This is a genomic window from Congzhengia minquanensis, from assembly GCF_014384785.1.
Classification (GTDB): domain Bacteria; phylum Bacillota; class Clostridia; order UBA1381; family UBA9506; genus Congzhengia; species Congzhengia minquanensis.
On the sequence record NZ_JACRSU010000003.1, the window covers coordinates 461,372 to 519,042 of the forward strand.

The window sequence follows — 57,671 nt, forward strand, 5'->3', positions numbered from 1 at the left end:
AATTCATTCCAGTTAATATTGTTTACAGCACAGAGGAAGAAGCGGTTGTTTCCGCTGCAAGCAGTGAAAAACCCATTAAGTCTTATGACGAGGTGGTAACGTCCGCCCCGGAATATTACGACGGCAGAGTAATTGTTTCACAGTGATTTGGAGGTTAAAACAGAAATTGATACAAGACAATGTTAAGCGCGTAATGGAGGAAATTGCCCGGGCAGCGGCAACAAGCGGCAGAAAACCGGAGGATATTACCCTGGTTGGCGTGACAAAAACCGTTACGGCGGTTCAGGCAAAAGAACTGATAGACGCTGGGGTTACAAATCTTGGCGAAAATCGGGTGCAAAGCCTTTTGGATAAATATGAAACGTTAAAAGACGAACCTGCCTGGCACCTCATTGGGCATTTGCAGACCAACAAAGTGAAATACATAGCCGACAAGGTTTCCATGATTCATTCGGTAGACAGCTTAAAGCTGGCAGAAGAAATTGACCGTCGTTTTCAGATGGCAGGCAGAACAGCCAATATTTTAGTTCAGGTGAACGTTTCCGGGGAGGAAAGCAAGTTCGGCATTCAGCCGGAGGACGCATTCCCGCTCATGGAAAGCCTTTCGCAGCTGAAAAATATTCAGGTTTGCGGACTGATGACCATGGCGCCGAAAACCGACCATCCCGACGACTGCAGAAAGTTTTTTTACGGTTTACATAAATTATCTGTTGACATACGGGGCAAAAAATACGATAATATAAATATGGGGCAATTGTCTATGGGCATGAGCGGCGACTTCCGCGAAGCCATTTTAGAGGGAGCCACCATAGTGCGCATTGGCAGTGCGCTGTTTCAATAACTTCGTTTACACCACTTAGAATATATACAACAAACGCAGAAAACCAGAAAATAGTTACATAGGAGGATGTTTTATGAGTGCAATGAACAAAATGCTGAAGTGGATAGGAATTGCGGAGGAGGACGACGAAGAATTTTTCGACACGGAAACAGATATGGATGAAGCAGTTGAGCCTGCTATGCCTTTGGGCAGAAAGGCAAAGGTGTCTTCCATTTCCGGCGGCGCGCCTTCCAGAGTCGTAGTCATCCAGTTCCAGAATTTTGACGACGCGAAAGACGCGGCAGACCATCTCAAAAACAAAAAGCCCGTTGTTGCCAACTTGGAAAAGCTGGACAACGACACAACCCGCAGAGTGGTTGACTTTTTATCCGGCGCTGTTTACGGCGTTGCCGGACGGATTCAAAACGTATCCAACAGAATTTTCCTGATTACGCCTGCTAACGTGGAAGTGACGGGGAATTATCAGGACAACATCAAAGGGTTTCCTTTCGTAAATTAAAGTGAAGAACGAAAACACAGTTACAGCGGATAATGAGTGGCTAAAACGGTGTGAGGATTTCGAGCAGTCTGTACTGAAGTACAAGAGTGTTCGTTTTTCTCGTTTTGTAAGCCCTCATGATCTGGCTGTATTCAAGTTACGTTTTAAACCGTCGCCATTTATTCATATTTTAGCGTTTGGCGGCGCGTCGGACTGCGAGCGGGTACAGATTGGATTTTTCCCCGATTTTTTAGAACCCGACGAGCGCGCGTTCCCTATCAGCCCCATTTTGCTTACTGGGGTTTCAGGGCTTTCCCACCGGGACATTTTAGGCTCGGTTTTAGGGCTGGGGATAAAACGCGAAATGACAGGAGATATTTTTGTTGACGGGGACAAGGCGGTTATTATGAGCGACAGCCAGGTGCGCGATTTTTTGCTTTACCACTTAAAAACCGTGGGCCGGAAAAAAGTTGAGGTTTCCCTCTGCCCGGAGGAGGTTTCCCTTTCGCTGGAGCACGCGTTTCAGATAGTAAGATGCGTCGTTGCATCAGCCAGGCTCGACGCGGTTGTCGGCGCTGCGGCAAACCTTTCGCGCAGCGAGGCTCAGGACAGTATTCTGGGCGGAAACGTCAGTGTGAATTTTGTGCAGACTGCGGACACGTCGAAAAAGCTTTGCGTAGGCGACGTGATTTCTGTTCGCCATCACGGTAGATTCGTGCTGGAGAACATCTGTGGCGAAACGAAAAAGGGCAGGCTGGCTGTGGAACTGAAAAAATATATTTAACGTTTATCCGCCCGCGGTAAGCAATTTTAAAATTTTGTGGGCAGAAAGGTTTTGAAAGCTTATGATTACGCCTGTGGATTTGGAAAACAAAGAGTTTAAAAAGAGCTTTCGTGGCTATGACATGGAGGAAGTTGAGGCATTTTTGGGTGAACTGGTGAAAGACTATGGGAGAATTTACCGCGAAAACGCCAGCTTAAAAGACAAAAACGCAATTTTAAACGATGCGGTTGAAAACTATAAGGGCATGGAAGAAACCATGCGCAGCGCAATCATTTCAGCCCAGAGAACCAGCGACGAGATTATTCGCAATGCCCACGAGCAGGCGGACAATATTGTGAAAGACGCAAAGGTTCGCGCACAGGAGCTTTTAAACGATATGGACGGGCGTATTCAGGCGTTAAACCGCGAGTGCGCCGAAATTGAGGGCCGTTCCAGCTTGCTTCGTGCTAAGCTTCGGACGGTGTTAAACACGTTTGTTCAAATGCTCGACGAACTTCCAGAGGAAAAGGAACATACAAAACGCATTGAAAAGGTTAAACATGAGCAAAATCAAGAAGAAACAAAAAAAGTAACAGAGCAGTAATTTATTTCATTCTTTTGATATACACTATTTAACATAAACAGTTAGGAGAGATATTATGGCAGAGGATTACGGCAAGACGCTGAACTTGCCGCAGACGGACTTTCCCATGCGTGCCAATCTGCCGCAGCGGGAGCCGGAGACATTAAAAAAGTGGCAGGATGAGGACATGTATGAAAAGCTGATGGACAGCAACGAGGGGAAACCGCTTTTCATTTTGCACGACGGCCCTCCTTATGCCAACGGCGACATGCATATGGGTCACGCTTTAAATAAAACGCTGAAAGACGTTATTACCAGGTTTAAAAACATGGACGGCTATAAAGCGCCTTACATTCACGGCTGGGACACCCACGGCCTGCCCATTGAACGGCAGGTTATTAAAATGCTCGGCGTGAACCGGCACGAGGCCGGTGTTGTGAAATTCCGTGACATTTGCCGTGACTTTGCCTTAAAACAGGTTGAAAACCAGAAAACCCAAATTAAGCGTTTGGGCGCTTTGGGCGACTGGGACAATTCTTATATCACCTTAGACCCCAAATTTGAAGCAAAACAGATTGAAATTTTTGGAGAAATGGCCAAACGCGGCTATATCTATAAAGGCTTAAAGCCAATTTATTGGTGCACAGACTGTGAAACAGCTCTGGCGGAAGCGGAAATCGAATATCAGGAGGACAAAACAAACTCCATTTATGTAAAATTTCGTGTAACCGATGACAATGGTGTGTTCCAAAACACCGGAATTGATAAAAACGACATTTATTTTGTGATTTGGACCACCACAACCTGGACCTTGCCGGGCAACGTGGCAATTGCCTTAAACCCAGACTTTTCATATAGCTTAGTAAAAGCAAATGGCGAATATTATGTAATTGCCAAGGAGCTTGTTGATACTGTTATGCAGGCAGGTTCCATAACCAAGTATGAGGAGGTTGCAGTCTACACCGGCAAGGAATTAGAGCTTATCCGCTGTGCGCACCCGTTTTTAGACAGGGAATCGTTAGTGATTAACGGCGACCATGTGACATTGGATGCCGGCACCGGCTGCGTTCATACAGCTCCCGGCCACGGCGCGGAGGACTATGTTGCCTGCAGAAACTATAAGGATATTCCCATCATCGTCCCGGTGGACGGAAAGGGCTATTTAAACGAGCTTGCAGGCGAGTTTAAGGGCTTATACTACGAAAAATCCAATGCAAAAATCATTGAGAAGTTAAAAGAGATAAACGCGCTTTATGCAATAGAAGAAATCATTCACCAATATCCCCATTGCTGGAGATGTCACCAGCCCATCGTGTTCCGCGCAACAGAGCAGTGGTTCGCTTCGGTTGACGACATTAAAGATGACGCAGTTGAGGCAATTAAAAAGGTGCAGTGGATTCCCAAATGGGGCGAAGACCGCATTACGGGAATGGTGCTGGACAGAACAGACTGGTGCATTTCACGACAGCGGACGTGGGGCGTTCCAATTCCGATTTTCTACTGTAAGGAATGTGGAAAAGAACTGATTACGGAAGAATCCATTCAGGCAGTGGCAAATTTGTTCCGCGAAAAGGGTTCCACCGCCTGGTATGAAACCGACGCGAAAGATATTTTACCTGAGGGTACAAAGTGCCCAGCTTGCGGGTGCACGGAGTTTACCAAAGAGCAAGACATTATGGACGTATGGTTCGATTCCGGCTCCAGCCATGCAGGTGTATTAGATGTGAAGCCCGGCCTTCGGTTCCCGGCAGACCTCTACTTAGAGGGCAACGACCAATACCGCGGCTGGTTCCAGTCGTCACTTTTAACATCCATTGCCGCAAGAGGCGTTGCGCCTTATAAAACGGTTATTACCCACGGCATGATTGTGGACGACAGCGGCGACAAAATGTCAAAATCAAAAGGCAACGGCATCAGCCCCCAGGACATTATCGAAAAATACGGCGCTGATTTATTAAGGCTGTGGGTTGTTTCGGCGGACTATAAAACCGACATGCGCATTTCTGACGGCATTTTAAAACAGCTGTCTGAGTCCTACCGTAAAATCAGAAATACGGCAAGATATATTCTGGGAAATATCCACGATTTTAACCCCAACACAGATATGATGGAATTTTCCGATTTACAGGAAATTGACAAATGGGCGCTGATTCGTCTTTCCAAGCTGACGGAAAAAGTGCTGGCAGCTTACAGAGCCTATGAGTTCCACATTGTGCAGCACGCAATTCATAATTTCTGCATTGTGGACATGAGCAATTTCTATTTAGACGTCATTAAAGACAGACTTTACACGCAGAAAGCAAACAGCCCAGCACGCCGTGCGGCACAGACGACAATGTATAAGATTTTAGATGCGTTAGTTAAGCTGTTAGCGCCTGTGCTGGCTTACACTGCTGAGGAAATTTGGTCGTTTATGCCGCATACCGACAAAGAGAATCAGGAATTTGTCTTATTAAACGATATGCCAAAACCAACGCCGGAGCTTTATGACGAGGCGTTTGAAGCAAAGTGGGATCAAATTCTTGCAGTAAAAGCAGACGTTTCCAAAGCTTTAGAAAATGCAAGAGCGGCAAAAGTAATCGGCCATTCGCTGGGCGCAGACGTGGAAATTTTTGCAGACGGCGCACTTTACGACCTTTTGTCCGGTATGAAAGACGACTTGGTAACTTACTTCATCGTGTCCGATGTATCGGTGAAACCGGTCAGCGAAGCAAACGGCGGTACGCACACAGGAGAAACAGGAATTCAGGTGCGTGTCACCCAGGCGGAAGGCGAAAAATGCGAACGGTGCTGGATGTTCAGCAAAACCGTTGGACAGTTCCACGACCATCCAACTCTTTGCGCACGGTGCGCGAGCGTTTTGAAGGAGGACTAATCCGTTGCTCATACCCTTTTTTGCAGGAGTAATACTCATCACGGCCTTTGACCAGATTATAAAAGCCGTTGCGACGGAAAAGTTAATGCAAACCGGCACTGTTCCGCTCATTAATAACGTGTTTCACTTGACCTATTGTGAAAACCCGGGAGCTGGTTTTGGTATTTTTGCTGACTATACCTGGATTTTGTCGGTGCTGACCTTTTTGGTAATTGCCGCTGCAGTTGTATATGTGGCGGTGAAGCGTCCGAAAAACGCACTTTTGATGACAGCGCTGACCTTTATGGTTGGCGGCGCGGTTGGAAACCTGATTGACCGGGTGAGGCTGGGCTATGTGATTGACTTTTTTGATTTCCGGCTGATTCACTTTCCGATTTTTAACATTGCAGACTGTTTTGTGACAATCGGCGCGGTTATTTTTGCCGTATATGTGATATTTTTCAGTGACAAAAAGGAGCAGGCCGATGGACAGAATAAAGGCTGAGGCGGTGGACTGCGGAAAGCGGCTCGACGTGTTTTTGTCAGAACGCGCAGGCTTTACACGCTCGGCGGCGCAAAAGCTGTTGGAGAACGGCTGTGTTGCGGTAAACGAAAAAATTGCCGCGAAAAACTATAAAATAAAGGAATCAGACGAGGTCCGGGTAGAAATGCCCGAGCCTCGTGTTGTAAATGCCGAACCGCAAAATATTCCGCTGGATATTGTTTATGAGGACGAAGACATCATTGTGGTGAACAAGCCTCAGGGCATGGTAGTGCATCCGGCGGCAGGAAATTTTGACGGTACGCTGGTAAACGCGCTGATGTTCCACACGAAAGGGAATCTGTCTGCCATGAACGGCGTGATTCGGCCCGGCATTGTGCACAGAATAGACAAGGACACCAGCGGCATTTTGGTGGTGGCCAAAACAAATGCAGCGCACCTTTCTTTGGCGGAGCAGATTAAGGCCCACACCGTGACGCGGGAGTATATCTGTCTGATTCATGGCGGCACAAACTGGGACGAGCTTACGGTGGACAAGCCCATTGGCCGGGACACGAAAGACAGAAAGCGCATGATTGCCGGCGCATCCGTTTTAAAGGACGGCCGGGACGCTGTGACGCACTTTTCTGTAAAACAGCGCTACCAAGGCTATACGCTGTTGGGGTGCCGGTTGGAAACGGGGCGCACACACCAAATCCGCGTGCACTTAAAAAGCATCGGCAAGCATATTGTCGGCGACCCTGTTTATGGTTTAAAAGAAGACCGGATCGCCAAATCCGCAGGGCTTTGCGGCCAGCTGCTTCATGCACAAAAATTGGGATTCATTCATCCTGCGACAGGTAAATATGTTGAATTTACCAGCGCGTTGCCGGACTATTTTCTGTGCATATTAGACAAATTACAAGCCCTGTAATGGTGATTTTAACTAAAGTTTTTTGGAATTTAAAAAAATATCTTGACTAAAATTGTATATTGGAATATAATTACATTATGTATATGTAAAGTGTGTTTACTGTCTGAAATGATGGGATTGAGAAAAACTTTGGCAAAGAATGTAGAATTTAAAGAATTTTCAGATGAACAGGTTGTGTCGCTTGCACAGGCGGGAGACACCAGCGCAATGGAGCATATTGTCAGTAAATACACAGAATTTGTGAAAAAACGTTCCGGCCCATATTTTTTGGCGGGCGCAGAACGGGAAGACCTGATTCAGGAGGGGCTGATTGGCCTTTATAAGGCGGTTAAATCGTTTGACGGCGGAAAACGTGCAAACTTTAAAACATTTGCCGAGGTTTGTATTGTCCGGCAAATGATTACGGCAGTTAAGACCTCCACGCGCAAAAAAAACAATCCGCTGAATCATTACATATCTATCCACGGGACAGACAACGGCACCGTGGAAGACAATGTTTATGACAGATTTATCGATTCACAGAATATCAATCCGGAAAGCATTATGATTGAGAAAGAAAATGCCCGAGGCATGGAGTTTGAAATCAGCAAGCTGTTAAGCGACTTTGAAAATAAAGTCCTGGGCTTTTATTTGAGCGGCGTATCGTATAAAGAGATTGCAGCGTATTTAAACAAAGAGCCAAAAGCTGTAGACAACGCGCTGACGCGCATTAAGAAAAAAATAGAAAAATATATTGCCGGAGAATAAGGGTTAAAAAAACGATTGTAAGCAATTTTGCTGCAATAAATAATTTTATTTTTCAAAGTGAGGGATTTTCCATGTACGAAGACAAAACATTAGTATGCAAGGATTGCGGTGCTGAATTCGTATTCACAGCAGGCGAACAGGAATTTTACGCTGAAAAGGGTTTTGAAAACGAACCCAGCCGCTGCAAAGATTGCAGAGTTGCAAGAAAGAACAGCATCAGACAGAACAGAGAAATGCATACTGCTATTTGTGCTGATTGCGGCGCGGAGGCACAGGTGCCTTTTGAGCCAAAAGAAGACCGTCCGGTTTACTGCAGCGAATGTTTCGCAAAGCACAAACAATAATCGGGCAAAAACCGCAATGTTTTCGTACATTTGTATCGTAAGCTGTACGAAGGAACGTCAAGTTACATATTATTTAAGTTTTAGGAAAAAATGTTAAGAAAAGTACTTGCATTTTAAGACTGCATTTGTTATAATGTATATGTGGATATTGTGGTTAGAAAGAGTGGGCGTATGTTCCCACTCTTTCGTATTGTATCCGTATATTTTGTTTCAGTCCGGTTTGACGGACGCAAAAGAGGTGAAAGTTAAAATTGGCTTTTAATAAAATTGAATCGCAGGTGTTAAAATATTTGGAGCCCATTGCGGCAGAAGCAGACGTAGAAATTTGGGACATTGAGTTTCAAAAAGAGGGGCCGAATCACGTGCTGCGGGTTTATCTCGACAAGGCTGGCGGCATTTGCTTAGACGACTGTGAAACTGTAAGCCGCGCATTGGAGGCGGTGCTGGATGAAAAAGACCCCATTCCCCAGGCCTATCTTTTAGAGGTGTCTTCCGCGGGGCTTGACCGTGCGATTAAATATAAAACGCACTTTGAAAAATGCATGGGTAAAAATGTCGACGTGAAACTGTTTGCGCCTGTGGACGGGACGAAGGAATTTACCGCAGCGCTGAATGGTTTTGACGGGAAAACAGTCACATTTCAAATAGACGGCGAAGCAAAAACGCTTCCTTTGGATAAAATATCATCAATCAGGCTTAGCATTGAGTTTTAAACTGTTTGGAGGAATTAGAAAAAATGAATCAGGAATTTATGACCGCGCTCGCAGAGATTGCGGAGGATAAGAATATCAGCAAGGACTCTTTGCTGGAAACCATCGAGTTTGCGCTGATTACCGCGTATAAAAAGAATTATGGACACGCGCAGAACGTTGTTGTGAACATAGACAAAGAAACCGGTGAAATTAAGGTGTATCAGCAGAAAACCGTGTCCGAAACAGTGGAAGACCCCAATTTAGAGGTTTCTGTGGAGGAAGCGGCAGCATTGCACGGAGGATACAGCATTGGCGACATTGTTAATTTTGAGGTTACGCCAAAATCCTTTGGCCGGATTGCGGCGCAGACGGCAAAACAGGTGGTTGTGCAGAGAATTAAAGAAGCAGAGCGCGACAAGGTGTTTACAATTTACCGTGACAGGGAAAACTCTATGGTGACAGGCCTGATTACGAAAAATGAAGGAAAATATATTTCGGTGCAAATTGGCGGCGACACAGAGGCAATTTTGCCAGGCAATGAGCAGATTGCCGGCGAGCATTACACACCCGGAACAAGAATGAAGTTTTATGTTGCCGAAGTGAAGCTGGCTGGAAACAACCCGCAGATTATTTTGTCCAGAACCCATCCGGGGCTTGTGAAAAAGTTGTTTGAACAGGAAGTGCCCGAATGCGGTGGCGGCGTTGTTGAAATAAAGTCCATTTCAAGGGAAGCCGGTTCGCGGTCTAAAATCTCAGTTTATTCCCAGGACGAAAATGTAGACGCTGTCGGCGCGTGCGTTGGCCCGCGCGGCTCCCGGGTGCAGGTAATCTGTGACGAGCTGGGCGGCGAGAAAATTGACATTATTAAATTCAGCGAAGACCCGGCGCAGTTTATCTCGGCGGCTTTAAGCCCATCTGACGTGGTGAGCTGTGAAGTGAACGAAGAAGAGCACAGCGCTAAAGTGTTAGTTCCCAGCGGACAGTTATCCCTGGCCATTGGCAAGGAAGGGCAAAACGCTAGATTGGCCGCAAAGCTGACAGGCTGGAAAATTGACATTAAGCCGGAGGAATAGCATATGGGGAAGCACATACCCATAAGAGAATGTATTTGCTGCCGCAGGAAAGACGAAAAACAAAACTATTGCAGGATTGTGAAAACAAAAGAGGGCTTTTTTGTGGACAGCACGCATAAAAAAGAGGGCAGGGGCGCTTATATCTGCCCCGCGTGTTTAAACGATCCGGCTTTGTTAAAAAAACGGCCTCTGGACAGGGCGTTTCGGCAAAAAGTACCGGAAGGCGTTTATGCGGCGCTGGCAGACGCTCGGGAGGGGAAGGCGTAAATGAATAAAGGATTAAATTTTATCAGCCTTGCCCAAAAGGCCGGAAAGGTGAAAGCGGGCGAATATTTGACAATGAAAGCCTTAAAAGAGGGAAAGGCGCACCTGACGGTGATTGCCGCCGATACGTCGGAAAAAGCTAAGGCGCGGATCAGTAGGGCATGTGATGTGTTTGGCTGCAAGGCCGTGGTGTTTGGTAGCAAAGCAGAGCTGGGGCACTTTACCGGGGCCCAGAACAAAAGTGTAATCTGCCTGACGGACGAGGGCTTTTCAAATGGACTTTTAAAAATATTGGAACAAATTTAAATAAATTTTTGGATATTTGTGTAAGATGCCGGCGGATTGCCGGCTTGAAGGATAGAAATTTCGGAGGTGGCGTTTATGACGAAAGTGAGAGTACATGAACTGGCAAAGGAGCTGGATTCAAACTCGAAAGAGATCATCGGCCTTATGGCAGGATTTGGTTTTCCGACCAGAAACCATATGAGCGCGTTGGAGCAGGAGGAGCTTGATGTTTTGTTTGAACGGCTGACACAGGCCTACGACAAAAAGGTTCCCGTTCCCGTGTTTGGAAAACAACCGGAAGCACCAAAACCGGCGAAAAAAGGCAAAAAGGACAAACAGGCGGCGGAATCCAACCCCAATCCGGCCCAGGAAAGTACTCCAGCGGCTGACGAGCCAATCGGAAGAAAGGTTCGCCATGTTGACACGCGTCAAACCGTCGTTGAACTGAACAAAATTGACGACGAAGTCATCGAAGAATTGGTTCCGACGAATGTGTCTGACGACAGCGTGAAAAAGCAAAAGCTGAAAAAGGGCAGCAAATTCCGCGACAATAATCAGATGAAAAACAAGGCAAAAGCACAAAAAGAAGAAAAGGTGAACAAGGGTCCCATTACAGTTAAGATTCCTGACGAAATTGCCGTAGGAGAGCTTTCGGAGCGTTTGGAGGTTCCTGCAACTGAGGTGATTAAAAAACTGATGATGCTGGGTGTTATGGCCTCTATCAGCCAGTCGGTTGACTTTGACACCGCCTCTTTAATTGCTGAAGATTTTGGTGCGATTGTGGAAAGAGAAATTATTTTAACCGACGAAGACATTTTGTTTAACGACTTTGAAGACGCCCCCGAACAGTTGGAAGACCGTTCTCCCGTAGTGGTTGTTATGGGCCACGTTGACCACGGTAAAACCTCACTTTTAGACGCCATCAGAAGCACAAATGTGATTGAAACAGAGGCCGGCGGTATTACGCAGCACATTGGTGCTTACCGCGTGCGGGTAAACGAAAGAAAAATTACGTTTTTGGATACGCCCGGACACGAGGCGTTTACTGCCATGCGCGCCAGAGGTGCCCAGGTGACGGACATTGCAATTTTGGTTGTTGCAGCGGACGACGGCATTATGCCCCAAACCGTTGAGGCTATTAATCACGCCAAGGCCGCCAATGTGGGCATTGTTGTAGCCATTAATAAAATTGATAAAGAAGGCGCAAACCCCGACCGGATAAAACAGGAGCTGACGGAACACGGCCTTATTCCCGAAGATTGGGGCGGCGACACCATTTGCGTGGAGATTTCTGCGAAAAAGAGAATGAACATTGAAGACCTTTTGGAAATGGTTCTCTTAGTTGCTGACATGCGTGACTTAAAGGCAAATCCCAACAGAAAGGCCAAGGGTACGGTGATTGAAGCGAAGCTTGACAAAGGCCGCGGCCCGGTTGCGTCTGTATTGGTACAAAACGGAACGCTGAAAATCGGTGACACCGTTGTGGCGGGCACAGCGTTTGGCCATATTCGTGCAATGCTTGACGACAAGGGGAAGAAAATTAAAAAAGCAGGCCCGTCTGTTCCGGTTGAGATTTTAGGCCTTGATGAGGTGCCGGAGGGCGGCGATGAGTTCTATGTAGTTGATGACGAGCGCATGGCCAAAAATGTTGTAGAGAAGAGAAAACAAAAAGCGAAAGAGGAACGTATCGGCAGCCACAATGTGGTAACGCTGGACGATTTCTTTGATAAAGTAAAAGAAGGCCAGATAAAAGATTTAAACATTGTCATTAAAGCCGACGTAAACGGTTCGGTTGAGGCGGTGAAACAGTCGTTAGAAAAGCTTTCCAACGAGGAAGTGCGTGTAAACGTAATTCACAGCGGCGTCGGTGCTATCCGCGAATCCGACGTGATGCTGGCCTATGCGTCAAACGCCATTATTGTTGGCTTTAATGTGCGGCCCGATATGGGCGCGGCGGCATCTGCCGAAAGCCAGGGCGTTGACATCAGGCTTTACCGCGTTATTTACACGGCAATTGAAGAAATCGAAGCCGCCATGAAGGGTATGCTTGAGCCCACCTTCCGCGAGCAGGTTACAGGCCATGCGGAAATCCGCCAGACGTTTAAAGTGTCCGGCGTGGGTACCATTGCCGGCTGCTATGTGACAGATGGAACCATTACCAGAAACACCCAGGTGCGTCTGGTGCGCGACGGTATTGTTGTCCATGAGGGTGAGCTTGCCTCCTTAAAGCGGTTTAAAGACGATGTGAAAGAAGTGGCTTCGGGCTATGAGTGCGGCCTTTCTATCGAAAAATTCAACGATATTAAAGAAGGAGATGTCGTTGAAGGGTTTAATATGGTGGAAGTTGAGAGATAATAGATAGAAACCCTATTCTATTTACAAAGGAGTAACTTGTATGGCAGCAAACCGTATCAACAGAATTAATGAGGAAGTGCGCCGTGAACTTTCAGATGTTCTGCGGGATTTAAAAGACCCCCGCGTGCCGATGATGACAAGTGTCGTGTCGGTTTCCGTTACGCCCGACCTTCGCTATGCCACAGTATATGTAAGCATTTTCGGCAGCGCAGAAGAAAAGAAGGAAGCGCTGAAAGCGCTGAAAAACTCAGCAGGTTTTGTCCGCAGGGAGCTTGGACACCGCTTGAATTTGCGGTACACCCCTGAAATTATTTACAAAGACGACAACTCCATTGAGCATGGCGCCAGAATCAATGAACTTCTTCACAAGGAGGCAAAAACGAATGCTGGGGAAGATAGTTGAAAAACTGAACAAATCAAAAAAGGTTGCAATCTTTACACATTTAAACCCTGACGGAGATGCGCTGGGATCTTCTTTCGCAATGAAGTATGTGTTAGAATCAATCGGAAAAGAAGCGGTCATTTATCTGGAAAAGGAATTGCCTGCGCGGTTTTCCTACCTTGGCAGCGAATATGTTATTGGCGGGGAAAGCACAAAAAGCGATGCGGACACCGCCCTGGTGCTGGACTGCGCTACGTTTGAACGTATGGGAACCTTAGCCGATACCTGCCGGGCGGTTCCCTGTATTTTAAGTGTAGACCACCACTATTCCGGCGACAGTTTTGGCAACTGGTGTCACAAGGAAGTTGCAAGTGCCGCCACGGCACAGATTGTGTATAAGCTTGCGTGCCGCCTAACGGAGGATATTCCGGTTGCTGCCTGTGAAGCTATGTATACAGGGCTTTCCACAGACACGGGGCATTTTAAATACTCCAATGTCACTCCAGAGACCTTTGAAACCGCCGCGGCGCTTTTGTCCCGCGGCATTAACCACAGGAAAATTACAGAAATTCTTTACGATACGGTAAAATATGAAAAACTGATTTTCATGGGCAAGGCGGCGGAACGAATTGAATTTTTTGCCGGCGGCAGAGTGGCAATGCTCAAATGCCCGGAGGATTTTATTGGTACATACGGTTTAAAATATGACGACGTTGAGGAGCTGCCCAACATTGCGCTGAGTGTGGTTGGCGTTGAGGTGGCAATTTTGGTAAAGGATAAGGACGAAACCTCAAAACGCGTTTCCCTCCGCGGGAAAGACGTTTTAGACGTGTCCCGCGCGGCCAGCATGTTTGGCGGCGGCGGACACAAAAACGCAGCAGCCTTTGTTGCGGTAGGGGACGTTGACGCAGTTTTACAGAAATTAGTGAACATTATTACAGAAAATTTGGGAGAAACCAATGTTTGAATCGGGACTTAAGACAATTGAGCTGTTTACAGACGGCGCGTGCAGTGGAAATCCCGGCCCCGGCGGTTATGGCGTTGTTCTAAAATATAAAGGCCACGCGAAAGAATTGTCGGAAGGGTTTTTGCTCACCACCAACAACCGCATGGAAATTTTGGCGGTGATTAAAGGCCTGGAAGCGTTAAACGAAACCTGTAACGTAAGCGTTTTCAGCGACAGCAAATATGTGATTGACGCAATTACAAAGGGCTGGGTTTACAAGTGGGAAGCAAACGGCTGGATGCGGAACAAGAAGGACCCGGCCGTGAATGTGGATCTGTGGGAACGCCTTTTGGTTTTGTTAGACGAACACAATGTGGAGTTTCATTGGGTGAAGGGCCATGCTGGGCACCCGGAAAACGAGCGGTGCGACAGACTGGCTGTGGCGGCCGCCGCAGGCGAAGACTTGGCAGAGGATGAAGGATACACTCCGGAGGAATTGTAAACCATGTATTTTGATACGCATACACATTTGGACGACGAAAAGTTCGATCCAGACCGCGAACTTGTGATAGAAAACTTAAAAAAGGAAGGCGTTTCCCTGGCGGTGAACGTGGGGGCTGACCTTACGTCTTCAAAAAACAGCATTGCTCTTGCCGAGCAGTATGATTTTATTTATGCCGCGGTGGGCGTTCACCCAAACGAGGTGGGCGAAATGCAGGACGAAGATTTAGAAACCCTGGCGGACATGGCAAAGCATGAAAAAGTGGTTGCCATTGGCGAAATCGGTTTGGACTACCACTATGACGAGCCAGGCAGAGATGTGCAAAAGCTTTGGTTTGAAAAACAGCTGCACCTGGCGCAGGCTTTAAACATGCCGTTTATTGTCCACGACCGGGACGCACATCAAGATACGCTGGAACTGCTGAAAAAAGTGGGATATTATAACGGCGTAATGCACTGCTTTTCCGGAAGCTGTGAAATGGCAAAAATTTTGCTGGATTTGGGCTTTTACATCTCCATTGCCGGGCAGGTGACATTTAAAAATGCGCCGAAGGTGAAAGAGGTTGCAAAAATGGTGCCGGCGGACCGCCTGTTCATTGAAACCGACAGCCCGTATTTGACGCCTGAACCCCACAGGGGAGAGCGGAACAATTCGGCCAATGTAAAGTTCACCTGCGCTAAAATCGCCGAGCTGAAAGGAATTTGCGCAGAGGAACTGGCAAAGGTAACTTTGGAGAACGGCAAAAAATTTTATGGTATCAGGTGATTTATTTGACGATATGCTATGTGCTTGAAAACACACTTTATATAAACGTGACAAACCGCTGCACAAACCGGTGTTCGTTCTGCGTCCGCGATAAGGACTGCGGCATCGGCGATGTGAACCTTTGGCTGGAAAAAGAGCCAACGGTGGAAGAAATGATAGAAGACATAAAACGGTTTAATCCCCAAAAGTATGATGAGGTGGTGTTCTGCGGTTACGGAGAGCCTACCATGCGTTTAGATGCGGTTCTTGCCTGTGCAAAATTCATAAAAGAAAATTTTGACTCAAAAATCCGCATTAACACCAACGGGCAGGCAAACCTGTTCTACGGCGAAAATGTTGCGCCGCGTTTTCATGGACTGATTGATGTTGTGTCGATCAGTTTAAATGCAAAAAACGCAGAGGAATATGACGAACTGTGTAAGAGCATTTATGGAAAAGAAAGCTTTCAGGGGTTAATTGATTTTGCAAAAGCATGTAAAAAAGTTGTTCCCGAGGTGGTTATGAGCGTGGTTGACGTTTTGCCCCCGGAAGACATTGAGGCCTGCAGGAAAATTGCAGAAGACGCAGGCGCGCGTCTGCGGGTACGGGATCTGATTGAATAGCTTATTATAATGCATCTGGGCGGGCCCGGCCGGGTGTTATTTTAAAATTTCGGGCAGAAAGGTATGGAATGAAACATGGAAAACGCAAAAAAAAGAATTTTTTCAGGCGTTCAGCCGTCAGGCGATTTGACACTGGGAAACTACATAGGGGCGATTAAAAACTGGGCAAAGCTGCAGGACGACTATGAATGCATCTACTGTATTGTGGATTTACATTCCATCACCGTGCGGCAAACCCCGGCGGATTTGCGGCGCAGAACGCTGGAGGTTTTAATGCAGTATATGGCGGCGGGGATTGATCCGGAAAAATCGGTGATTTTTATCCAGTCCCACGTAAGCGCGCACGCAGAACTTGCATGGGTTCTGGGCTGTAACGCGCAGATGGGCGAGCTTTCCCGCATGACCCAGTTTAAGGAAAAATCGAAAAAGCATGCTGATAACATCAATGCGGGACTGTTTACCTACCCCGTTTTAATGGCGGCGGATATTTTGGTCTATCAGGCGGATTTGGTGCCGGTGGGCCACGACCAGCTGCAGCATGTTGAAATCGCCAGGGATATTGCAAACCGGTTTAACCATTACTACAGCGACACCTTTACCATTCCCGAGGCATATATTCCAAAGGTTGGGCAGCGGATTATGAGTTTGCAGTCGCCGGAAAATAAAATGTCGAAATCTGACCCCAATCCCAACGGCTGTATCCGGCTTTTAGACGACAAAGACACCATTATCAGAAAATTTAAACGTGCGGTGACCGATTCGGGCAGCGAAATTAAAAGTGCTGCCGATAAGCCGGGCGTGACAAACCTGTTGTCGATTTATTCCGCCGTGACAAACAAGACGGTGGAAGAGGCTGAGAAGGACTTTGAAGGCAAGGGTTACGGCGAGTTTAAGCTGGCTGTGGGTGAAGCGGTTGCAGACACGTTGGCCCCTGTTCAGGCAGAATTTTGCCGGCTTCAGGGCGATAAGGAGTATGTGGAGTCGGTGTATAAAAAGGGTGCCGAGGCCGCAAGCTATATTGCCAGCAAAACGCTGCGCAAGGTTTATAAAAAAGTAGGATTTATTGCGAAATAATTGTGGAGAAACGATATGAGAATTGACAAATTTTTAAAAGTATCAAGAATTATAAAACGGCGGACGCTGGCGAATGAAGCGTGTGACAGCGGCCGTGTATATGTCAACGGAAATTCCGTAAAAGCGTCTTACGACGTGAAAGCGGGCGACATTTTAGAGCTTCGGTTCGGCGAAAAAATTTCGAAGTTTGAAGTTTTAAAGGTGGCGGAGCATACGACAAAAGACGGCGCGGCAGAACTTTACCGCGTGTTGAATTAGAAAGGAACAGGCAAACGGGTATGTGGAATGCAATTTTGTTTATTGCTGTAATTTATCTAATCGTACAGGCGTTCCGGTTCAATGTTTTTATTGGAATTGGAGCGGTATTGGCGGTGATTGCATACGGGTATTTTAGATGGTATTCTGAGTTTTGCACCACCAGAGCGAAAGCGGTCTATTCAAAAGACCCTGAAAAGGCGCTCGAATGGTTTGAGCGCGGCTTTCGGCGCGGCATGACCATTGGCCAGCAGGAGGCCTATGCTTATTATCTGCTCCGCGAGGGAAAAACTGAGCGAGCGGAGGAGATTTATAACCATCTTTTAATTCAGAGGCTGAAACCCGAACTCCGGCTGAAGCTGCGGGCAGACTTAGCGGTGCTGCTTTTGAAAACCGGCAGGATTGACGAGGCAATTGAAGAGTTGGAAGAAGTTACGGTGAATTATGTTAACACCACTACCTATGGGACTTTGGGATATTTGTATCTTCTAAAGAACAACAGAAGAAAAGCGGAAAGCTACAACAGGGAAGCATATGACTATAACTCGTCAGACCCTGTTATTTTGGATAATTGTGTTCAGCTTTACATTAAAATGGGCAGGTTCAGCGAGGCGAAGAAATATGCAGACGAGCTGATTGAAAAAAAGCCTTATTTTGTGGAGGCCTATTACGACGCGGCCTATGTGTATATGAAGCTCGGTGATTTTGACACTGCGCTGGATTTGGTGGAAGACGGCAAAAAGTGCAGAATTACGTTTATGTCTACCATTAAGGCCGACGAACTGGAAACATTTGAAAAGAGCCTGCAGGAGAAAAATGCAGACATTCCCCACAAGCTGGGTTCCTTTTCAAGCAATGCCCAGAGCGAGGAAACACAAGAGGAGGATTTAGAATATTACGATGACGGCGAGGAAGAGCCGGTTATTGAATATGAAGAACTTCCCGATTTAGAAGATGACGAAAACGATCCCTTTATTTAGAAATAGATGGGAGAAAAAATGAACCAAAAAACATTTCAGACACTGGAATTTAATAAAATATTATACATGCTGAAAGGCTACACACAAAACGAAAAGGTGCAGGAGCGGATTTTAAATTTAGCCCCGGAAACAGACCTTGCCCGGGTGAAGCGAATGCAGCAGGAAACCACTGAGGCGGCGGGAGTGCTGCTGCGCCGGGGCAGCGCGCCGGGCTTTACTGTATCAGACGTGAGCGGCGCGGTGATGCGCACCGGGCGCGGCGGCGCCATGACCATGCATGAACTGCTTTCTTTAAGCACGGCGATGTCCACGGCCCGCAGGCTGAAAGCATATATCGAGGAGGATAAGCCCAGCGAAGGAACGAACCTGCGCGCGCTTTCAGATGCCTTAGAAAACTTAAAACAGGTTGAAAACGAAATCAACGAAAAAATTATCAGCGAGGACGAAATGGCCGACGGAGCCAGCCCCGCTCTTTTTGCTATTCGCAGAAAATTAAAAACACAGGCCGGAAAAATCCGCGACACGCTGAATTCTATCATTACGTCCGGTCGGTTTCAAAAGTTTTTGCAGGAACCTATTATCACGATGCGGGGAGAACGGTATGTGGTTCCGGTGAAAGCCGAAAATAAGAATGAAATTAAGGGCATTGTTCACGACGCATCGTCGTCTGGCTCTACGGTGTTTATTGAGCCTGCCAGCGTGGTGGAAATGACCAACGAAATTACGGAACTGAAGGGCAAGGAAAAGGAAGAAATTGAGCGGATTTTATATGAACTGTCCGCCTTTGTGTCAGAGTTTGCAGAACAAATTCTTGCCAATTTTAACACGGTTTATGAGCTGGATTTTATCTTTTGCAAGGCGCGGCTGTCCCTTTCTCAAAACGCGGCGGAGCCAGAGTTAAACGACCAGGGCGTTATCCGGATAAAGAGCGGGCGGCACCCGCTTTTGGACAAAACGCGCGTGGTGCCCATTGACATATCGTTAGGCGACGTTTACGACACGCTGATTATTACCGGCCCGAACACAGGCGGAAAAACAGTGTCCCTTAAAACATTGGGGCTGTTTACGTTAATGGCCCAGTCAGGCCTGCACATCAGCGCCGCCTCCGGCAGCACCATGGCGGTGTTCGACAACGTATTCGCCGACATTGGCGATGAACAGAGCATTGAGCAGAATTTATCCACCTTTAGCTCTCACATTGTGAATTTGGTGGGCATTTTAAATGAGGTCACACAAAATTCCCTTGTGCTGGCAGATGAGCTGGGCGCGGGAACAGACCCCACCGAAGGCGCGGCCCTGGCGGTTTCCATTATTGAATATTTAAGAAACTTCGGCGCGCGCATTGCCGCTACAACGCACTACAGCGAGCTTAAAATGTATGCTTTATCCACGCAGGGAGTGGAAAACGCATCCTGCGAGTTTGATGTTGCCACTCTTTCGCCTACCTATCGCCTGATGATTGGCGTGCCTGGCAAAAGCAACGCCTTTGCCATTTCCAAACGGCTTGGCCTGAGTGAAACCGTAATTGAAAACGCAAAAAAGCGGATTACTGACGACAATATTAAATTAGAAGACGTAATAGCGGGATTAGAGGAGAGCAGAAAACGGGCGGAGGAAGACAGGCGTTTGGCGGAAAACGCCTCCCGGGATGCGCGGATTTTTAAAGAAAACATGCGCAGGGAATTAGACAGGCTGGAGGAGAAAAAGGCAAAGCTCATGCAGCAGGCCCGCGCAGACGCCATGGCGATTGTGGAGAGTGCGAAAAAACAGTCCCAAGAGGCGCTGCGGGAGTTTCGGGAGCTGAAAAACACAACCGCTTACCGCGAGGCAATGGAAAAGGCGGAAAAAGCAAAGGATGCTTTAAGGCGGGAGTCGGAAAAAATTACACAGGGCGCAGGAAAAGACAGGCCCAGAGTAAAAACCTTGAAGAAGGTGAAGCTGGGCGAAACCGTTCACATTGTGTCGCTGGACACCGACGCATCTGTTTTAACCTTGCCGGACAAAAAAGGCGCGCTGTTTGTTCAGGCGGGCATTATGAAAATTAGAACGAATTTAAGCGATTTAACCTCCGGAAAAGAACAGGTTCAGGACAAAAAGACGCAGGGGAAGACGATTTCTGCTACCTTTAAGGCGTCGAAGCAGGCCAGCGTATCAATGGAAAAGGATGTTCGCGGGCTCACGCTGGACGAGGCAATTTTAGAAGTGGATAAGTTTTTGGACGACTGCTACCTCTCTTCCTTACATGAGGTAACCATTATTCACGGCAAGGGAACGGGCGTTCTGCGCGCGGGCATCGGCGAATTTTTAAGGCGGCACCCCTGCGTGGATAGCTACCGGGCAGGAAGATATGGTGAAGGAGAAATGGGCGTGACGGTTGTTACGCTGAAAGATAAATAGGAGTGGTGGTAAAATGGAGATAAAACCGGGAAAATACCGTCATTTTAAAGGAAATGAATATGAGGTGCTGGGCGTTGGCCTCCATTCGGAAACGCTGGAGGAAATGGTTGTTTACCGCGCACTGTACGGCGACCGCGGTTTATGGGTGCGCCCGGCGGCCATGTGGAATGAGATGGTTGAGAAGGACGGAGAAAAGATAACACGGTTTTCGTATATCGGAGAATAAATATAGGGGGCATGCAGCGTGAAAGACATTTTTATGATAGGGAACACCCATTACGATCCGGTGTGGCTGTGGAGGTGGGACGAAGCGCTGTCCTCCATAACGGCGACCTTTCGTTCGGTCTTGCAAAGAATGGAGGAAACGCCGGATTTTTGCTATTCTTTTTCAGCTCCGGCTGTGCTAGAGCAAATTGAAAAGACAAATCCGGCGCTATTTTGCGAGATAAAACAGCGGGTGGCCGAGGGCCGGTGGGACCTTGCTGAGGGCTGGTGGCTTCAGGCCGATACCAATGCCGCTTCCGGCGAAAGCTATGTGCGGCAGGGCCTTTACGGTCAGCGCTATCTGCTGCAAAAATTCGGTAAAATGTCCCGCGCGGCGTTTAATATCGACAGCTTCGGCCACTGCTCCAATCTTCCCCAAATCCTGGCAGGATGCGGTATTGAGTTTTATTGTTTTTGGCGTCCCAATCAGGCACAGTATGAACTGGACGCTCCTCTTTTTGTTTGGGAGGGCGGCGCAGGAAAAAGCGTGCTGGCTTACCGTGTGGGCGGCGACGGCGGCGAAATTTTCACCGAGCATTTTGAGGAGGACACGCTGAAAAAAGTGGCGGAGAATCCCGATGGGCAAGACCTTTTGGTGGTGTTCGGTGTAACAGACCACGGCGGCGCGCCAACAAAGGAAGCAATCTCGAAAATTGAGCAATATCGTGTTACATATCAAGACAAGGTACAGTTTCGCTTTGGAACGGTGGAGGACTATTTTGACCGTCAGAAAGGAAAGGATTTAGGCCGCATTAAGGGTGAAATACAGGTAACGTTTATTGGGCCTTATTCAAATTTTACGGAAATTAAGAAAAACAACCGGTTGGCAGAGTATGGAGCGTTAAACGCAGAAAAAGCGTCTGTTTTGGCTGAAAAACTGGTTGGAATGGAATATCCGGCAGAGAAGCTGCGGAAAAGCTGGCAGGACATTTTGTTTAACCAGTTTCACGACATCTTGGGCGGCGCCTGCATTGAAGATGCTTATTTCGACGCCCGCAACCTCCACGGAAGAAGCCTGCAAACCACAAATGAAATTGTGACGTTTGCCCTGCAGGCCATGACGAACAACATAAAAATGCCGGGAAAAAATCCTGACAACGAATGGAATTTAGTTGTTTGGAATTTAAACTGTGCGGCATTTTGCGGCGCGATTGAGGCAGAGGTGCAGTGGGCCTGGGAATTTCCGTGGTATGAAGGCGGCATTGAACTGATTGACGAGCTGGGAGAAAAAATTCCGTGCCAGATTATCCGCGAAAAATCGGTTGTGCCGGGCTTTCGTTCCCGCTTTGCGTTTACAGCAAAAATTCCGGCGTTGGGATACCGCTCCTTTATCGTGAAAAAAACAAACAAGCCATGCGGCCATATCATACCAAAACCTGTTATCGGCGCCGAACACGGCCGTTTCCGTGTAGATGTTTCCTCCGGCGCACCTGCACTGTATGAAAACGGACAGCTGCTGACAGAATGTTTTTTGCGTCCCTATGCCTTAGAGGACCAGTGCGACACCTGGGGCTTTAATAAGACGGTTTATGAGGATAAAAAACAATATCTTACGCTTGAGTCGGCAGAGGTAACAGAAGACGGGCTATGCCTTACAAAACTGAAAACTACATGGCGGTTTGGCCATTCCGTGGCGGAGGTTTACTACACGCTTTATAATGAACATATTGACTGCGACTATCGTGTGTTATGGCAAGAAAAAGGCTTTGCGCTGAAATTGGAGCTTCAGGGTAGAAGCAATCATTTGCGTTGTTTTGCATCTTCGCCATATGGCTTTGAGGCGCGGCCTGCCTCTGAATTTGAAAAGCCTGTTGGCGAGCACATTTCCTTAATTTCTGAAAATAGCGGCTTTTATGTTGCAATGGACAGCATTTTTGCCTATCATTTTTCCGGCAGCAGCATTGGCTTAACGCTTTTGCGCAACTGCATTTTCGGCGATTTGAGAACAAGGGAGCTGGAAAAAGCGGATTACCGTTATATGGGACAGGGCGAAACGAAGGGCAGGCTGCGGGTGTTTACACAGCGGCCCAAAAACCTTGCGGCGGAAGCAACCGCGTTTAACAATCCGCCCAGGGTGTTGCTTGAGGCGAACCACGCCGGAACGCTAAAATCTTGCGATGGTTTTTTTAACTGTGACAACGATGCACTTTATACAACCGTGGTGAAGAAGCAGGAGGATAACGACAAACTTGTGGTGCGGAGCTTTAACCCCGACAAAGACGCACCCCAAAGCGGGACGGTGACATTGTTTGGCAAAAGTATCAGCGTAAGCTTTCTGCCGGAAGAAATTAAAACATTGACAGAAGACAGCGAAGGCTTTCATGAGAGCAGCATGCTGGAGGAGGATTAGCATGAAAACAAAACCTGTGGCGGCCATTCTGTATGATTTTGATAAAACGCTGTCGACGAAAGATATGCAGGAGTATGCGTTCATTCCTGGCATTGGCATGACGGCAGAGGAGTTCTGGAAGAAGTGTAACCGGCTTACCCAAGAGCACAGTATGGATCAAATTTTGGCGTATATGTATGTGATGCTCACCGAGGCCAGGGGAAAAAAGCTGCTAAACCGGGAAGAATTTAAAAACTTAGGCGAAACGGTGGAGCTTTTTCCCGGCGTGCTTTCCTGGTTCAACCGCGTGAACGCTTATGCGCAAAGGCTGGGGCTGTGTTTGGAGCACTATATCATCTCCTCAGGTTTAAAAGAAATAATAGAAGGAACGCCAATTGCAAAGCAGTTTAAAGGAATTTATGCGGCGGAGTTTTTTTACGACGAGCAAAATGTTCCCGTTTGGCCGGCTATGGCGGTGAACTATACCAGCAAAACCCAGTTTTTGTTCCGCATTAACAAGGGTGTGTTGGACGTGACGGACCACACGGGACTGAACAAATTTACGCCGGAGAACAAGCGCAGAATTCCATTTCAAAACATGATTTACATTGGCGACGGGTTTACCGACGTTCCCTGCATGAAACTGGTAAAGGTAAATGGCGGGCACTCCATTGCGGTTTACAGCGATAAAAAACAAACAGCGATTGACATTATGCACCAGGGTCGGGTGGATTATATTGCCCCTGCAGACTACAGCGAGGCCGGAAAACTGGAGAAAACGGTTTTTGCAGTGTTAGATCTGATTTGCGCGCAAAATGTGGCGCTGGAAATGAATTTTAAGGACTTTCATGAAACAGAATGATAAAAACACAGCCCGGCTTTGGTGCCGGGCTGTGTTTTTTTGTTACCAATATTTTCTGTCTAAACTTCTGTAAAAAATTGCCTGAGCCAAGTGCTCTCTTTTTATGTTTTCACTTCCCTTAAGGTCTGCTACCGTCCGCGACACCTTCAAAATCCGATTATGCGCCCGGGCAGAGAGTCCTAAGTTATGGAACGCATCTTTTAACAGCTTCGATTCCTCCGTTCCTAACGGGCAAAATTCTTCCACCATTTTTGGCGTCATCTGGGCATTACAGTGCACATTTTTTTCACCCTGAAATCGGTTTTCCTGAATTTTTCTTGCTGCCTCCACGCGCTTTCTGATTTCGGCAGAAGGTTCAACAGGTTTTCCGTCTGTTAAATCGCGGTATTTTACCGCGGGCACTTCAATATGTAAATCAATTCTGTCCAGCAAAGGGCCGCTGATTTTGCCCAAATATTGCCGAATTTGCTGTTCAGAACAGGTACATTTTCGCGTACTGTCGCCAAAGTAACCGCATTTACAAGGGTTCATGGCGGCTACCACCATGGAGGAGCTGGGATAGGTTAGCGTAGCGTTTACTCTTGATATGGTCACTACGCCGTCTTCCATAGGCTGGCGCAGCACTTCTAATGCATCTTTTTTAAACTCGGGCAGCTCGTCCAAAAACAGCACGCCGTTGTGGGCCAGGCTGATTTCGCCGGGGCGGGGCATACTCCCGCCGCCGGAAAGGCCGCTGGCAGAAATGGTGTGATGTGGGCTTCTAAAAGGCCGCGTGGTAATCAGCGGAACGTTTTGCGGAAGAAGCCCTGCAATGGAGTGAATTTTTGTCACCTCCAGCGCCTCATAAAGAGAAAGCGCCGGCAAGATAGAGGGCAGGCGCTGGGCCAGCATGGTTTTCCCTGAACCGGGGGAGCCGATGAGCAGACAGTTGTGCCCGCCGGCAGCGGCAATTTCCAAGGCAGTTTTTACGTTTTCCTGACCTTTCACATCTGCAAAATCAAGCAGAGAGTCTGTTTGACGGGAAAAAATTTTATCAATGTCAATTTCGGTTTTTTTAAGCTTTTCTTCTGTGATGAAGTGTTTTATTATATCCAGCAAATTAGCAGCGCCAAAGACATTTAAATCTTTCACGACAGCCGCCTCGGCTGCGTTTTGGGCGGGAAGAATGATATTTTTAATTCCGTTTTCAGCAGCGCAAATTGCCATTGGAAGCGCGCCGACAATTGGACGAAGCTCGCCGGAAAGGGCAATTTCACCCACAAACGCATAATTGGAGAGGTCTGCGTTTAGCTGCTGGGAGCTTGCCAAAAGCCCGATGCAGATGGGCAAATCGTAAATGGGTCCGGCCTTTTTTATGTTGGCAGGGGCCAGGTTCACCGTTATGCGCTGGGTGGGATAGGTTAGTCCGCAGTTCTTCATGGCGGCGCGCACACGCTCGCGGGACTCTTTTACAGCGGCATCGGGCAGACCCACCACGTCAAAGGCCGGCAGGCCGTTGCCAATGTCTGTTTCAACGCCTACCAGATATCCGTCAATTCCGTTTAGCCCCATACTGTTTATTTTTGACAGCAAGTGAAAGTCCCCCTTAAAGTTCAATCAGTTCTTTTGGCGATGCAACCAGGTTTTCATAACCGTCTTCTTTTATAACCACCAAATCTTCAATTCTCACGCCGCCGAAGTTTTCGATATAAATGCCGGGTTCAACCGTCATCAGCTCGCCAGGCAGCAAAATATCGCTGCACTTGGGCGAGAGGGACGGTTTTTCATGCACTTTCAGCCCAACGCTGTGACCTAAGCCGTGACCGAAATATTTACCAAACCCCGCGTCTTTAATCAGGTTTCGCGCAACCGAGTCCACCACGTTGGCCATCGCACCGGCAGAGAGCTCTGACAGGGCGGCTTTCTGCGCCGAAAGCACGGTTTCATAAATTTGTTTTTGTTTGTCGCTGGCCTTTCCCACAACCACGGTTCTGGTCATGTCGCTGCAATAACCTTGAAACTTACAGCCAAAATCCAGGGTGAAAAAGTCGTTTTTTTCAATTACTTTATCCGTGGCTGTGCCGTGGGGCATGGCGCTGCGCACGCCGGAGGCCGCAATGGTTTCAAAAGAAAGCCCCTCGGCGCCGTTTTGCTTCATGTGAAATTCCAGCAAAAGGGCAATTTCCCGTTCTGTTTTGCCCGGGGCAATTTGCGTTAAAATATAGGAAAACGCGTTGTCGGCAAGCTTTGCTGCAGAGGCAATTGCAGCAAGCTCTGTTTCGTCTTTAATCATTCGAATCTCTAATATTTTATCTGATATAGGCAGCCAAACCGATTTATCTGCGATTTTTTCCAGCCCCAAATAGGTTTGAAAGGTCACGAAATCATCTTCAAAACCAATGGTTTGAAGGTTTTCTCCTTTTAAAAATGCAGAGAGGCTTTTTTCTGCAAGATCAATAATTTCAAAATCCGGCGCCTGCTCGTGGGCCTGCACCGTATAGCGCGAGTCGGTAAACAAAAGGCGGCGGTTTTGATCAATAAAAAGCGCGCCCTCGCCCCCCGTAAAGCCCGAAAAATAGTAAATATTTTCCGGGGAGGTGATGAGGCTGGCGCAGGGTGAAGCTTTGGTAAGCTTTTGCGTGCGTTTAATATACAACGTTTTGTTTCCCTCCGGTTTCAAATCATTTCATTTAATGATACGATAAATATCCCAATAAACTTACTTTAATACCAGCGCCCGCAGGCGCAAGTATATTTTCAAGTTTTATTATATCAGTCTTTACATATCTTTTCAATAAAAATCATATATAATACAAAACGAAATATTGGAGTTTGCCATGAAAAGCTTTTTAAAAGAAAATTTTACACATATTCTGTTTTTAATTTTAGTTGGCTTGGTGCTGATTTTGTGGGGAAGGCTCATCGCCGGGGAATTTATAACAAACGCAGCTACCCGCGGACTTAACACCACACAGGACCGGGTGCGGTGCGCCGAAAGCTACGGCTGGCAGGTTGACCCGACCAGCGAAACACAGGAGAATGTTTATATTCCCCAGGAGTTTGACGATGTTTATAACCGCTACAACCGCTTGCAGAGAATGTGTGGCTTCGACCTTTACAAATACCGCGGAAAAGGCGTAATACGCTACACCTTTCGGGCATTAAATTTTCCCGGGGCAGAAGATGCGGAGGTTTTTGTAAACATTTTGGTTTATGACGGAAAAATGATTGGCGGCGACTGCATGACCGTGGCGTTAGACGGTTTTATGGTGCCCATTGACCGGCGTTTTTTGGACTAAAGGCAAATGCTCACATCGCCGGAGTTCAGCGCGGCGGTGTTGCCGTTTGGCAGGCGCACGATAAGGTTTGCATCGCTGTCGATATCCTCAGCAACCGCCGGGCCGGCATAAGACCCGGCTAGAATTTCAATTTTACGGTTCAAAATACAGGAGGCCTCTTTATATTCCTCAATATAATCTTTTTGCTCTAACGTTTCATATAGCCTGTCGAACTGCGTAAGCACTTCGGCAATCAGCTTGTTTTTTAAATCGTCGGGAAGCGGATGTGAAATTTCTGAAAGGTTTGTCGTTTTAAAGGCAAACTCCTCGGGATATCCGTTTTCCGGCGGTTTTATGTTAATTCCAATTCCTAAAACCGCATAATTTAAATAGCCCGATTCAATTTCCATAGACGCCTCTGTTAAAATTCCGCACAGCTTTTTGTTGTTAAAATAAACATCGTTTACCCATTTTATTTGTGTGTCGGCATGCAGCAGGAGTTTTATGGCCCGGCGCACTGCAACAGACGCGGCTACGGTAATGAAAACAGAGTCTGCCGCCTTTAATCGCGGGCGGAGCAGCAGGCTGAAATATACGCCGCAGCCTCTGGGTGAAAAAAAGCGTTTGCCGCGGCGTCCTTTGCCGCCGGTTTGCATCTCTGTCACCACAACGGTGCCCTCTTGAGCGCCGTTTTGCGCCAATTCCTTTAAGGCGGTGTTTGTGGAATTTACTTCATCTAAATGAACAATTTTGTGTTTGTTTCCGTTTAAATATTTATAAATGCCGCTGGGGGAAATGATGTCGTTCTTTTCAGAAAACACATATCCTAAGCGGCTGGTAGCATCGAATTTATAGCCTGAATCCCGCAGGCCGGAAATGGCCTTGTTCACTGCCGCGCGGCTCACGCCCAGGCTTTTTGCAATGTCGCTGCCGGAAATCAGCGTTCCGCGGTTTTGCTCAAAAAGTTCTAACAATTTTTCTTTCATGGATTTCACCTCTTGCTTTTATACTACAATAAATTGCAGAAAAAGTCAATTGTAAACCGATTGGTTATGCGGTAATGATATTGTATAAATTACAAAATAGTATTGAAAATTTTTATAAATAATAGTATAATTAGCTCAATGCGACTCGTTTGGAGGCGGTAAAATACACTTTTAAGGGGATGAGGCATATGAATGAAAAATTTAATAAATATAAAAATCATATTATCAGCCTCTGCGGAGTGGATTGTAATTTGTTTGATGTGCGGCTGAGAAAATTTTTAGAAGTACCCAGCTTCTGCCAAACCTGCCCGCGCTATCCAGATCATGCCAATACGCATTTATACGGCTGTTACGAGGCACAGCGCTGGGACGATAAGTATATTTATTACTGCCCGAGAGGGTTTATCTTTATTGCAGTTGCAATTTGTGATGAAATGCATATCATGGACTACGGCGTAATTGCAGGACCTATTTTAATGGGCGAGCCTGACGAAGAACAAAATGCGTTTTTAGGTATTATTCCCCATTTGAGCACGAAAAACGTCAATGATTTAACCGAGCTTATGGTTCCGGTTTTTTGCCGGACGTTACAGTTCGGCAGACAGTGGGAAGATATTCAGACAAAAGACTTTTTAAATGCCGTATATGACGCGGCGGCGGAAAACACGGACATAAAAAAAGAGCAATATCCGATTTCGCTGGAAAACGATTTGCGCGACTCTATTATAAACGGCAATAAAAAGAGGGCAAAGGAGATTTTAAATCTGCTGCTGGGCCATATATTTTTCCATTCGGCAGGAGAACTTGATAAAATTAAAGAACGAATCACTGAGCTGATTGTTCAGCTATCAAGATTTTCGATTGAAGGCGGCGCGGAAATTTCTCAGATTTTTTCGCTTAATCATAACTACTTAAAAGAAGTGGAACGTTTTGAAAATATTGAACAGCTCAGTGTGTGGTTGAGCAGTGTGATGAATGAATATTTCAGCTATGTGTTCGAATTGCAGGACGTGAAGCACGCGGACAGCATTTATAAGGCAGAGCGGTTTATAAAAGAAAATTATATGCAGAAGCTATCGTTAAACGACGTTGCGGGACACGTATATTTAAGCAAAGCGTATTTAAGCAAAATATTTAAAGAGGAAACGGGCATTAGCTTAGTAAATTATATTAACCGGCTTCGTATTGACAAAAGCAAGACGCTTTTAAAAGACCATTCCCTGTCTTTAGCAGACATAGCAGCACTGGTGGGATTTGACGACCAGAGCTACTTTTCAAAAATATTTAAAGGCATAACTGGTGTTTCTCCCGGAAAATACCGCAAAAATCCTTCAAAATAATAACAATAAAACGGAGCCTTTTTATAAAAACAGGCTCCGTTTATGTATAAAATCAATATAAAATTCCGCCGAAATATGTAACTGTGTTTGCACCGTTTATATATTTCATACCGCATGCCTCTGCCAAAGACGACACTTGAATGCTGTAAGATTCCAGAGAGGCGATTTTTTCTTCCGGAAAACGGCACGGCTCGTCGCTGACAGCGGCGCATTCTTCACAGAAGCGGCAGCCTCCGGCTCCCAGCAGCAGAAACTGAGAATCCGCTTGTTTGCATATTGCATGTACGTCTCTGATCAGCTTTTGAAAATTGCGGCTGCTTTCCTGCATTCCTTCAACATCGAAAGAATCTTCTAATTGATAAATTTTTTGAAAAACCAATATATTTTTAAAGGTTTTTGCTTTTGCAATCAGTTCTTTTGTGTTTCCAACGCGGGGAGGACATGTCCAGTTCTTGCCGTAATTCCCGCAGGCATTGCTTTCACACAGCGAAATCAGCGACGGCTCGAAACGAATTTGCTCCACGGGCAGAACAGCGGCGTGATCCATACCGAAATCATAAATTTTTTGTTCCAGCTCTTTCATAACGCAATCACGCACCGGCACAAATTTTCAGCGCAACATCAGAAGCGGAAGCCGCATCGGTTGTATAATAATCTGCGCCGATGCTGTCGCAGAATTCCTGTGTAATGGGAGCGCCGCCGACCATAATTTTCACTTTGTCGCGGATTCCTTTCTCTTCTGCCTTTGCAACCACATTTTTCATTTCAACCATTGTTGTGGTCAGCAATGCGCTGCAGCAGATAACCTGCGCGTTGTTTTCAATTGCCTTTTCAACAAATGTTTCCGGTGAAACGTCAACGCCCAAATCAATTACTGTGAGACCTTTGCCCTCTAACATCATTTTTACAAGATTTTTGCCAATGTCGTGTAAATCACCCTTAACCGTTCCTACAACTGCAGTTCCGCTGGATTTCACTCCTGCAGTTGCCAAATGCGGCTTAAGCAATTCCGTGCCGGCGTTCATAGCGCGGGCGGCGATTAAAACCTCAGGAACAAAAACTTCATTGTTTTTAAACTTTTCACCAATAATACTCATTCCGCTCAGCAGACCCTTTTCAAGAATTTCCTGCGGTGCAATTCCTTCTTCAATTGCCTGGGCAACCAGCTCTTTCACCTGTTTTGCTCTTCCCTGCTGCAGAAATGTGCTCATCTCTTCTAAAATATTCATTTCATAACTTCCTTTCATTTTTACTTAATATTATATTATCTTTATTTTAATATAAACCGCAAATCTTGTATAGAAAAATTTTTTGATTTTTTGAAATATTTTATCTATTCTGCTTTATCAAGTTGCAATCCGTTTCTTTTTTTGTTATGCTAATATCACAGCAGACAAGGAAACGAGGAATATTGATGAAAATAACCCTGCAGTCGGACGCAAAAAAAATTTGTATTTCTGTTTTTAACGAAACGCGGATAGACGAAATCATTGCAAAATCGGAATTTAAGCTTACCCGTCCGTGCGGAGGAAATGGAACCTGCGGAAAATGCAAAGTAAAAGCCGTTGGGAATCTGTCTGAAATGAGCGGCGATGAAAAACGTTTTTTGACCAAAGAAGAAATCGGCGCAAACATTCGTCTTGCCTGTTATGCATCAGTTACCGGCGACGCGAATATTACGCTCATCACTTCAAATGAACAAATTCAAGGGGTAACAGACGGATATTTTCCTGACTTTAAAAAAAGTCCCCTTACCGGTGATAAAAACTGTTATGCAATGGCAATTGACATTGGAACAACCACAATTGCAGGATATTTTTATAAAATGCCCGAATGTTTTTGCGTAAAACAGACTTGCAGAACAAACCCTCAAACGCAGTTCGGTGCAGACGTTATTTCGCGCATTCAATTTGCAAACGAGGGTGGATTGAAGACGCTTCAAAAAGCAGTGCAGGACGAAATAGAATCCATGAAAACGGAATTTGGCGAACCGGTGGAACTGTCTGTAATTACGGGAAACACAACAATGCTTCATCTTTTTTCCGGACTTGACCCCAGCGGAATTGCCGTTTCGCCGTTTACGCCAAAGAGCCTGTTTGGAAATTTTCAGGAAAACTTTTACTTGCCGCCGTGCATTTCTGCATATGTCGGCGCGGATATAACAACAGCAATTCTGGCAAGCAACATGCAAAAAGACGGCTCTTCGCTTTTAATTGATATTGGAACCAACGGAGAAATGGCATATTGGAGCAACGGCGGCTTTACCTGCTGTTCAACCGCGGCGGGGCCTGCGTTTGAAGGCGCCGGAATTTCGTGCGGAATGCCGGCCGCATCCGGAGCGATAGACCGTGTTTGGTTAGAAAACGGAATCATCAGGTACCGCACAATCAATCATGCCAAACCCACAGGAATTTGCGGAAGCGGCTTGATGGACGCGGCGGCCTGCCTGTTAAAAGCAGGAATTATAGAAGACAGCGGATATATGGAAGACGATTTTACTTTTCCGGACAGCGCAGTTACCATCACTGCGGCAGATATCCGCCAGATACAGCTTGCGAAAGCGGCAATTCGTGCAGGAATTGAAACTTTGGTTCCAAACGGAGCCGGGCTTGACTGCGTTTATATTGCCGGCGGTTTCGGCAGTTATGTAGATATAGAGAGCTGTATTACAATCGGTCTTCTGCCGCCGTCATTTCAAAATAAGGTTCAGGTTTTGGGCAATGCGGCAGGAACCGGCGCAGCAATGATTTTGCAAAGTACAGAATGTCTGGAAAAAGCAAAGGAAATTGCCGGAAATGCAAAAACAGCGGAATTGTCAGCGAATCCGCAGTTCATGGAGCACTATATGCAGCAGATGATGTTTCCATCTGATTTTGCATAATCAATATAAAACAGCCGACGGACCGCGCGATTGCGTTCCTAACGGCGGAAACGGAGCTTAATGTGGAAAAAACAGTTTCTCAATGGTTAAATGAATTAAGAACAGCAGATGTGAAAAAAGCAATGCCCATCCTTTCCTTTCCGTGTGTACAGCTTTTAGATGTCAGCGTGAAAGAACTGATTTCAGACAGCGACCTGCAGGCTAAGGGAATGAAAGCGGTTGCCGACCGGTGTGACAGCGCGGCGGCTGTCAGTATGATGGATTTGTCTGTTGAAGCTGAAGCCTTTGGTGCGCAGGTTCGGTTTTCAGACGATGAAGTTCCGACGGTTATCGGAAAACTGCTTGAAACGCCTGAAGACGCACAGAAGCTGGCGGTTCCGGAAATGGGAGCAGGCAGAACAGCATTATATGCGGAGGCAATTAAAAAAGCCTGCGAGCTTATTTGTGACCGTCCCGTTTTGGCAGGGGTAATCGGGCCGTTTTCCCTTTCGGGGCGGCTGATGGACATGACTGAAATTATGGTAAATTGCTATGTGGAGCCTGAAATGGTACATACTACGCTGCAAAAAGCAACCGATTTTATTATAAAATATATCAACTCATTTCGCGATGCAGGGGCCCACGGCGTTGTGATTGCCGAACCGGCGGCAGGTTTGCTTTCTCCCGATTTAAACGCAGAATTTTCTATTCCTTATATCAAACAGATTATTGAAGCGGTGAAAAGTGAAAATTTTGCGGTTGTATATCATAACTGCGGGAACACAATTCCGTTAATTGACGATATTCTTACGGTGAACGCAGATATTTATCACTTTGGAAACGCCGTAGATTTGGAAGAAATCGCGCCGCACATTCCAACTGACGTTATCTTTATGGGAAATGTGGACCCGGCAGGAGAATTCCGAAACGGAACGGTTGCTTCCATAAAGCAAAATACAAAAGAAATTATGCAAAAGTGCTGTAAATATAAAAATTTCGTAATTTCGTCCGGCTGCGACATACCGCCAATGTCAAGCTGGGAAAATATTGATGCGTTCTTTGAAGCAACAGCCGAATTTTATCGGTAACTTATAAAAAATGCTCCGGTTTCCGGAGCGTTTTTTTGTAATTGCCGTAATGAATGGGGGTGTAATGGTGTAAAAAGTGTTTACTCCTGCGGTTTTATTTGATATAATAAAAGCAAATATAAAGGTGAGGTGAAGCAAATGAAAAAAGCAATATCTATGTGTTTATGCTTTGCGGTATTGCTGTCTGTCTGCGGCATTTTAGCGGCCCCGGCGTCAGCGGAAGCTACTCCGAGCGTAATTGAAACCTTTTACGAGGGGGAGGACGGGGCGTTTTTTTATCCCTTTGACAAAGAAATGAGCCTGGGTTCACGGCTTGCAATGATGGGGGATAACCAGATTTCCTATTATAAAGGGGATTCGGATAACACCTCCGGAATGCTGCGGATTCAAAACTATAACAGCATTAACAGAGGTGTAACCGGCGTGAAGTTGATTCCGGGACAAAAGATTCGGATTACGGGAGAGGTTAAATTTTTAAATTCGGACAAGCTGTCGCCTAAAGTGGGAGTTCGGTTGGTGTTTATCGGCGACTCCACAGTCCCGGTTTACAAAGACTCTGCCTGCACACAGCCTTTAATGAACGGGGAAGAACAGGTCACGCTGAAGGATAAATATTTTGGCGTATCCATTGACAAGGATATTTATGGAAACAACATGGTAGACGGAGAATGGCACACCTTTGAGTATATTTATGAGTATGACGGAACATTTGCAACGTCTAAAATTGACAACGTGACCTACACAAATTACATAAAAGACACCGTTACTTCCCAAATGTATTTCAGGCCTATGGGAAACAGTCCTTTGGGAAAGCCTGCGGGAAGTCCTTCTGAGAATTTTACGCAGGAGTATATTGACGCGTGCAGCGCGGCGGGAACAACGCCCTATGTAGACTGTCTGCTGGACAATTTTTCTGTGATGCCCTACAGCGGCATGCTGACAGACGGCGGAAACGTGGGATATGAGCCGAACATATACAACGGCTTTGAAGACGACGGCTGGAAAAAGGATCCCAATAAAACCAATTTTTCCTGGAACAACATAAATTCCAATGCGGCGCTTTCGGATAACGTGCCGGAGGCTTTAGCTGAAACGTCGAAATCCTCTATCGAGCTTACCTATAAGGGAGCGCCGAGGGACGCGTTTGTGGACGTAGGGTTTTCTGCAGCCGGTCCGGCATACAAAATGTGGTTTAACAGGGCCTATAAAATCAGCCTTTGGGCCAAAGGGTCTGAGGCGCTGGCGCAATTTGGAGCTGCAAATAACAAGCCTCTCGTGTTTATCCCCGACCGTTCGGGGGACAAACGGATTGACAGAACGCGCTCAAAATGGCTGCAATCCCCCACAAAAGAGATTATAACGGACGACTGGCAAAAGTATGAGTTTATTTGGTATGAAGATATGGAGTATGCAATCGGCAGAAAGAGCGACACCGATTTTACCACCCGGTTCACCATAAGAACCTATGCCGTGCCGGTAGGAACGGAAAACAATCTGACCGCGACAATAGAAAGCGGGGAGGCGGTGCAGTATATCTATTCCTATCAAAACAGCGCCGGCGAAACAGTATATGCCGGGCTGGAGGACTTTAAGCTTTACATTGACGATGTAACCATAGCACCCTTAGACATTGTTTACAACGGCGACATGGCAGTGAAAGATGCGGCGGACAATGACACCGGCGTAATTTATTATAAAAACGGGAAAAAATCGTCTGATTACTGCGCCCCGGGCGGGGATACCATTTCGGCAAATTTGTTCCACGCCGGAACCATTGCAGCAGACGCGACGTTTCAGCAAGAAACCGGGCTGGAGAAGAAAAACGTTTTAAAAGTGGCGGCGAACGAGACGCCTTATCAAAGCGTTGAAATTGACCAGGGGAAAACCTATAAAATCAGTTTTTGGGCAAAGGCGGAAAGCGGCAGCGAAAATATGCCGCTGTATGCAATGATGGACAGAAGCATAAAAGGCGACGTGCTGGACAGCACCGTGACAGATAAAAACCCCAACGGGCTTTTGGGTTACGGTAATTCCACGGGGATAACGGGGGACATACCGTTTTACCTGTATAGCGGCACCCAGCAAAATGTGTTTCACGATTATAACAAATTTGAAATTACAGCTGACGGGGAAACGGTTGTAAGCGACGATTATTTTGCGCGGATGAAGTCGGTAAACGGCTATGAAAGCCAGGCGGAGCCCACCGCGTGGAACTATCAATATTTTAACGGCGACAGCTGGGTAAACACAAATGAAGAAGCAAAAACACCCGGTTCGTGGACGCTGGCCGGCGGCTGGACAAAATATGAATGTTTCTACCACTGGGATTATCAGGGCGGGCACTACCGCATGCCCAGGCTCTCCTTTGTGTCCGACGGGGCATATGCCATCGCCGACATTCACGTGGAGGAGGCAGTGCCTTACCAGTTTGGAATTGAAAATGTTTCCGTCAGCGGTGACAAAGAGGTTTTTGAAATTGGAGATGAACTTTCCGTTACCTATGATTTTGTGTCCAGCGGCGCACAGACGGCAAACGAGGGAAAGACGCAGGTTTTAATTCTTGCCGGAACAGAAGCAGAAGGCTTTTATCCTGTTATGGCGGGAACGGCAGAGGGTGCGTTTTCGTTTCGGGTGCCTTCCGGCGCTATCGGCAAGCAGTTAAAAATTCAAATTACGCCTGTTTCGTATGACTACATCTATGCCCAGAAACCATTTGAAATCAGCTTGACTGGCACGGCAAAAAGCAAACTGTCGGCCACATTAAAATCCTTTGACAAAAGCGCTGCCACCTGGCAGCTGTGGGCAACTTACGGAGAAAGCAAGCCAATAACAGCCGACGTTGTTACCGCACTTTATGATGCGGACAACAGGCTTTTAAAAACCGAGGTTGCAAAAGCGGAAGTAAAAAATGGGGACGACGGTTTGGTAGCCAGCGGAACGGTGTTTGCGGATAATGCCGTATTGGGAAAGGTGTTTGTGTTAGACTCGCTTGACACCTTAAAGCCTGTTTGCAGCAGCGAAAAAGCAGATTTATCCGGCGGAAGCGAACGGGACAGCATTAAGGTGCTGGCCATTGGCAACAGCTATGCCGAGGACGCCACAAACTATTTTTATCAGCTGGCGGAGGACGCAGGCGTAAAAGACATTACTGTTGCCTATCTTTACATAGGCGGGTGCACCTTGGAAACCCATGTGAAAAACTTAGGAGGAAACCTGCCTGCTTACCGTTATACAAAAAATAACACAGGTTCATGGAAATCGGAAACAGAAAAAACTATGTTGTATGGCATTGTAGACGAGGACTGGGACGTGATTACCCTGCAGCAGCAAAGCGCAAATTCCGGCATTGCGTCTTCTTTCGAGCCGAATTTAACAAAGCTCATTGACTATGTGCAGAAAAACAAGACGAACCCCAGCTGCGAAATTTATTGGCATATGACCTGGGCTTATCAGGAAGGATATGCCGGACTAAGTGCATTTGGCAATGACCAGATGACCATGTATGAGCGGATTTCGCAAAACGTACAGGAAATTGTGCTGCCCAAGGAGGATATAGCAAACATTATTCCTGTTGGCACGGCGGTGCAGAATGCACGGACAAGTCATTTGGGAGACACCTTAAACCGCGACGGTATTCATCTCACGCTGGATTTAGGCCGGTATTTGGCCGGGTTGGTATGGGTGAAGAAGCTTACGAACCGCTCCATTGACAACATCGATTATGTGCCGGCAAATTATGCGGCGTCTTTCGGCGGAGATGTTTTGCCCTTGCTGAAAGAAGCGGCGAACAATGCGGTGTGGGAGCCTTTCGCCGTCACAAATTCCAGTTTTACAAAATAATTTTACATGATTCAAAAAAACACCAAAGCAAACGCTTTGGTGTTTTTTTATGTGGGGAATCAATCATAATTTTTCGTACAGGCTAATAAATATAGAATAACGGTTTACATTTTCTGCTTAGACGAAAGGATTGGTACATACTATGCGCGGCAAAAGAAAAAGATATTATCATAAAACGATTATTTTAAAAGACGTGTTTTCTAACACCTTAATTTATACAATTGCAGTTGTGTTTGCGGTGGGAATTGTTGTGTCCGTCTTGGGAAAGCTAAACATTCAGCCCAGCAGAGCATTTATTATGGCGGAATTTGATAAAATTTTTTGTGCCGGGCAGGAACTTCCGTTTGAAAAACGAAATGTTTACGACCGGATTTCTGCTGTTATACCGTCAGTGAAATCCAGTGAAGAAATGACGAAGAAATATTCAGCCAAATACAGCGGCGTAAAAAAAGAAGATAACGCTGCGGAAAAACAGGACAAACAGGAGGAAATCAGTTTCTCCGAAGGGAAAAAAATTAAAAGTATTGACATGTCATCAGACGGCATTACGTTTCGGAACGAAACTGCCTATACGCCGGATGTGCAGTCCCTTTTAAACACAAAACTGAATTTTAAAATGGAAGAAGGAAAACCAAATGTTTTAATTATGCACACCCACACTTCTGAAGCCTATGCCGAAAGCCCTGACGCCAGGTCCACAGACAACAACAAAAATGTCGCCCGGGTGGGAACGGTGATTGAAGAACGGCTGAAAAGCCAGGGAATAAACGTCATTCATGACGTTACACGAAACGACTATCCGGCATACAACGGTTCGTATACGAAAGCTTTGGCGGGTATAACGTCAAACCTTGAAAAAAATCCTACCATTGAAGTGGTTTTAGACGTGCACAGAGATTACGCCGAACAGACGAAAAACGGCGAAGCCATTCAGCTGAAGCCTGTGGCAACGGTGGAGGGCAAGCAGGTTGCCCAGGTGATGTTTGTTATTGGCACTGACGGCTTAGGGCTAAAACATCCGGATTGGAAACATAATTTGGCATTTGCCGTGCAGATTCAGGCAGAGTTAAACAAGGTTTCCCCGAAAATTGCAAGGCCGGTGAACATACGGCGGGAACGCTTTAACCAGCACATGACAAAAGGCTCTATGATTATTGAGGTCGGAACCGCCGGAAACACCATTCAGGAGTGTGAAAATGCGGGATTTTACATTGGCAATGCCATAGCAGAGGTTTTGAAAAGATATTAATCATTGGATATTTTCGTGCCGGCTGGAACATAATAAATTTAAGTGTTTATTATGGAAAGCCGGTGTTGATCGGCGGAAAGGACTTATTTATGAAACTTTCACGCAATTTAGAAGAAAACCGCAAAATGATGGCAAAATTGTTTCCGATAGAAAAAAGCTTTGATTTAATTGAACGGCAGGTTGTAATCGGCGGCAAAAAGGCGGTTATGTATTTTATAGATGGGTTTGTTAAAGACGGTGTTATGGGGAAGATTATGCAGTTTTTCCTGGGGCTGACGCCTGACCAGCTTGAAAACGTAAATACTGCCCAAGATTTTGCGGCTCGCTTCGTTTCCTATGTTGAGGTTTCGACCGAGAGCGATGTGGAGAAAATTACCACACAATATCTGTCCGGCCCTGCAATTTTAATGATTGACGGCTATGAGGAAGCAATTTTAATTGACGCCAGAACCTACCCGGCGAGAAGCACGGAAGAACCCGAAAAGGAAAAGGTGCTCCGGGGCTCCCGAGACGGGTTTGTGGAAACGGTTGTCTTTAATACGGCGCTGATTCGAAGAAGAATTCGCGACCCGAAGTTTGTTGCCGAAGTGGTGAATGTGGGGAACCGGTCAAGAACCGATGTGGTAATTGCCTATATTGATGATATTGTGGACAAAAAAACCCTGGAAAAGATTAAAAAGCGGATAGAAAGCATTGATGTGCGCTCCCTTACTATGAGCCAGGAAAGCTTGGCAGAATGCTTGATTAAGCGGAAATGGTACAACCCGTTTCCAAAAATCCGATATACGGAGCGTCCAGATATTGCAGCGGCAAATGTGCTGGAAGGAAACATTGTGATTTTGGTGGACAATGACCCCTCCGCCATGGTTTTGCCCAGTTCCATTTTTGATTTTATCCAGGAGGCAGACGATTTTTATTATCCGCCTGTAATCGGCGGATATATGCGCGCAGTCCGCAATCTGATTTTTTTCTCCACGCTGGTGATAACGCCGCTGTGGCTTTTGGCAATTCAAAATATGGACAGGCTGCCGGAGTGGCTTCATTTTCTGCAAATAGCAGAGCCAAACGAGGTGCCGCCCGTTGTTCAGTTGCTTATTTTAGAAGTGGCCATTGACGTTTTAAAGCTGGCGTCGGTGAATACGCCAAATATGTTGGGAAACTCGCTGAGCATCATCGGCGCGCTGATTTTAGGCGATTTTGCCATTCAGTCGGGCTGGTTTGTTCCGGACACAATTCTGTATATGTCTATTGTGGCAATTTGCAGTTTTTCTCAGCCCAGCGTGGAATTAAACTATGCGTTTAAATTTATGCGAATTATTATTTTAGTGCTGAGCCACTTCTTTAATCTTACGGGATTTATCATTGGCGTGGTGCTGTCTTTTGTACTCATTGGAACAAATAAAACGGTAACGGGGAAAGGGTATCTTTATCCAATTATTCCGTTCAATGCCCACGACTTTAAATATAAGTTTTTACGGCTTAAAATCCGTTCTACCGAAAAAATGCACTAAAAAAATTGTAATGAAAAAGTAAAATTATTACGATTGACTAATTATCTCCTTAGTGTTATAATATATGATAGCATCAAATATAAAATTAATGGAGGTATTTAGTATGCGAAGGACAAACAAGATAGTGTCGCTTATGCTTGCTTTAGGAATGTTGCTTTCCATGGCACTTCCCACCGTAACATCGGCGGCTGATCTAAGTTTCAGTGACGTACCGTCTGACTACACTTACTATTCGGCAATAACAGACTTAACAGCTGAAGGTATTATAAATGGCTTTGAAGACGGTACATTTAAACCGGAGGATCCGGTTACAAGGGCTCAGTTTACAAAGCTGATTTGTTTGGCGGAAAATTCCGGCAATATTAAGTATTCTGAAGCTGACAGGGCAAAGTTTCCGGACGTTGTTTCCACCGGCACGGATGCCCACTGGGCAATTGATTTTATTACAACAGCAAAGAATTCAGGAATCATTAACGGTTATGACGACGGCACATTCAAGCCCGAAAACAGCGTTCTGTATGAACAGGCCGTTAAAATGGCAGTTTGTGCGCTGGGTTATACGGAAGACCGTGCAGAACGTGCAGGCGGCACAGCAGGTGCTTATCCAAGCGGCTATTTAAATCTTGCGGTTAAAGCAAAACTGCTGGACAAAATCAGTGGTGCAAAAATGGGCGAACCCCTAACCCGTGGCCGTGTTGCGCAGCTTATTTACAACATGCGAAATGCGGAAATGGTTGATCCGATAACTGGTGAAACCAGCGGTTCCATGAGGGATCAGACGTCCTCTACACGTTCTTCCGCTGAGGGCAGGATTGTTGCGGTCTATGGCACTTCTCTTTATTACGATGAGGAAAGCGAATGTAACAAAAAGCAAATTGAGCTTGAGCTAAGTAGCGGTAAAAGAGAATTTTACGGTATTGAAAACTTAGACATCAATGACTTAAACGATTATCTCGGAAGAAGCGTAACGGTTTACTATGATATTGAAAGCGGCGCAGACTACTACGAAGCTTATAATATTGCGTTCCAGAACAAGAAAAATTATGAATTGACCATCAATATGGATGATATTGAAGAATTTAATGGCTCGAAGTTAGAATACTGGACGGAGGACAAAGATGACACAGAGAACATCAGCATTGACTCTGATATTGCGATTATTCATAACGGCCAGTCTGTAAATGAAGATTTTGGTGACATTATTGATGAATTCGCAAGTCAATCCGGCTATATCACTCTTGTTTGCTCAATGAACAATGATATTGCTGATGTTGCATTTATTCGGACCTATGAAACAATTTTTGTAAATTCTCCGAAAGATTCAAAGAACTATAAGGTATATGATTACTATGATTCTTCTAAATCTTTCATTTTAGATGAAACGGATAAAAGTAAAAAAATTACCTTTACGAAAAACGGCTCGCCTTCTGATTTCTCCGGAATTCCTACGACCTGTGTTCTCTCTGTATCAGAAAGCAGCGACGGCAAACTGGTTGACGTTCAGATTTCTACCAAAACACAAGCCGGAACGGTTACAGATATTCTTTCTGATGACAGAATTAAGATTGACAAAACTCCGAATACATATTACAGGTTTACAGAAAGCTGTAACAGAAGCGAACAAATTAACGCGGGTATGTATGTTCAGTTCTATTTAGATGCATTTGGCAGGGTAGCGAGATACACAGTATCTTCTGAAAAATCATTTGCATATGGATATTTGGCTGCAGCTGAAGCTGGAACGATGACAGATCCAAAAGTTGAAGTAATGATTTATAAGATGAGCAGTTCAAATTCTACGTTGACAGGAAATCAGTATGCGTTAAAAGATTCTGTGAAAATTGACGGAAAAGTATATTCTGTATCAAAGAATTCAGATGCAATTATGGATTTACTGCGTAGTACTGCTGCAAAAAGTGGAATTAATGCTGCCATTGATGGAAAAGAACCGGAAAACGCAGAATTTGCTCAGCCAATTCGTTATACAACAACGGGCAATGTAATTGACAGCATTTTAACCAGTAACAGCACAGGTGAAATTAATGTATCATTAAATTTAGTTAATTACACATCTGAACCGTTATTGTGTAAGGCTACTGGATCTACTTTAGACAAATATACAATCAGTGGTTCGCAGGTTATCCTTGTTCCGTCTGATCGTATAAACGGTACATACATGACAAAGAGCTATTCGTACTTTAAAAAGGACGAAAGTTATTATGTGCAGCTTGCAAATGTACCATCAACGAATAAGCCAGCGGCAATTTATGTTTATGGCACAGCAACCGGCGGTGCTGACGTCACCACAGAGGTATTGTCTGAAACCAACATTCCAATGATTGTCACAAGGGCTTCAGATGTTAATTATAAGGATCAAATTAGAAGATGCTTAAAGCTTCTTAGTGCAACTGGAGAAGAATTAGAGGTTTATGACGATGGCCGTGATAATACAGATGCAGTTCGCACCGTTTCTGCAGGCGATGTTATCAGAGTTGCAGCAGATGGCGATAAGCTGGTTGACGCGATTGAAGTACTTGCTGTAGCTGAAGATGTAGTTTCTGGAAAACAGAAAAACTTAGTTACATTTGATGGAACTTCAAACGGAAAAGACGAATTAGATGCGCCGCTCCGTGTTGTTACTGGTCTAGTTCATAATGCAAAAGAGAACACGGTTGTTATGGCACCTTCCTTTGATTATCCCACTGATGAAGATGTTTATACATATACCTACACAGAAAATGTGAATGTATATGTAATTGATACAAGCAGAGCAGGCAAGGATAACATGATTGAGGAAGGCAACTTTAGCAATATTATTGGTTATAATCAGAGAGCAGAAGATCCAAGCAAAGTTATGGTTTATACCAAAAAAGGCGATGTTGTCGCAATGATAGTTTTTAAATAAAGCGTTCTTTTTTGAAAGACCCGGTAGCTTCCGGGTCTTTCTTTTTTTCTTTAAACTTATTGACAAATACACAAATGGCGTATTATACTAAAATATAACAAAACAAACTGGAGGAAGATATGGAATATCGTGACGTTACTGCCTTTATTAATAAAGCAAAAAAGTTTGGATCAAGGCTGGACTTGATAAGAATTAAAAAGCTGTGCGAGCTTTTGGGGCACCCGGAAGAAAAATGCAGGTTTGTCCATATTGCCGGAACAAACGGCAAAGGCTCGGCTTCAATTTTTATTGAAAATATTTTGGCAAGAGCGGGCTATAAAACTGGTCTTTATACGTCACCTTTTATATATAATTTTAATGAGCGGATTCAAATTAACAATGTTTCTATATCTGACGAAAGCCTCGTTGGCGTTATGGAACAGGTAGTTGCTGCAACAGAACAAATGCTTATGGAAGGCTTTGAACACCCCACAGAATTTGAATTGATTACGGCCGCGGCGTTCCTTTATTTTGCTGAGGAAAAATGTGACGTGGCGGTAATTGAGGTGGGACTAGGCGGAACGCTGGATTCCACAAATGTGATTTCGTCCCCTTTGGTTACTGTGATTATGTCTATCAGTTACGACCATATGGAGTATTTAGGAAATACGCTTGCTGAAATTGCTGAAAATAAGTGCGGCATTATAAAACGCGGCTGCCCGGTAGTGTGTTATCCGTTTCAGCCAAAAGAGGCACTTGCTGTTATTCAAAAAACATCAGAAGCAATGGGCTGTAAACTGACGGTGGCGGATACCGGTTCCCTTAAAATTGAACGAACAGGCCTCGAAGGGAATACGTTTTGTTACAATGGGGTTCCTTTTGAAACAAGTCTGATTGGGGACTATCAAATTTACAATGCAATTACAGCCATAAATGCTGTTAGAGCATTGAAAAATCGGGGCTATATAATTTCGGAGGAAGATGTGCAAAACGGCTTAAAAATGGCAAAATGGCCGGCCAGGTTTGAAGTTTTAAGCCGCAGTCCTGTCGTGATTGCTGATGGCTCCCATAACGTAGACGGCATGCGTGCCTTTGTTGACGCAGCGAAGAAAATGCTTCATGGAAATAAGGTGGTTTGTATTTTTGGCATGCTGAAGGATAAAGAATATTCCAAATGCTTAGAACTGCTTTCTGACATTTCAGACACGATTATCGTTACGGAGGTTGACAGCCTTAGGGCAGAAACTGCCGAAAATTTGGCGTCGGCAGCAAAAAAGTATTTTCCAAATGTATTTGCAGAGCCTGATAATATAGATGCTGTTATGCAGGCAAAGCGATTGGCTGATGGGATGCGTGCAATTGTCGCTTTGGGTTCTTTGTATATGATGAAAAATATAAAAGAGGCTGTTCAAAAGATTTTTCATTAGAATTATGGCATTTATTTCTGGAGGACTAAGATGGGCAAATGGTCTCGCGCCGCAGGAGGCGCCGGCAGTGTTCTCATTTTAGCGGCACTGCTTTTGTTTGGGGTTGTTTCGGGATTAACCTATTTTTATGCGGATGATTTTTACTACGCAATCTTTTTCCGCGGCGGATTGGCCGAATTTTGGCAGCGTACCGCGGAGCATTATAGAACAATGAACGGGCGAGCACTGGTGCATTTTATAGATGAGATCGTTTTAATGTTCGGTACAAAGCTATTTGCTGTGTTAAACCCGTTCATGCTGTTTTCATTTTTTTATTGTTCTGCAAAGACCGTGCTGGCGGACGCAGAACGCACGCGAAAAATATATTTTATATTAGCAGGGCTGGCAATTACAATGCTGCTTCCGATGCGGGTTGCGCGGGAGACACTTTTTTGGATAACAGGCTCCATGAACTATCTGCTTCCGGTATGCCTTGCCGCCTTGGCGTTTTATCTGCACAATAGAACGATTGCTGCCGGAAAAATAAGGTGGTTTACCCTTTTGCTGTGTTTTCTATGCGGAGCCACCACTGAACAGGGCGGGGCTGCGGCATGTGTATTGAGCGCTTCCCTTGCAATATCGGAGATGGTGAAAAAACGGAAAGAATGCAGGAGGGGAATTTGTGGCTGGCCTTTGTTTTTCTGCATTCTGGCAGGTTATGCAACTGTTTTATTGGCGCCGGGAACATTTTACCGCGCTTCCTATGAAGGCAGTTTTGAGTCCGGACGGCTGGTGCAGTCTTTTTTTGCCTTGGCAGACAGCTTGATGGGGAAGAACGGCATTGCGCCATATTTTATTATTTTATTTGTATTACTTGCTGTATTATCCTTAAAGGAAAGATTGCTTCCAAAAGGATTGTCAGGCGGATTCGCAGTTTCCTGCTTGCTGGCAGTTTTTAATTTTGGCTGGGTTTCTTTTCCATATGCATCCGCCGTGCTTTTTTGCATTTGTCTGCTTTTTGCCGCGGTTGCTGCAATTGCTTTTTTAGGCTCTAACATCTACAGGGGAACCGGATGCTTTTTGCTTGCGGCTTTGGCGGCACAAGTAGTTTTAATCGAAGCGCCCTCTACGTATCTTAGGACAATGCTGCCGTCCATTATGCTGTTAACCGTGTGTATTGCATCCTTATTTGTGCGGCTCACAGGTATGTTCAAAAAGGGTGGTATGCCGATTTTTGGATTGGGCATGCTTATTTTTGTTCTTGGCGTTTTCTGTATGACTCAGACCATAGATGGTTACAGGAGTAACAGGGAAGTGATAATAGAAAACGAAAAAAGCGTGATGGACTATGAAAAAAACGGGTTTGCGGAAATAAGCACCGACATTACATATCCCTATGCCTATAATATGTTTTATGAGGACGGTTTTTTTCTGAATTATTTTTATGAATATTATAATCTTCCTGAAAGACCGGTTTTGTATTATTTGAGCAAGAGCAGTCCCGAGATTTTTTATGATGGAATGAGGCTGACGCACCCGGCAGAGAAAAACGGAGGTTCGTGGTATTTGCCATTAGAACCTGTTGTTACCGCGGCTGGAGGCCACCTAAACTGGAACGGAAGTTTGCTTGCTATTCAGCTTGGCGAACAAGAGGCGGTATGCCGCCGGGACACCTTATTTTTATCTGACGGAAAGGCCATTGCGTTAGATAACCGCACCTTGCGCCGGTTTGGCAAAATTTACTGGGACGCCGGCCTGTTTTCCGACGTTTTCGGAATTAAATGCCGAAAGGCCGGAGAAAACCGTATTTTTGTCGAAATGCGTTGACAAAGAACGGAAAATATGGTATGATAAAAATAATGAAGCAGGGGAGCTTATGTTATAGGCTGAGAGGAAGATGTTATCTTCGACCCTTATACCTGATTTGGATAATGCCAACGAAGGAAGGATAGCGTCTTTTTGGTGTGCCCAAATTGGGTGCACCTTATTTTTTAGAAAAGGAATGACGCAAATGAAAATTGAAACGAAAAAATTGACGTTAAGTGCAGTGATGATTGCGCTAAGCGCGGTGCTAAGCTTAGTGAAGGTTTATGAGCTTCCCTTAGGCGGGTCGATCACGCTTTTAAGCATGCTGCCGGTGGCTGTTATTGCCATTTGTTACGGCACCAAGTGGGGGCTGTTTTGTTCCACGCTTTATGCGTTTGTTCAAATTGCTTTAGATGCGGGCAAGCTCATGGGATATGGCATGACGGCGGGTACCTGGGCAGGCTGTTTGATGTTTGACTATATCATTGCGTTCGGCGCTCTGGGACTAGCCGGCCTGTTTCGTAAAAAAGGTACCATTGGCATGTGTGCTGGAATTACGCTGGCATTGGTTATCCGTTTTATATCGCACTTTATTTCCGGTTCCATTGTGTTCTCGGTGTTCTGCCCGGAGGGCTGGAACGTTTTTTTCTATTCCTTTTGCTACAACGGAAGCTACATGCTGCCGGAATTGATTATCACCATAATCGGTGCGGTTCTCCTGTTCCGTATTCCGCAGGTTAGAAAACTGATTGAAGAAAAACAGTAAGAAGAAAAACAGCAGTTTATAAAGGTGTTACCTGTGAATTTTTCGAAATTCTCTGGGTGACACCTTTATGTTTTCTTTAAACACCTTTAAAAAAAATTTATAGTCGCAATAGCCCGTTTCCTGGGCAATTTCCGTAACTGGTTTTAAGGTTGTCACCAGAAGGTGGCAGGCCTGTTCAATTCGTTTGCGCTGCACATATTTATTAAAGTTCGTTCCGGTTTCCTCTTTAAATTTCCGGCTGATATAGGAAAGGGAGTAATTAATTTCACTACAAATTTTGTCCAGTGAGATGTTAGAAGAAAAATTTTTATCGGCAAAATCAACTATTTTTGCCACCACTTCGTTATGAATTACCTTGGCGGGCGTGTAAATTTTGCGCAGCGTAAGCACCAAAAGCTCAATTAAGTAGCAGCGCGCAAGCTCCACGTGACCTGCTTGTTTCTCTTCCGATTCCTGGTCTATGCGGTACAGCAGGGACAAAATTTTTCCGTCGCTGTCGTGAAAAACATATTCCGTGGGAATTTCTCTTAACTGGTAGCGATTGAATCGAATGAGATAGCAGTTTAAAAGTTCGTTGAAACTTTTACAGTTTGAGAGCGCGCCGTCTAAAATTTCAGGAAAAAACAAGCAATGAACCAGTTCTAATGTTTCTTTTTTCTTATCCGGAGAATAGCCGTGTTCAGCATGGCAATCGATAATGAAATAATCTCCTTTTTTAATAGGAATTTCTTTTCCGGCAATGTGATGAATTGCCGAGCCGCCCTTGACATATGCAAACTCTATGAAGTCATGGGAATGCATGTTTGTAACATTCCCTGTTACACTGTGAATCATTATTTTTGTTTCTCCTGAGATTAATTTTTCCGTAGTATATTGCATAGCAAAAACGCCCCCTTTAATAGAAAAAAACGCCCGTTGTTCTCATTATAGTACAAGTGATATGATGAAGTCAAGATTTTTCATTTTACGATTAAAAAAGGGAGGGTAGATTTACGTTTGGACAGCACCGCTGTACTATATTTTTAATAGAAAAGAGTGATGAAAAATGGTTGGCAAAAGGGTTTTTAGAATTATGATTTTTACGTTCTTGCTTATCGGTTTGATGGTGCTTCCGGCATATGCGGCAGGAATGAAGGATTTGGTAAAAGATGATTTTTCTGAAAAAGCAGACGGAACACCGCTTAATGTGGGAACCAACGATGGCAACTGGAATCTTTCCTATTCCGGAATCGGAAGCGTTGATACGCCGCAGGTAACCTATGAAGATGGTGCGATAAAAATAAGCAAGAGTGCTGCCGGAGCAAATTTGGATTTATATAAAAAAATGACAGATGATACGATTCCTACGTCAGGAAAAGTTGTTTACTCCTTTGATGTAAAATATTCCCCTCACTGCACGCACTCTGTGTTTGCTTCGGATTTTATATTCCGTTTAGCTCCTGATTTGGCGAATATGGGAGACAGGCTGCCGCGCAACCAGCTTTTTTATTCTCTTCATTATGTGAACGGCGGAGACGGCGGACATTTATTGTTTACCAATAACAATAATGACATGTTCTATCCGAAAACTCTTATAGGAACTGCTTTTGACTGGTATCATTTTGAATACACAGTTGATTATGACAATAACAAGTATTCTGTTAAAATTGCAGATAAGGTTATGCCGTATTTAGAATCTGACAAGATAATCCCCCAAGGATTTATTGACAATGGAGGAGGAACCTACTTTCAAACCGTACTTGTTACCTCAAATTTGGGGGCGGATGTTCCGAATTTAGAAATGTATATTAAAAACTTTACTGTAACAACCGGGGAAACTATGTGGCCGGAAGAAAATGCACTGACAGTTACCGAGGTTTTGTCAAACGCAGCTACTTTAAACTGGAAACCGTTGGATACCAACGGCGTTACCGGATATGAAATATATAAAAATGATGAACTAATTGATACCATAATGAATCCAAACCAAACATCTTATACTGTATCGAACCTTACAGGCAGCACAACATACGATTTTTCAGTAAAACCGTTGTTTGCAGATACGGAAACCTATGATAAAACACTGAATATCAGCGTTACAACCGGCGGAGTGATTTTGCGCGAAAATGTGTTTCAGCAACTGTCGGCCGGGAGAACGCATATTATCGGCGCAAACAAAAATACTGTGGTTAAGGCGTGGGGCGGAAACAGCATGGGGCAGACAAACAGCGGCATGACAAAACCGGCAGCCAAAGCGGCAGCTGGAGCGTTCAGCTCCTATGTTATCGATTTAAGCGGGAATGTATATGCATGGGGCAGCAACAGTTCGGGTCAGTTGGGGATTGGAAGCAGTGACCTTACCGTGCCGAATCCTGTTGTTATTCCCACTCTGAACGGTGTGAAGTCTGTAGCGGCAGGCAAAGAGCACGCCCTTGCGCTCACTGACAACGGTAAGGTATATGCATGGGGAAACAACCGGTTCGGGCAATTGGGAACCGGCAACGCTGATACAGTTTTAGAAGCGGCATCGCCTGTTTTAATCAGCGCGTTAAGCGATAAAAAAGTTGTTGGCATTTATGCAGGAGGCGACACCTCTTTTGCTGTATGTGAAGACGGAACCCTGTTCGGCTGGGGCATGAATTATGTTGGCCAGTTGGCAGACGCCAATTTAAACAACAAAGATGTTCCAACACTTATCAGTATTCCCGGAATGAAAGTGTTATCGGTTGCAGCCGGAAACGGACATACGATTGCGCTCTGCTATTCCGAAACTGAAAGTAAAACCAGCGTTTGGGGATGGGGCAATGACGGTCAGGCGCAATTGGGATCAGGCGATTTAGGTTCCATTGTGAGTGTGCCTGTGAGGTTAACTTATTTTGATAACCTGAATATTAATGAAATTTCTGCCGGAGATTCCCACACGCTCGCGTTAAGCGGCGACGGCGACCTTTATGTTTGGGGCAACAATACAAGCGGGCAGTTAGGCACAGGAGGTGCGGCATATGGCGTATCCCCTACAAAGGTTTTAAACATTCCTCCCTTAACCGCAATTTGTGCTGGATATGATTTTTCTGCGGCCTCCGCGGCAGACGGCAGCCTTTGGGCATGGGGAAATAATGATTTCGGACAAATTAACCCTGATGGAGGGGAGCAGAAATACAATCTGCCCACACGGGTAAACCTAAAATCCCAGACGCTTGGCTGCGTGTCGGCAACCCTTTCAGACGGTCAAAACACATATGATCAAATACCGCCGACCGGTGGCAATTATCAATTAAAAATTGATTATTACAACAGCGGGGCAGGCATTGATGCAAAGGTTTTGGCAGCGGTGTATTCGGAAACGGAGCAGGGAACAATTTTGACTGACGCTGTATCAGCCGACATTGCCATACCGGCAGAAAGCCAGTCGGGACCTATATCTGTTCCAATTGTTCTGCCGGATAACACGGAACATGTAATGATTAAGGTATTTGTTTGGGACAAATTAAGCCATGCACCGTTTACAACTGCCGTGCAGATGCTGAGAGAACAATAGAACAGGGAGGGTGTGTTAAACATGAAAAGAATCATTGCTACAGCACTTTTTGCCAGTCTGACGCTTTTTATTGCTCCGGCTATCTGTCACGCGTCGACTGAAAATTTATTTCGTACAAATCCTGAAAAAAGCATTATATTTAACGAAGACCCTATGGAATATGGATACAGAAATGGTAATTTCACCTCTTCGGGGCTTGCTTCCTGGGCAGATCAGTTTGTCGACACCAATGTGGGAACCATTATGCTGAACACTCAGTCCGGCCGTGCAAATTACAGCGGCTATACCACAGAGGCATATTGGGAGGGCGTAGCTCACGACAGTGACTACTGGACAACCGATTTAAACGGTCTTCGCCAAAAGCATTACACAGGAATGCTAAATGGTATTGAGTTTACCGAAGAACGCATAAAGCTATTGCGCGAACGCGGAATTTCTCCTTGGGTTAGCATTCGCATGAACGACGTTCATGACATGAGCGATATGGATAATCCGCTTCATGCCACCTTTACAAAGCAGCACCAATCCATGCTTGTCGGCGCGAACAGTCCTTTCTATGATGATCAACGGTGTCTGAACTACTTAAATCCCGAGGTCAGAAATTGGTACTTTGCTACCATTCGTGAAAATATAGAGCGCTATGACATGGACGGACTGGAACTCGACTTTATGCGCGAATCCTACACGCTTTTTGATGCTGCCGACCGGGCGGCTTTAACAGAAGTATACACGCAGCTGGTGAAGGACATTCGAAAGGTTTTAGATCAGTACGAAATGGTGCGCGGACACGAAATTTATTTGGGCGTACGTGTTCCGGCGGCAGTTCATGTTGCAGTAGACTACGGTCTTGATGTGGAAGAATGGAGCCGTCTTGGCCTGGTAGATCTTGTGTGCGTAACTGCGCGCTGGGCAACCTCTGATACGGACATGGAAATTGAAAAATGGACAGAACTTTTAAAAACACAGGCTGGCAATAAAAATATTATTATCAGCGCAGGAATCGAATCGATTTACCGCTCGAACTATGGCCAGGGTCCCGGACAGTATACCGGCATCGAAACCACTCGCGGCATGGCGCACTCTTTCTTAAGCCGCGGAGCAGACTGCATTTATCTGTACAATCATATGAACGAATATATCGGCACCGGGCAGGGGCACATGTACAATCAGTTCCGAGATTGGAAGCCTATGCTGCAGCAGGTCAATTCAATTGAAAATATGGCGGGACTTGTGCGCAGGCATGCAATTACGTTCCGCGACCGGGTGGCGCACAACGAAAACGTAACTTCTGTTTTGCCAATCGTTTTAACACCTGCAACGCCGCAGTCACAAGATCTGAACGTTCATGTAGGCAGCGTCAACGAAACGTATGACACCGATAATTATGTAATTATCGGCGTGAATCAAAATTACAACGGAACAGGCGCGGGCGCCGTAACAAGCGCTGGAGACGCAAGCGTTAAAATAAACGGCGTAGAGTGCTCATATGTGGGAGATGTTGTTACAATCAATGAGCCTCGTCCGAAAAATCTGTCCTATGAGCCGTTTGACTTAATTCGTTATAAAGTGCCGAAGGGGGTTTTAAAAAGCGGCTACAATGCAGTTGTCGTTGAGGCTTTAAACGGTAAAACCATTGAGCTGCAGTGGGTTGAAGTTTACATGAATTCAAGCCTGCCGGGAATGCGCAATCTTGCGCTCAATAAAACAGTTACCGCGTCCTCTTATTTTGAAGAATCGACACATTATATTCCGGAACGAGCGGTTGACGGAACGGTGGATTTATGGGGCTGGACGCCAATGTTTCCGGCAGATACAAAACCGGATTGGTGGATGTTAGACCTTGGTGAAGCATATAATGTTTCCAGAATTGAAATTGTAGCGCGTCAGTTACGGGATGGCGGAGATGAAGGAAATGTTGCATACCGTTCTAACTTTAAGGTGCAGGGGTCGGCAGACGCGGCATTTACCGCGCCGGTGGAAATCGCTTCAACGGGTTCTTACGGGCAAAGCGTTATTGAACCGGGAGGCACATGGAACATCACGATTCCTGAGGAGAACATAACGCCCATTCGCTATGTGCGGATTATCGAACAGGACAATGAAAATGTAGCATATACTTTCCCATTTTTAACTGAGGTTCGGGTTTTTGAATAAATGATGTGATGGCAAATTTACCCCCTAAAGTAGAAAAAATACCTGTTGTTTTTGTTGCGGTTTAGCAGTATAATGATGTCGAGATTTTCATTGAAAGGAGCGGTAAATTTATGCTTTACAAAAAAAACAGGGAACAAAGTTTAAGCGACGAGCTGTTTCAAAATCCCACGGCGGAATATCGCGGCACGCCTTTCTGGGCTTGGAACAACAAGTTTGACGACAAAATTTTAAAAGAACAAATTGAAATTTTTAAGGAAATGGGCTTCGGCGGATTTCATATGCATTCACGCAGCGGCATGTCAATGGAATATCTGGGCGAGGGTTTTATGAACTGCGTGAAATACTGTGTGGGCAAGGCAAAAGAGGAAGACATGCTGGCCTGGCTCTACGATGAGGACAAATGGCCCTCGGGCTTTGCAGGCGGTTTGGTGACCAAAACACCCAAATACCGCGGTAAAATTATGCTGTTTACAAAAGAGAATTTAGAAGACGTACCAAAGGAACAGGCGATTGAGGAGGGGCTTCCTTATTTCTACGCAGCATATGATGTGGTTTTAGATGACAGGGGCTTTTTAAAATCCTGCCGCGAGGTCGGACGGGAAGAGGAATGCGCAAATAAATATTATGCGTTTGTGAAAACCTTAGACCCGACACCGTGGTATAACAACCAGACCTATCTGGACACGTTAAGCTACGAGGCGGTGGCAAAGTTTATTGAAGTAACCCATGAGGCCTATAAAAATGCCGTTGGAAGCGAGTTTGGAAAAACCGTTCCTGCAATCTTTACCGACGAGCCGGAATATGGCCGTGTGATCCCCAAGCCGTTTTCGAACGGAGACGCGGCAGCTCAAATTCCCTGGACAACGGATTTTGATGTTGACTTAAAACATGAAACAGGTTTAGACATAAGGCCGGTGCTGCCGGAACTGTTTTTTGCGCTGGAGGACAATGCACCGTCCTATGTTAAATATGTTTATTACCGATGTCTTACTAACCGCCTTGCTGACTGTTTTTACGGACAAATTGGCCGCTGGTGCGAAAAAAACGGCCTTATGCTGACAGGCCACTCAAACACCGAGGATACAATGCAACTTCAGTTGTGGTGCTGCGGCGACGTGATGCGGCTTTATCCGCATATGCAGCTGCCGGGTATTGACACGCTGGTGAACGGCGACAGGGAAATTACAGCAAAGCAGGCGCAGTCGGTTGTACATCAATATGGGAAAGAGGGCGTAATGTCGGAGCTTTATGGCGTGACGAACTGGGACTTTGATTTTCGCGGTCACAAATTTCAGGGAGACTGGGAGGCGGCTTTGGGCGTTACCGTCCGCGTTCCGCATCTTTCCTGGCTTACCATGGAGGGCACGGCAAAGCGGGACTATCCTGCGTCCATATTCTACCAGTCGCCCTGGTATAAAGAATATAAGCTGATTGAAGATCATTTTTCTCGGGTCAACACTGCACTCACCCGCGGTGAACCAGATGTTTCTGTGGGGGTAATTCATCCCATTGAGAGTATGTGGATGCAGTTTGGGCCGAATGACACCTGCGGCGGCATGATTGACAGCTTAGACAGCCAGCTTGCCTTTGTTTCAAAATTTTTGCTTCACAGGCTGATTGATTTTGACTATATTGACGAGGGCAATTTAGAAGACCTTAGCACCAAAGGCGGCAATCCGCTTGTGGTTGGAAAAATGTCTTATTCTACCATTGTTGTGCCGAACTGTGTAACCCTGCGGAAAAACACCATAGACAGGCTTACAGAGTTTTGCCAAAACGGCGGAAAGCTGATTTTTACAGGTAAGTGCCCGGAATTTGTGGATGCGAAGTCCTCCCATTTGGCAAAGCCGCTGTATGAAATGGCGACAAAGGTACCCATGGACCAATATGCACTGACAAACGCTATTTCTGACCGACAGCTCGAAATTTACATGGGGAACGGGCAAAAATCCGACCGGTTTATATATCAGATGCGTAAGGATACGGACGGAAAGTGGCTGTTTATTGCAAATTCTCAGATATTTATGGAAACAGGAAGCGTAAAACCACATTCGTTAGACATTTATGATAACTGGCAAAACGCATCGTATCTTTCTGTGGCAGGTTCTTCATCTGCAGTGTTCACGGAAGACGATATTCAAATCGTAATAAACGGGGAGTTCACACCGGTTCTCTACGACACCATGACAGGTGAAACGAATGAGCCAAACTTTGAGATAAAAGACGGCAAAACTGTAATTAAGACAAAATATTATTGGGGAAACAGCTACCTTTTCAAGTTGCTGAAAAAGACAAAAGAAAAAGCACAAAGGGAAGAACCCAAAAAAACTGTATGCCGCAGGATTGATTTTAAAGAAGCGGTGGATTATAAGCTTGCAGAACCCAATGTTTTGCTGTTGGACATTGCAGAATATGCCTTTGACGACGGTGAGTGGAACGAAAAAGAAGAGGTTTTAAAAATCAGCGATATGTTTCGGGCGTCCTTAGGCTGGCAGGTGGATTTCCCCCAGCCCTGGGTGATTGCAGACGAACCGGCAGAGCACTTTGTGCATCTAAAATACCGGTTCCATTCAGAATTTGGACTTTCAGGCTGCAAGCTGGCCTTAGAGCAGGCAGAATCGACAAAAATTTTGTTCAACGGAGAGGCGGTTCAATCGAACATTGACGGCTGGTATGTGGATCAGTTTATTAAAACTGTGCCGCTGCCGGACGTGAAAAAGGGTGAAAACGTGTTAGAGCTTACCGTGCCTTATTCCAAGCGGGGAACGGTGGAGGCATGTTACCTTTTAGGGGACTTTTTTGTGCGTCTTGCGGGTACGGAGTCGACCTTAATTCCCCCGCGGGAACGGTTGGCATTTATGTCAACAGATAAACAGGATTTGCCTTTCTACAGCGGTAACATCATTTATAAAACAGAAATCTGCGTTGAGGATTGTGATTTAGAGATTTCAGCCACCTCGTTCCGCGGGGCGCTGGTAAAGGTTTATCTGGATGGGAAAGAAGCTGGAATTTCTGCGCTGCCGCCATTTCTTGTGGAATTTAAAAATGTTGCAAAAGGGAAACACACGGTAGAATTTGAGCTGTTTGGCAACCGGTATAACACCTTTGCGCCGCTGCACTTAGCCGACGAAACGGAAACCTGGATTGGGCCCAATGCCTGGTCCGCCCGCGGCAATGCGTGGTGTTATGAATATCGCACACGGCCCTTTGGCATTTTAAAAAGTCCTGTAATTAAGGTAATCAGCAAATAAAGAACCGCCGGGAAAAATTCCCGGCGGTTTTCTTTTTTTAAAACAATAACTGCAAAGCAGAGCCAACGTTTTTTGCATAATAAATGGTGAGGTCTTTTGGCGGAGCAAGTCCTCGTTTGTTCGATTCTGGGATAATGCACTTTGAAAAACCGAGCTTTTTCATTTCGTTCAGCCGCTTGTCAATCTGGTTCACTGCACGAAGCTCGCCTGTTAGGCCCACCTCGCCGATTAGGGCGATGTCCGGGGCGATGTCTTTGTTTTTAAAGGCGGAGGCCACGGCGCAGATAATACCTAAGTCCGCCGCAGGCTCGTCGATGCGCATGCCGCCGACAATGTTTACATAAATGTCCTGATTGGAAAGGTTCAGCCCCACGCGCTTTTCCAACACCGCAATTAAAAGGTTTACGCGGTTGTAATCTGCCCCAGTGGTCATGCGGCGCGGGGCGGGAAAGGTGGTTGGCGCAACCAGCGACTGCACCTCGGCTAATAGCGGCCTTGTGCCCTCTAAGGTGCAGATGACGGTAGAACCTGATGTTTGTTCCGGCCGGCCTTCCAACATCATGGACGACGGGTTTTTTACCTCCCGCAGGCCTTCGCCGGTCATTTCAAACACGCCAATTTCGTTGGTGGAACCAAACCGGTTTTTCACGGCGCGCAAAATTCGGTGGCTTTGGTGGCGTTCGCCCTCAAAGTATAGCACACAGTCAACCATGTGCTCTAAAACCTTTGGGCCAGCCAATGCCCCGTCTTTTGTCACGTGGCCCACTACAAAAACGGAGATAGACCGTTCTTTTGCCAGCTTCATTAAAGAAAGCGTAACATCCCGCACCTGGCTCACCGTTCCGGGGGCCGATGCGATGTCGGGATTATACATGGTCTGAATCGAGTCGATAATTAAAATATCAGGTGTAATGGTTTCGGCGTGCTTTATTGCTGCGTTAATGTCGGTTTCTGTCAGCACATAAAAATCCTGCCGGATTCCTAGCCTGTCAGCCCGCATTTTCAGTTGCTTTTCCGATTCCTCTCCGGAAACGTAAAAAAAACTGGTGTTCTGTTCTAACGATTTAATTAATTGAAGCAAAATGGTCGATTTTCCAATGCCTGGCTCGCCGCCTACCAAAACCAGCGACCCGCGGACAATGCCGCCGCCCAAAACGCGGTCGAGCTCCCCAATGCCGCAGACAATTCTGGGGTCTTTCGTTGTGTCTACCGTTGAAAGCTTTACCGGGACAGAGAAAGACTGCGCTACTTTCTTAGACGATTTCGATGTCACCACAACATCTTCTGCAAAGGTGTTCCACCCGCCGCAGCCGGGGCATTTTCCAATCCATTTTGCAGATTCATAACCACATTCTGAACATACATAAACCACTTTTGATTTCATCTATAACAACTCCGAAGCATTTTATTTTATCCTATGGCCGCTGTGCCGTTTCGCTGTTGGGTTCTGCATCGGGCGGCGCGGAAGGCGCCGGCGCCGTTTGTTTCGGGTCGACGGAAGGCTTTGCCGTTGTGGTCGAGGAGGCAGAAGGCGAGGGCGAAGCTTTTTTCGTTCCAACTATTTCAACCCGGTCCTTGCCGGAATAGGTACTCTTGCACAGCACGTCGCTGGAGATTTTCACGCCGTTTTCATAAACAACCTTGTAGGCAATGTAAGAGCTTCCGTTGGTGCCGGCGCTCTCTACCTTCACTTTCCCCTCCGGC

Annotated in this window: 49 protein-coding genes and 1 riboswitch (2 of these 50 running past the window's edge); of the genes, 41 read left to right on the forward strand and 8 right to left on the reverse strand. The window is 45.8% G+C overall.

Features of this window, described 5'->3' with window-relative positions:
* The 27 genes from H8698_RS09930 to H8698_RS10060 form a co-directional block, all read left to right on the forward strand.
* On the forward strand, positions 1-146 hold the 3' portion of the coding sequence (locus H8698_RS09930) for a biotin/lipoyl attachment domain-containing protein (RefSeq protein WP_177680250.1). 1,081 nt of this gene lie to the left of the window's left edge; the window shows 146 of its 1,227 coding nt (coding positions 1,082-1,227); its start codon lies off the left edge, out of view; it ends in the stop codon at positions 144-146.
* 20 nt (positions 147-166) lie between these two features.
* On the forward strand, positions 167-841 hold the full coding sequence (locus tag H8698_RS09935; protein ID WP_283245431.1) for a YggS family pyridoxal phosphate-dependent enzyme: 675 nt from the start codon (positions 167-169) through the stop codon (positions 839-841).
* 73 nt (positions 842-914) lie between these two features.
* Positions 915-1,340 (forward strand): cell division protein SepF, encoded by a 426-nt coding sequence (locus H8698_RS09940; protein WP_177680252.1) that lies wholly within the window; start codon positions 915-917, stop codon positions 1,338-1,340.
* 1 nt (position 1,341) lies between these two features.
* Positions 1,342-2,103: a YlmH/Sll1252 family protein gene (locus tag H8698_RS13430; RefSeq protein ID WP_249313340.1), complete on the forward strand. Its 762-nt coding sequence runs from the start codon at positions 1,342-1,344 to the stop codon at positions 2,101-2,103.
* Positions 2,104-2,164: 61 nt separating this feature from the next.
* Positions 2,165-2,686 carry a DivIVA domain-containing protein gene (locus H8698_RS09950; RefSeq protein WP_249313343.1) on the forward strand — a complete coding sequence of 174 codons (522 nt, stop codon included), beginning with the start codon at positions 2,165-2,167 and terminating at the stop codon, positions 2,684-2,686.
* 55 nt (positions 2,687-2,741) lie between these two features.
* Entirely contained in the window at positions 2,742-5,540 is a 2,799-nt protein-coding gene (gene ileS, locus H8698_RS09955) for an isoleucine--tRNA ligase (RefSeq protein WP_249313345.1), read from the forward strand.
* A 4-nt stretch (positions 5,541-5,544) separates the two neighbouring features.
* The gene (lspA, locus tag H8698_RS09960) at positions 5,545-6,024 is read left to right on the forward strand and encodes a signal peptidase II (protein WP_249313347.1); all 480 of its coding nucleotides are present in this window, start codon (positions 5,545-5,547) and stop codon (positions 6,022-6,024) included.
* Positions 6,005-6,934 (forward strand): RluA family pseudouridine synthase, encoded by a 930-nt coding sequence (locus tag H8698_RS09965; RefSeq protein ID WP_249313349.1) that lies wholly within the window; start codon positions 6,005-6,007, stop codon positions 6,932-6,934. Before lspA ends, H8698_RS09965 begins: the two co-directional genes overlap by 20 nt.
* A gap of 129 nt (positions 6,935-7,063) precedes the next feature.
* Positions 7,064-7,681, forward strand: coding sequence for an RNA polymerase sporulation sigma factor SigH (sigH, locus tag H8698_RS09970; protein WP_249313351.1), 618 nt, complete (start codon positions 7,064-7,066; stop codon positions 7,679-7,681).
* A gap of 71 nt (positions 7,682-7,752) precedes the next feature.
* On the forward strand, positions 7,753-8,025 hold the full coding sequence (locus H8698_RS09975) for a zinc-ribbon domain containing protein (RefSeq protein WP_249313352.1): 273 nt from the start codon (positions 7,753-7,755) through the stop codon (positions 8,023-8,025).
* A gap of 251 nt (positions 8,026-8,276) precedes the next feature.
* Complete coding sequence (locus H8698_RS09980; protein WP_249313354.1) at positions 8,277-8,738, forward strand: ribosome maturation factor RimP; 462 nt, start codon at positions 8,277-8,279, stop codon at positions 8,736-8,738.
* A 23-nt stretch (positions 8,739-8,761) separates the two neighbouring features.
* Positions 8,762-9,790, forward strand: a complete 1,029-nt coding sequence (nusA, locus tag H8698_RS09985; RefSeq protein WP_249313356.1) for a transcription termination factor NusA — start codon at positions 8,762-8,764, stop codon at positions 9,788-9,790.
* Positions 9,791-9,793: 3 nt separating this feature from the next.
* Positions 9,794-10,057 (forward strand): YlxR family protein, encoded by a 264-nt coding sequence (locus H8698_RS09990; RefSeq protein ID WP_249313357.1) that lies wholly within the window; start codon positions 9,794-9,796, stop codon positions 10,055-10,057.
* Complete coding sequence (locus tag H8698_RS09995) at positions 10,058-10,360, forward strand: L7Ae/L30e/S12e/Gadd45 family ribosomal protein (RefSeq protein ID WP_249313358.1); 303 nt, start codon at positions 10,058-10,060, stop codon at positions 10,358-10,360. It abuts the gene before it with no gap.
* A 75-nt stretch (positions 10,361-10,435) separates the two neighbouring features.
* Positions 10,436-12,694: a translation initiation factor IF-2 gene (gene infB, locus H8698_RS10000; protein ID WP_249313359.1), complete on the forward strand. Its 2,259-nt coding sequence runs from the start codon at positions 10,436-10,438 to the stop codon at positions 12,692-12,694.
* Positions 12,695-12,734: 40 nt separating this feature from the next.
* Positions 12,735-13,097 carry a 30S ribosome-binding factor RbfA gene (rbfA, locus tag H8698_RS10005; protein WP_249313360.1) on the forward strand — a complete coding sequence of 121 codons (363 nt, stop codon included), beginning with the start codon at positions 12,735-12,737 and terminating at the stop codon, positions 13,095-13,097.
* Positions 13,078-14,043, forward strand: a complete 966-nt coding sequence (locus tag H8698_RS10010) for a DHH family phosphoesterase (protein ID WP_249313361.1) — start codon at positions 13,078-13,080, stop codon at positions 14,041-14,043. Before rbfA ends, H8698_RS10010 begins: the two co-directional genes overlap by 20 nt.
* A complete protein-coding gene (rnhA, locus tag H8698_RS10015; RefSeq protein WP_249313362.1) occupies positions 14,036-14,524 on the forward strand; it encodes a ribonuclease HI in 489 nt (162 codons plus the stop codon). Before H8698_RS10010 ends, rnhA begins: the two co-directional genes overlap by 8 nt.
* 3 nt (positions 14,525-14,527) lie before the next feature.
* On the forward strand, positions 14,528-15,289 hold the full coding sequence (locus H8698_RS10020; protein WP_249313363.1) for a TatD family hydrolase: 762 nt from the start codon (positions 14,528-14,530) through the stop codon (positions 15,287-15,289).
* Positions 15,286-15,891 carry a TatD family nuclease-associated radical SAM protein gene (locus tag H8698_RS10025; protein WP_249313364.1) on the forward strand — a complete coding sequence of 202 codons (606 nt, stop codon included), beginning with the start codon at positions 15,286-15,288 and terminating at the stop codon, positions 15,889-15,891. The genes H8698_RS10020 and H8698_RS10025 overlap by 4 nt, the downstream gene beginning before the upstream one ends.
* A gap of 75 nt (positions 15,892-15,966) precedes the next feature.
* Complete coding sequence (trpS, locus tag H8698_RS10030) at positions 15,967-16,965, forward strand: tryptophan--tRNA ligase (RefSeq protein WP_249313365.1); 999 nt, start codon at positions 15,967-15,969, stop codon at positions 16,963-16,965.
* A gap of 15 nt (positions 16,966-16,980) precedes the next feature.
* On the forward strand, positions 16,981-17,223 hold the full coding sequence (locus H8698_RS10035) for an RNA-binding S4 domain-containing protein (RefSeq protein WP_177678091.1): 243 nt from the start codon (positions 16,981-16,983) through the stop codon (positions 17,221-17,223).
* Positions 17,224-17,258: 35 nt separating this feature from the next.
* Positions 17,259-18,200 (forward strand): tetratricopeptide repeat protein, encoded by a 942-nt coding sequence (locus tag H8698_RS10040; protein WP_249313366.1) that lies wholly within the window; start codon positions 17,259-17,261, stop codon positions 18,198-18,200.
* 18 nt (positions 18,201-18,218) lie between these two features.
* Positions 18,219-20,597, forward strand: a complete 2,379-nt coding sequence (locus H8698_RS10045) for an endonuclease MutS2 (RefSeq protein WP_249313367.1) — start codon at positions 18,219-18,221, stop codon at positions 20,595-20,597.
* Between the two features lie 13 nt (positions 20,598-20,610).
* Positions 20,611-20,823 carry a DUF1653 domain-containing protein gene (locus H8698_RS10050; RefSeq protein WP_249313368.1) on the forward strand — a complete coding sequence of 71 codons (213 nt, stop codon included), beginning with the start codon at positions 20,611-20,613 and terminating at the stop codon, positions 20,821-20,823.
* Positions 20,824-20,841: 18 nt separating this feature from the next.
* Positions 20,842-23,211, forward strand: coding sequence for a glycoside hydrolase family 38 N-terminal domain-containing protein (locus H8698_RS10055; RefSeq protein WP_249313369.1), 2,370 nt, complete (start codon positions 20,842-20,844; stop codon positions 23,209-23,211).
* A 1-nt stretch (position 23,212) separates the two neighbouring features.
* A complete protein-coding gene (locus tag H8698_RS10060; RefSeq protein ID WP_249313370.1) occupies positions 23,213-24,052 on the forward strand; it encodes an HAD family hydrolase in 840 nt (279 codons plus the stop codon).
* Positions 24,053-24,094: 42 nt separating this feature from the next.
* Here H8698_RS10060 and H8698_RS10065 read toward each other — a convergent pair whose 3' ends face one another.
* On the reverse strand, positions 24,095-25,624 hold the full coding sequence (locus H8698_RS10065; protein WP_249313371.1) for a YifB family Mg chelatase-like AAA ATPase: 1,530 nt from the start codon (positions 25,622-25,624) through the stop codon (positions 24,095-24,097).
* A 13-nt stretch (positions 25,625-25,637) separates the two neighbouring features.
* Positions 25,638-26,687 (reverse strand): M24 family metallopeptidase, encoded by a 1,050-nt coding sequence (locus H8698_RS10070; protein ID WP_249313372.1) that lies wholly within the window; start codon positions 26,685-26,687, stop codon positions 25,638-25,640.
* 181 nt (positions 26,688-26,868) lie between these two features.
* On the opposite strand from H8698_RS10070, the gene H8698_RS10075 reads away from it, so the two are divergent.
* Positions 26,869-27,330, forward strand: coding sequence for a DUF4830 domain-containing protein (locus H8698_RS10075; protein WP_249313373.1), 462 nt, complete (start codon positions 26,869-26,871; stop codon positions 27,328-27,330).
* Here H8698_RS10075 and H8698_RS10080 read toward each other — a convergent pair.
* Positions 27,327-28,295: a biotin--[acetyl-CoA-carboxylase] ligase gene (locus tag H8698_RS10080; protein WP_249313374.1), complete on the reverse strand. Its 969-nt coding sequence runs from the start codon at positions 28,293-28,295 to the stop codon at positions 27,327-27,329. The two genes, H8698_RS10075 and H8698_RS10080, sit on opposite strands and share 4 nt — an antisense overlap.
* A 188-nt stretch (positions 28,296-28,483) precedes the next feature.
* On the opposite strand from H8698_RS10080, the gene H8698_RS10085 reads away from it, so the two are divergent.
* On the forward strand, positions 28,484-29,635 hold the full coding sequence (locus H8698_RS10085) for an AraC family transcriptional regulator (RefSeq protein ID WP_177680792.1): 1,152 nt from the start codon (positions 28,484-28,486) through the stop codon (positions 29,633-29,635).
* Between the two features lie 52 nt (positions 29,636-29,687).
* Here the strand turns inward: H8698_RS10085 and H8698_RS10090 are convergent, their stop codons facing one another.
* Complete coding sequence (locus H8698_RS10090) at positions 29,688-30,218, reverse strand: DUF2284 domain-containing protein (RefSeq protein WP_249313375.1); 531 nt, start codon at positions 30,216-30,218, stop codon at positions 29,688-29,690.
* 7 nt (positions 30,219-30,225) lie between these two features.
* Positions 30,226-30,864, reverse strand: a complete 639-nt coding sequence (locus H8698_RS10095; RefSeq protein ID WP_177680796.1) for a corrinoid protein — start codon at positions 30,862-30,864, stop codon at positions 30,226-30,228.
* Positions 30,865-31,049: 185 nt separating this feature from the next.
* Between H8698_RS10095 and H8698_RS10100 the strand changes: the two genes are divergently transcribed.
* The 9 genes from H8698_RS10100 to H8698_RS10140 all read left to right on the forward strand — a co-directional run bounded on the left by H8698_RS10100 (position 31,050) and on the right by H8698_RS10140 (position 47,045).
* Positions 31,050-32,516 carry an ASKHA domain-containing protein gene (locus tag H8698_RS10100; RefSeq protein WP_249313376.1) on the forward strand — a complete coding sequence of 489 codons (1,467 nt, stop codon included), beginning with the start codon at positions 31,050-31,052 and terminating at the stop codon, positions 32,514-32,516.
* A 62-nt stretch (positions 32,517-32,578) separates the two neighbouring features.
* The gene (locus H8698_RS10105; protein WP_249313377.1) at positions 32,579-33,583 is read left to right on the forward strand and encodes a uroporphyrinogen decarboxylase family protein; all 1,005 of its coding nucleotides are present in this window, start codon (positions 32,579-32,581) and stop codon (positions 33,581-33,583) included.
* A 138-nt stretch (positions 33,584-33,721) separates the two neighbouring features.
* Positions 33,722-37,423, forward strand: a complete 3,702-nt coding sequence (locus H8698_RS10110; RefSeq protein WP_249313378.1) for a DUF4886 domain-containing protein — start codon at positions 33,722-33,724, stop codon at positions 37,421-37,423.
* 142 nt (positions 37,424-37,565) lie between these two features.
* A complete protein-coding gene (spoIIP, locus tag H8698_RS10115) occupies positions 37,566-38,672 on the forward strand; it encodes a stage II sporulation protein P (protein WP_249313379.1) in 1,107 nt (368 codons plus the stop codon).
* Between the two features lie 89 nt (positions 38,673-38,761).
* Positions 38,762-40,183, forward strand: a complete 1,422-nt coding sequence (locus H8698_RS10120) for a spore germination protein (RefSeq protein WP_249313380.1) — start codon at positions 38,762-38,764, stop codon at positions 40,181-40,183.
* Between the two features lie 103 nt (positions 40,184-40,286).
* On the forward strand, positions 40,287-43,088 hold the full coding sequence (locus H8698_RS10125; protein WP_249313381.1) for an S-layer homology domain-containing protein: 2,802 nt from the start codon (positions 40,287-40,289) through the stop codon (positions 43,086-43,088).
* A gap of 119 nt (positions 43,089-43,207) precedes the next feature.
* Positions 43,208-44,494: a bifunctional folylpolyglutamate synthase/dihydrofolate synthase gene (locus H8698_RS10130; RefSeq protein WP_249313382.1), complete on the forward strand. Its 1,287-nt coding sequence runs from the start codon at positions 43,208-43,210 to the stop codon at positions 44,492-44,494.
* Positions 44,495-44,524: 30 nt separating this feature from the next.
* Entirely contained in the window at positions 44,525-46,300 is a 1,776-nt protein-coding gene (locus tag H8698_RS10135; RefSeq protein ID WP_249313383.1) for a DUF6056 family protein, read from the forward strand.
* Positions 46,301-46,329: 29 nt separating this feature from the next.
* Positions 46,330-46,436, forward strand: a riboswitch (TPP riboswitch).
* 48 nt (positions 46,437-46,484) lie between these two features.
* Positions 46,485-47,045, forward strand: coding sequence for an energy-coupled thiamine transporter ThiT (locus H8698_RS10140; protein WP_249313384.1), 561 nt, complete (start codon positions 46,485-46,487; stop codon positions 47,043-47,045).
* A 27-nt stretch (positions 47,046-47,072) separates the two neighbouring features.
* Here the strand turns inward: H8698_RS10140 and H8698_RS10145 are convergent, their stop codons facing one another.
* Positions 47,073-47,879, reverse strand: coding sequence for an AraC family transcriptional regulator (locus H8698_RS10145; protein WP_249313385.1), 807 nt, complete (start codon positions 47,877-47,879; stop codon positions 47,073-47,075).
* 211 nt (positions 47,880-48,090) lie between these two features.
* On the opposite strand from H8698_RS10145, the gene H8698_RS10150 reads away from it, so the two are divergent.
* The 3 genes from H8698_RS10150 to H8698_RS10160 all read left to right on the forward strand — a co-directional run bounded on the left by H8698_RS10150 (position 48,091) and on the right by H8698_RS10160 (position 55,967).
* Positions 48,091-50,562 carry an RCC1 domain-containing protein gene (locus tag H8698_RS10150; RefSeq protein ID WP_249313386.1) on the forward strand — a complete coding sequence of 824 codons (2,472 nt, stop codon included), beginning with the start codon at positions 48,091-48,093 and terminating at the stop codon, positions 50,560-50,562.
* Positions 50,563-50,583: 21 nt separating this feature from the next.
* Positions 50,584-52,716 (forward strand): discoidin domain-containing protein, encoded by a 2,133-nt coding sequence (locus H8698_RS10155; protein ID WP_249313387.1) that lies wholly within the window; start codon positions 50,584-50,586, stop codon positions 52,714-52,716.
* Positions 52,717-52,826: 110 nt separating this feature from the next.
* On the forward strand, positions 52,827-55,967 hold the full coding sequence (locus tag H8698_RS10160; RefSeq protein ID WP_249313388.1) for a glycosyl hydrolase: 3,141 nt from the start codon (positions 52,827-52,829) through the stop codon (positions 55,965-55,967).
* Between the two features lie 37 nt (positions 55,968-56,004).
* On the opposite strand, the gene radA is transcribed toward H8698_RS10160, so the two are convergent.
* Together radA and H8698_RS10170 are read right to left on the reverse strand one after the other, a co-directional pair.
* A complete protein-coding gene (radA, locus tag H8698_RS10165) occupies positions 56,005-57,351 on the reverse strand; it encodes a DNA repair protein RadA (RefSeq protein ID WP_249313389.1) in 1,347 nt (448 codons plus the stop codon).
* A 31-nt stretch (positions 57,352-57,382) separates the two neighbouring features.
* Positions 57,383-57,671 carry the final stretch of a VanW family protein gene (locus tag H8698_RS10170; RefSeq protein WP_249313390.1) on the reverse strand. 1,412 nt of this gene lie beyond the right edge of the window, so the window shows 289 of its 1,701 coding nt (coding positions 1,413-1,701); the start codon falls outside the window, past its right edge; its stop codon occupies positions 57,383-57,385.

Bases quoted from the DNA above. Each gene is read 5' to 3' on its own strand.
- H8698_RS09940 (WP_177680252.1), top strand. From the start codon at position 915: ATGAGTGCAATGAACAAAATGCTGAAGTGGATAGGAATTGCGGAGGAG.
- H8698_RS09950 (WP_249313343.1), top strand. From the start codon at position 2,165: ATGATTACGCCTGTGGATTTGGAAAACAAAGAGTTTAAAAAGAGCTTT.
- ileS (WP_249313345.1), top strand. From the start codon at position 2,742: ATGGCAGAGGATTACGGCAAGACGCTGAACTTGCCGCAGACGGACTTT.
- H8698_RS09965 (WP_249313349.1), top strand. From the start codon at position 6,005: ATGGACAGAATAAAGGCTGAGGCGGTGGACTGCGGAAAGCGGCTCGAC.
- H8698_RS09975 (WP_249313352.1), top strand. From the start codon at position 7,753: ATGTACGAAGACAAAACATTAGTATGCAAGGATTGCGGTGCTGAATTC.
- nusA (WP_249313356.1), top strand. From the start codon at position 8,762: ATGAATCAGGAATTTATGACCGCGCTCGCAGAGATTGCGGAGGATAAG.
- H8698_RS09990 (WP_249313357.1), top strand. From the start codon at position 9,794: ATGGGGAAGCACATACCCATAAGAGAATGTATTTGCTGCCGCAGGAAA.
- H8698_RS09995 (WP_249313358.1), top strand. From the start codon at position 10,058: ATGAATAAAGGATTAAATTTTATCAGCCTTGCCCAAAAGGCCGGAAAG.
- infB (WP_249313359.1), top strand. From the start codon at position 10,436: ATGACGAAAGTGAGAGTACATGAACTGGCAAAGGAGCTGGATTCAAAC.
- rbfA (WP_249313360.1), top strand. From the start codon at position 12,735: ATGGCAGCAAACCGTATCAACAGAATTAATGAGGAAGTGCGCCGTGAA.
- H8698_RS10010 (WP_249313361.1), top strand. From the start codon at position 13,078: ATGCTGGGGAAGATAGTTGAAAAACTGAACAAATCAAAAAAGGTTGCA.
- rnhA (WP_249313362.1), top strand. From the start codon at position 14,036: ATGTTTGAATCGGGACTTAAGACAATTGAGCTGTTTACAGACGGCGCG.
- H8698_RS10020 (WP_249313363.1), top strand. From the start codon at position 14,528: ATGTATTTTGATACGCATACACATTTGGACGACGAAAAGTTCGATCCA.
- trpS (WP_249313365.1), top strand. From the start codon at position 15,967: ATGGAAAACGCAAAAAAAAGAATTTTTTCAGGCGTTCAGCCGTCAGGC.
- H8698_RS10035 (WP_177678091.1), top strand. From the start codon at position 16,981: ATGAGAATTGACAAATTTTTAAAAGTATCAAGAATTATAAAACGGCGG.
- H8698_RS10045 (WP_249313367.1), top strand. From the start codon at position 18,219: ATGAACCAAAAAACATTTCAGACACTGGAATTTAATAAAATATTATAC.
- H8698_RS10050 (WP_249313368.1), top strand. From the start codon at position 20,611: ATGGAGATAAAACCGGGAAAATACCGTCATTTTAAAGGAAATGAATAT.
- H8698_RS10060 (WP_249313370.1), top strand. From the start codon at position 23,213: ATGAAAACAAAACCTGTGGCGGCCATTCTGTATGATTTTGATAAAACG.
- H8698_RS10075 (WP_249313373.1), top strand. From the start codon at position 26,869: ATGAAAAGCTTTTTAAAAGAAAATTTTACACATATTCTGTTTTTAATT.
- H8698_RS10080 (WP_249313374.1), bottom strand. From the start codon at position 28,295: ATGAAAGAAAAATTGTTAGAACTTTTTGAGCAAAACCGCGGAACGCTG.
- H8698_RS10085 (WP_177680792.1), top strand. From the start codon at position 28,484: ATGAATGAAAAATTTAATAAATATAAAAATCATATTATCAGCCTCTGC.
- H8698_RS10090 (WP_249313375.1), bottom strand. From the start codon at position 30,218: ATGAAAGAGCTGGAACAAAAAATTTATGATTTCGGTATGGATCACGCC.
- H8698_RS10095 (WP_177680796.1), bottom strand. From the start codon at position 30,864: ATGAATATTTTAGAAGAGATGAGCACATTTCTGCAGCAGGGAAGAGCA.
- H8698_RS10100 (WP_249313376.1), top strand. From the start codon at position 31,050: ATGAAAATAACCCTGCAGTCGGACGCAAAAAAAATTTGTATTTCTGTT.
- H8698_RS10110 (WP_249313378.1), top strand. From the start codon at position 33,722: ATGAAAAAAGCAATATCTATGTGTTTATGCTTTGCGGTATTGCTGTCT.
- spoIIP (WP_249313379.1), top strand. From the start codon at position 37,566: ATGCGCGGCAAAAGAAAAAGATATTATCATAAAACGATTATTTTAAAA.
- H8698_RS10120 (WP_249313380.1), top strand. From the start codon at position 38,762: ATGAAACTTTCACGCAATTTAGAAGAAAACCGCAAAATGATGGCAAAA.
- H8698_RS10125 (WP_249313381.1), top strand. From the start codon at position 40,287: ATGCGAAGGACAAACAAGATAGTGTCGCTTATGCTTGCTTTAGGAATG.
- H8698_RS10130 (WP_249313382.1), top strand. From the start codon at position 43,208: ATGGAATATCGTGACGTTACTGCCTTTATTAATAAAGCAAAAAAGTTT.
- H8698_RS10135 (WP_249313383.1), top strand. From the start codon at position 44,525: ATGGGCAAATGGTCTCGCGCCGCAGGAGGCGCCGGCAGTGTTCTCATT.
- H8698_RS10140 (WP_249313384.1), top strand. From the start codon at position 46,485: ATGAAAATTGAAACGAAAAAATTGACGTTAAGTGCAGTGATGATTGCG.
- H8698_RS10145 (WP_249313385.1), bottom strand. From the start codon at position 47,879: ATGATTCACAGTGTAACAGGGAATGTTACAAACATGCATTCCCATGAC.
- H8698_RS10150 (WP_249313386.1), top strand. From the start codon at position 48,091: ATGGTTGGCAAAAGGGTTTTTAGAATTATGATTTTTACGTTCTTGCTT.
- H8698_RS10155 (WP_249313387.1), top strand. From the start codon at position 50,584: ATGAAAAGAATCATTGCTACAGCACTTTTTGCCAGTCTGACGCTTTTT.
- H8698_RS10160 (WP_249313388.1), top strand. From the start codon at position 52,827: ATGCTTTACAAAAAAAACAGGGAACAAAGTTTAAGCGACGAGCTGTTT.
- radA (WP_249313389.1), bottom strand. From the start codon at position 57,351: ATGAAATCAAAAGTGGTTTATGTATGTTCAGAATGTGGTTATGAATCT.